At 55.7% G+C, this 57,023-nt stretch carries 57 protein-coding genes and 1 pseudogene (1 of these 58 running past the window's edge); 35 read left to right on the forward strand and 23 right to left on the reverse strand.

Annotation, left to right across the window (positions count from 1 at the left end; translation table 11 throughout):
* On the reverse strand, positions 1–443 hold a 443-nt coding region (locus ACTH5D_RS02270; protein ID WP_441668010.1), incomplete at its 3' end, for a cysteine hydrolase family protein.
* 109 nt (positions 444–552) lie between these two features.
* Between ACTH5D_RS02270 and ACTH5D_RS02275 the strand changes: the two genes are divergently transcribed.
* A complete protein-coding gene (locus tag ACTH5D_RS02275; protein ID WP_441668011.1) occupies positions 553–1,461 on the forward strand; it encodes a LysR family transcriptional regulator in 909 nt (302 codons plus the stop codon).
* 3 nt (positions 1,462–1,464) lie between these two features.
* On the opposite strand, the gene ACTH5D_RS02280 is transcribed toward ACTH5D_RS02275, so the two are convergent.
* A complete protein-coding gene (locus ACTH5D_RS02280) occupies positions 1,465–2,049 on the reverse strand; it encodes a TIGR00730 family Rossman fold protein (protein ID WP_441668012.1) in 585 nt (194 codons plus the stop codon).
* 175 nt (positions 2,050–2,224) lie between these two features.
* A complete protein-coding gene (locus tag ACTH5D_RS02285; protein WP_441668013.1) occupies positions 2,225–3,019 on the reverse strand; it encodes an inositol monophosphatase family protein in 795 nt (264 codons plus the stop codon).
* A 189-nt stretch (positions 3,020–3,208) separates the two neighbouring features.
* Here ACTH5D_RS02285 and ACTH5D_RS02290 point away from each other — a divergent pair, with 189 nt between their 5' ends.
* From ACTH5D_RS02290 to ACTH5D_RS02370, 17 genes and pseudogenes are all read left to right on the forward strand, one after another.
* Positions 3,209–3,955: an RNA methyltransferase gene (locus ACTH5D_RS02290; protein ID WP_441668088.1), complete on the forward strand. Its 747-nt coding sequence runs from the start codon at positions 3,209–3,211 to the stop codon at positions 3,953–3,955.
* A gap of 92 nt (positions 3,956–4,047) precedes the next feature.
* Positions 4,048–4,923 (forward strand): serine O-acetyltransferase, encoded by an 876-nt coding sequence (cysE, locus tag ACTH5D_RS02295; RefSeq protein WP_441668014.1) that lies wholly within the window; start codon positions 4,048–4,050, stop codon positions 4,921–4,923.
* Between the two features lie 76 nt (positions 4,924–4,999).
* The gene (locus tag ACTH5D_RS02300) at positions 5,000–5,467 is read left to right on the forward strand and encodes a Fe-S cluster assembly transcription factor (RefSeq protein ID WP_441668015.1); all 468 of its coding nucleotides are present in this window, start codon (positions 5,000–5,002) and stop codon (positions 5,465–5,467) included.
* A gap of 62 nt (positions 5,468–5,529) precedes the next feature.
* Positions 5,530–6,696, forward strand: a complete 1,167-nt coding sequence (locus tag ACTH5D_RS02305) for an aminotransferase class V-fold PLP-dependent enzyme (protein ID WP_441668016.1) — start codon at positions 5,530–5,532, stop codon at positions 6,694–6,696.
* Between the two features lie 30 nt (positions 6,697–6,726).
* Complete coding sequence (locus ACTH5D_RS02310; protein ID WP_441668017.1) at positions 6,727–7,053, forward strand: HesB/IscA family protein; 327 nt, start codon at positions 6,727–6,729, stop codon at positions 7,051–7,053.
* A gap of 224 nt (positions 7,054–7,277) precedes the next feature.
* On the forward strand, positions 7,278–7,703 hold the full coding sequence (ndk, locus tag ACTH5D_RS02315) for a nucleoside-diphosphate kinase (RefSeq protein ID WP_441668018.1): 426 nt from the start codon (positions 7,278–7,280) through the stop codon (positions 7,701–7,703).
* Positions 7,704–7,822: 119 nt separating this feature from the next.
* Entirely contained in the window at positions 7,823–9,007 is a 1,185-nt protein-coding gene (gene rlmN, locus ACTH5D_RS02320; RefSeq protein WP_441668090.1) for a 23S rRNA (adenine(2503)-C(2))-methyltransferase RlmN, read from the forward strand.
* A 137-nt stretch (positions 9,008–9,144) separates the two neighbouring features.
* Positions 9,145–9,879: a type IV pilus biogenesis/stability protein PilW gene (gene pilW, locus ACTH5D_RS02325; RefSeq protein WP_441668019.1), complete on the forward strand. Its 735-nt coding sequence runs from the start codon at positions 9,145–9,147 to the stop codon at positions 9,877–9,879.
* Positions 9,880–9,922: 43 nt separating this feature from the next.
* A complete protein-coding gene (locus ACTH5D_RS02330) occupies positions 9,923–10,852 on the forward strand; it encodes a RodZ domain-containing protein (protein ID WP_441668020.1) in 930 nt (309 codons plus the stop codon).
* A gap of 8 nt (positions 10,853–10,860) precedes the next feature.
* Complete coding sequence (gene ispG / locus ACTH5D_RS02335) at positions 10,861–11,976, forward strand: flavodoxin-dependent (E)-4-hydroxy-3-methylbut-2-enyl-diphosphate synthase (RefSeq protein ID WP_441668021.1); 1,116 nt, start codon at positions 10,861–10,863, stop codon at positions 11,974–11,976.
* Between the two features lie 90 nt (positions 11,977–12,066).
* Positions 12,067–13,368, forward strand: a complete 1,302-nt coding sequence (gene hisS, locus ACTH5D_RS02340; RefSeq protein WP_441668022.1) for a histidine--tRNA ligase — start codon at positions 12,067–12,069, stop codon at positions 13,366–13,368.
* A 57-nt stretch (positions 13,369–13,425) separates the two neighbouring features.
* Positions 13,426–14,085, forward strand: coding sequence for a YfgM family protein (locus tag ACTH5D_RS02345; RefSeq protein WP_441668023.1), 660 nt, complete (start codon positions 13,426–13,428; stop codon positions 14,083–14,085).
* Positions 14,082–15,236 carry an outer membrane protein assembly factor BamB gene (gene bamB, locus ACTH5D_RS02350; RefSeq protein ID WP_441668024.1) on the forward strand — a complete coding sequence of 385 codons (1,155 nt, stop codon included), beginning with the start codon at positions 14,082–14,084 and terminating at the stop codon, positions 15,234–15,236. The genes ACTH5D_RS02345 and bamB overlap by 4 nt, the downstream gene beginning before the upstream one ends.
* On the forward strand, positions 15,233–16,636 hold the full coding sequence (gene der / locus ACTH5D_RS02355) for a ribosome biogenesis GTPase Der (protein ID WP_441668025.1): 1,404 nt from the start codon (positions 15,233–15,235) through the stop codon (positions 16,634–16,636). Before bamB ends, der begins: the two co-directional genes overlap by 4 nt.
* Before the next feature lie 108 nt (positions 16,637–16,744).
* A pseudogene (locus ACTH5D_RS02360) lies at positions 16,745–17,065 on the forward strand (hypothetical protein); the annotation flags it as partial.
* 147 nt (positions 17,066–17,212) lie between these two features.
* Positions 17,213–18,016, forward strand: a complete 804-nt coding sequence (locus ACTH5D_RS02365; RefSeq protein WP_441668026.1) for a M48 family metallopeptidase — start codon at positions 17,213–17,215, stop codon at positions 18,014–18,016.
* A 19-nt stretch (positions 18,017–18,035) separates the two neighbouring features.
* On the forward strand, positions 18,036–18,215 hold the full coding sequence (locus tag ACTH5D_RS02370; protein ID WP_441668027.1) for a hypothetical protein: 180 nt from the start codon (positions 18,036–18,038) through the stop codon (positions 18,213–18,215).
* Here the strand turns inward: ACTH5D_RS02370 and ACTH5D_RS02375 are convergent.
* The 11 genes from ACTH5D_RS02375 to ACTH5D_RS02425 form a co-directional block, all read right to left on the reverse strand.
* Positions 18,206–19,501 (reverse strand): amidase, encoded by a 1,296-nt coding sequence (locus ACTH5D_RS02375; RefSeq protein ID WP_441668028.1) that lies wholly within the window; start codon positions 19,499–19,501, stop codon positions 18,206–18,208. The genes ACTH5D_RS02370 and ACTH5D_RS02375 overlap by 10 nt on opposite strands.
* 40 nt (positions 19,502–19,541) lie before the next feature.
* On the reverse strand, positions 19,542–19,766 hold the full coding sequence (locus ACTH5D_RS02380; protein WP_441668029.1) for a hypothetical protein: 225 nt from the start codon (positions 19,764–19,766) through the stop codon (positions 19,542–19,544).
* Between the two features lie 53 nt (positions 19,767–19,819).
* On the reverse strand, positions 19,820–20,053 hold the full coding sequence (locus tag ACTH5D_RS02385) for a hypothetical protein (protein WP_441668030.1): 234 nt from the start codon (positions 20,051–20,053) through the stop codon (positions 19,820–19,822).
* 29 nt (positions 20,054–20,082) lie between these two features.
* A complete protein-coding gene (locus ACTH5D_RS02390) occupies positions 20,083–21,063 on the reverse strand; it encodes an ABC transporter substrate-binding protein (protein WP_441668031.1) in 981 nt (326 codons plus the stop codon).
* 58 nt (positions 21,064–21,121) lie between these two features.
* Positions 21,122–21,958, reverse strand: a complete 837-nt coding sequence (locus ACTH5D_RS02395) for an ABC transporter permease (RefSeq protein WP_441668032.1) — start codon at positions 21,956–21,958, stop codon at positions 21,122–21,124.
* A complete protein-coding gene (locus ACTH5D_RS02400) occupies positions 21,955–22,800 on the reverse strand; it encodes an ABC transporter ATP-binding protein (protein WP_441668033.1) in 846 nt (281 codons plus the stop codon). Before ACTH5D_RS02400 ends, ACTH5D_RS02395 begins: the two co-directional genes overlap by 4 nt.
* 368 nt (positions 22,801–23,168) lie before the next feature.
* The gene (aroE, locus tag ACTH5D_RS02405) at positions 23,169–23,996 is read right to left on the reverse strand and encodes a shikimate dehydrogenase (protein WP_441668034.1); all 828 of its coding nucleotides are present in this window, start codon (positions 23,994–23,996) and stop codon (positions 23,169–23,171) included.
* The gene (gene hemF, locus ACTH5D_RS02410) at positions 23,993–24,949 is read right to left on the reverse strand and encodes an oxygen-dependent coproporphyrinogen oxidase (protein WP_441668035.1); all 957 of its coding nucleotides are present in this window, start codon (positions 24,947–24,949) and stop codon (positions 23,993–23,995) included. Before hemF ends, aroE begins: the two co-directional genes overlap by 4 nt.
* A gap of 56 nt (positions 24,950–25,005) precedes the next feature.
* Complete coding sequence (locus ACTH5D_RS02415) at positions 25,006–25,563, reverse strand: L-threonylcarbamoyladenylate synthase (RefSeq protein WP_441668036.1); 558 nt, start codon at positions 25,561–25,563, stop codon at positions 25,006–25,008.
* Positions 25,564–25,612: 49 nt separating this feature from the next.
* Positions 25,613–26,737, reverse strand: a complete 1,125-nt coding sequence (gene dprA, locus ACTH5D_RS02420; protein WP_441668037.1) for a DNA-processing protein DprA — start codon at positions 26,735–26,737, stop codon at positions 25,613–25,615.
* 40 nt (positions 26,738–26,777) lie between these two features.
* Positions 26,778–27,590 carry a peptidoglycan-binding protein gene (locus ACTH5D_RS02425; RefSeq protein WP_441668038.1) on the reverse strand — a complete coding sequence of 271 codons (813 nt, stop codon included), beginning with the start codon at positions 27,588–27,590 and terminating at the stop codon, positions 26,778–26,780.
* Positions 27,591–27,770: 180 nt separating this feature from the next.
* Between ACTH5D_RS02425 and def the strand changes: the two genes are divergently transcribed.
* The 7 genes from def (at position 27,771) to ACTH5D_RS02460 (ending at position 35,336) form a co-directional block, all read left to right on the forward strand.
* Complete coding sequence (gene def / locus ACTH5D_RS02430; RefSeq protein WP_441668039.1) at positions 27,771–28,283, forward strand: peptide deformylase; 513 nt, start codon at positions 27,771–27,773, stop codon at positions 28,281–28,283.
* A 44-nt stretch (positions 28,284–28,327) separates the two neighbouring features.
* Positions 28,328–29,344 (forward strand): methionyl-tRNA formyltransferase, encoded by a 1,017-nt coding sequence (gene fmt, locus ACTH5D_RS02435; protein WP_441668040.1) that lies wholly within the window; start codon positions 28,328–28,330, stop codon positions 29,342–29,344.
* Entirely contained in the window at positions 29,341–30,678 is a 1,338-nt protein-coding gene (gene rsmB, locus ACTH5D_RS02440) for a 16S rRNA (cytosine(967)-C(5))-methyltransferase RsmB (RefSeq protein ID WP_441668041.1), read from the forward strand. The genes fmt and rsmB overlap by 4 nt, the downstream gene beginning before the upstream one ends.
* Positions 30,679–30,739: 61 nt before the next feature.
* The gene (locus tag ACTH5D_RS02445; RefSeq protein ID WP_441668042.1) at positions 30,740–30,946 is read left to right on the forward strand and encodes a dodecin; all 207 of its coding nucleotides are present in this window, start codon (positions 30,740–30,742) and stop codon (positions 30,944–30,946) included.
* Positions 30,947–31,122: 176 nt separating this feature from the next.
* Complete coding sequence (trkA, locus tag ACTH5D_RS02450) at positions 31,123–32,496, forward strand: Trk system potassium transporter TrkA (protein ID WP_441668043.1); 1,374 nt, start codon at positions 31,123–31,125, stop codon at positions 32,494–32,496.
* 52 nt (positions 32,497–32,548) lie between these two features.
* The gene (locus ACTH5D_RS02455) at positions 32,549–33,997 is read left to right on the forward strand and encodes a TrkH family potassium uptake protein (RefSeq protein WP_441668044.1); all 1,449 of its coding nucleotides are present in this window, start codon (positions 32,549–32,551) and stop codon (positions 33,995–33,997) included.
* A 46-nt stretch (positions 33,998–34,043) separates the two neighbouring features.
* On the forward strand, positions 34,044–35,336 hold the full coding sequence (locus ACTH5D_RS02460; protein ID WP_441668045.1) for a TraB/GumN family protein: 1,293 nt from the start codon (positions 34,044–34,046) through the stop codon (positions 35,334–35,336).
* A gap of 18 nt (positions 35,337–35,354) precedes the next feature.
* Here ACTH5D_RS02460 and ACTH5D_RS02465 read toward each other — a convergent pair whose 3' ends face one another.
* Complete coding sequence (locus tag ACTH5D_RS02465; protein WP_441668046.1) at positions 35,355–36,149, reverse strand: tRNA-uridine aminocarboxypropyltransferase; 795 nt, start codon at positions 36,147–36,149, stop codon at positions 35,355–35,357.
* 164 nt (positions 36,150–36,313) lie between these two features.
* Here ACTH5D_RS02465 and bioB point away from each other — a divergent pair, with 164 nt between their 5' ends.
* From bioB to bioA, 6 genes are read left to right on the forward strand one after another with little or no spacing between them, the layout of a single operon-like run.
* The gene (bioB, locus tag ACTH5D_RS02470) at positions 36,314–37,390 is read left to right on the forward strand and encodes a biotin synthase BioB (RefSeq protein WP_441668047.1); all 1,077 of its coding nucleotides are present in this window, start codon (positions 36,314–36,316) and stop codon (positions 37,388–37,390) included.
* A complete protein-coding gene (gene bioF, locus ACTH5D_RS02475) occupies positions 37,377–38,525 on the forward strand; it encodes an 8-amino-7-oxononanoate synthase (RefSeq protein WP_441668048.1) in 1,149 nt (382 codons plus the stop codon). Before bioB ends, bioF begins: the two co-directional genes overlap by 14 nt.
* Entirely contained in the window at positions 38,522–39,268 is a 747-nt protein-coding gene (locus ACTH5D_RS02480; protein WP_441668049.1) for an alpha/beta fold hydrolase, read from the forward strand. The genes bioF and ACTH5D_RS02480 overlap by 4 nt, the downstream gene beginning before the upstream one ends.
* On the forward strand, positions 39,265–40,047 hold the full coding sequence (locus tag ACTH5D_RS02485; RefSeq protein WP_441668050.1) for a methyltransferase domain-containing protein: 783 nt from the start codon (positions 39,265–39,267) through the stop codon (positions 40,045–40,047). The genes ACTH5D_RS02480 and ACTH5D_RS02485 overlap by 4 nt, the downstream gene beginning before the upstream one ends.
* Positions 40,044–40,733 carry a dethiobiotin synthase gene (gene bioD / locus ACTH5D_RS02490; RefSeq protein WP_441668051.1) on the forward strand — a complete coding sequence of 230 codons (690 nt, stop codon included), beginning with the start codon at positions 40,044–40,046 and terminating at the stop codon, positions 40,731–40,733. The genes ACTH5D_RS02485 and bioD overlap by 4 nt, the downstream gene beginning before the upstream one ends.
* Positions 40,730–42,001 (forward strand): adenosylmethionine--8-amino-7-oxononanoate transaminase, encoded by a 1,272-nt coding sequence (gene bioA, locus ACTH5D_RS02495; RefSeq protein WP_441668052.1) that lies wholly within the window; start codon positions 40,730–40,732, stop codon positions 41,999–42,001. The genes bioD and bioA overlap by 4 nt, the downstream gene beginning before the upstream one ends.
* 41 nt (positions 42,002–42,042) lie before the next feature.
* Here bioA and ACTH5D_RS02500 read toward each other — a convergent pair whose 3' ends face one another.
* The 6 genes from ACTH5D_RS02500 to ACTH5D_RS02525 form a co-directional block, all read right to left on the reverse strand.
* Positions 42,043–42,756 carry an SIR2 family NAD-dependent protein deacylase gene (locus tag ACTH5D_RS02500; protein ID WP_441668053.1) on the reverse strand — a complete coding sequence of 238 codons (714 nt, stop codon included), beginning with the start codon at positions 42,754–42,756 and terminating at the stop codon, positions 42,043–42,045.
* Between the two features lie 178 nt (positions 42,757–42,934).
* Positions 42,935–44,368 carry an ethanolamine permease gene (gene eat / locus ACTH5D_RS02505; protein WP_441668054.1) on the reverse strand — a complete coding sequence of 478 codons (1,434 nt, stop codon included), beginning with the start codon at positions 44,366–44,368 and terminating at the stop codon, positions 42,935–42,937.
* A gap of 157 nt (positions 44,369–44,525) precedes the next feature.
* A complete protein-coding gene (gene eutC / locus ACTH5D_RS02510; RefSeq protein WP_441668055.1) occupies positions 44,526–45,365 on the reverse strand; it encodes an ethanolamine ammonia-lyase subunit EutC in 840 nt (279 codons plus the stop codon).
* Positions 45,355–46,770: an ethanolamine ammonia-lyase subunit EutB gene (locus tag ACTH5D_RS02515; protein ID WP_441668056.1), complete on the reverse strand. Its 1,416-nt coding sequence runs from the start codon at positions 46,768–46,770 to the stop codon at positions 45,355–45,357. The genes eutC and ACTH5D_RS02515 overlap by 11 nt, the downstream gene beginning before the upstream one ends.
* Positions 46,771–47,063: 293 nt before the next feature.
* Entirely contained in the window at positions 47,064–49,574 is a 2,511-nt protein-coding gene (gene mdoH, locus ACTH5D_RS02520) for a glucans biosynthesis glucosyltransferase MdoH (RefSeq protein ID WP_441668057.1), read from the reverse strand.
* On the reverse strand, positions 49,567–51,150 hold the full coding sequence (locus tag ACTH5D_RS02525; RefSeq protein ID WP_441668058.1) for a glucan biosynthesis protein G: 1,584 nt from the start codon (positions 51,148–51,150) through the stop codon (positions 49,567–49,569). Before ACTH5D_RS02525 ends, mdoH begins: the two co-directional genes overlap by 8 nt.
* Positions 51,151–51,525: 375 nt before the next feature.
* On the opposite strand from ACTH5D_RS02525, the gene ACTH5D_RS02530 reads away from it, so the two are divergent.
* From ACTH5D_RS02530 to zigA, 3 genes are all read left to right on the forward strand, one after another.
* Positions 51,526–52,158, forward strand: a complete 633-nt coding sequence (locus ACTH5D_RS02530; protein ID WP_441668060.1) for a class I SAM-dependent methyltransferase — start codon at positions 51,526–51,528, stop codon at positions 52,156–52,158.
* Positions 52,159–52,252: 94 nt separating this feature from the next.
* Positions 52,253–53,608 carry a PepSY-associated TM helix domain-containing protein gene (locus ACTH5D_RS02535; RefSeq protein ID WP_441668062.1) on the forward strand — a complete coding sequence of 452 codons (1,356 nt, stop codon included), beginning with the start codon at positions 52,253–52,255 and terminating at the stop codon, positions 53,606–53,608.
* 102 nt (positions 53,609–53,710) lie between these two features.
* Positions 53,711–54,937 carry a zinc metallochaperone GTPase ZigA gene (gene zigA / locus ACTH5D_RS02540; RefSeq protein WP_441668064.1) on the forward strand — a complete coding sequence of 409 codons (1,227 nt, stop codon included), beginning with the start codon at positions 53,711–53,713 and terminating at the stop codon, positions 54,935–54,937.
* 70 nt (positions 54,938–55,007) lie between these two features.
* On the opposite strand, the gene ACTH5D_RS02545 is transcribed toward zigA, so the two are convergent.
* Complete coding sequence (locus ACTH5D_RS02545; RefSeq protein ID WP_441668066.1) at positions 55,008–55,265, reverse strand: TRAP transporter large permease subunit; 258 nt, start codon at positions 55,263–55,265, stop codon at positions 55,008–55,010.
* Between ACTH5D_RS02545 and ACTH5D_RS02550 the strand changes: the two genes are divergently transcribed.
* A complete protein-coding gene (locus tag ACTH5D_RS02550) occupies positions 55,211–55,912 on the forward strand; it encodes an FAD-binding protein (RefSeq protein ID WP_441668068.1) in 702 nt (233 codons plus the stop codon). The genes ACTH5D_RS02545 and ACTH5D_RS02550 overlap by 55 nt on opposite strands.
* A 10-nt stretch (positions 55,913–55,922) precedes the next feature.
* On the opposite strand, the gene ACTH5D_RS02555 is transcribed toward ACTH5D_RS02550, so the two are convergent.
* Positions 55,923–57,023: the 3' portion of a RecQ family ATP-dependent DNA helicase gene (locus ACTH5D_RS02555; RefSeq protein WP_441668070.1), read on the reverse strand. Its footprint extends 915 nt past the window's final position; only the last 1,101 of its 2,016 coding nucleotides appear in the window; its start codon lies beyond the right edge, outside the window; its stop codon occupies positions 55,923–55,925.

Here is a 57,023-nt window from a genome sequence, read left to right on the forward strand (position 1 = left end):
GCCAGCTCTTCGATGGCCGCCGCTCCCCACTCATCGCGTACTAATATGCGGTGCCCTGCTGCTGCGATATCGCCATACCCTTTTCGCTGACCAAAACGCGTACCAAACATCAACTGAGTGGTGCTTAGCTCTAGGGTGTCGCTCCGGACGCCCCAGTGCAGATGAATTACCGGCACATCGTGCTGTCGAGCGCTGCGCATCAAACTTGCTACGTTAGGAATAACACCTCTTGCATAAGCAATATCGGTGCCGCTAGTGGCAAACCAGCCATTGGGGTGACAGAAGTCGTTCTGCATATCCACCATCACTAGGGCACTTCTGGTCAGATCAATCGTGACGGGGAGAGGCTTGGCTTCGAAAGTCATCGCCACAGAGGGGCGTGCTTCTCTAACGAGGGATACCATTGAAGGGCAAATGCCGGAGCTATCGAAGAGGGATGTCATGGAGAGCCTCCTTATTGGCTGTCCCCAGACTAGCCCTGCCCGAGCGGTGATATCTATTGCTAAAAAATTCGTATAGTGTTCTAAAAAACTCAACGCTTGGAAAAAAGCTATGAAGCATCTTCGTTTATTTGAGTACATCGATGCCGTTGTTAGAGCGGGCTCAATTCGCCGCGCTTCCGAGACGCTTTTCATCACACCTTCGGCGCTGGATCGGCGTATTCAGCAAGTTGAGGAAGAGTTGGGAACGCAGATTTTTGAACGCCATGCCAAAGGCATGCGCTTGACCGCGGCAGGAGAAATATTCCTGGATTATGTCAGACGACATATGGCAGACCTGGATCGCGTCAGATCAGAAATCGAGGGGCTTAAAGGGTTACGTAAGGGGCATGTGGCCATCGTTGCAAGCCAGGCTTTAGCACTTAAGTTTTTACCTGAGCAGATCAGGCTTTTTCGAGAGCGTCATCCAGGTGTGTCATTCTCAATTCGCATTGCTGACCGTGGTGAAGCACTGAAATCTTTGATCGCTTTTGAAGCGGATCTCGCCGTTGTGGTGTTTCCTAAAATGAGCTCGGAGGTCATGCAACTGATCATGGTGGCTCAACCGGTGGTTGCACTTATGTCGGCACAGCACCCGCTCGCAGCGCAACCTACCGTACGGCTGAGTGAATGCTTAAACTACCCGCTGGTATTACCAGACGCATCATTAGGGGTGCGTGAATTATTGCAACCTATCTTGATCCGGCGCACCAATAAAGCACAAATAAGTGCCGAGACAAACTCCTTCGAATTAATGCGAGGGTTGCTACAAGATCAGCGCAGTATCGGTTTTCAGATCGCCATTGGTACGCCGAATAGCTTGCAAGAGAGCACCATCATTTCGCGCCCCATTGATGAGAGAGATGTCCCCGCAGCACCGTTGATTTGTGCTCAGCTAAGAGGCCGAACGCTATCTGTTGCTGCGGCACGCTTCGCCGATCAACTGACACAACAATTGGATAATACGGACATATCGATGTGAGATTTACAGATTAGGCAGCCATTTAGGAACGCCGATCGGCTGATAGTGCTGGAGACTATTCAGCAGGCGCTTGGGATCACTTTCAACTACAATCGAATGGCGATGCTCCGCAGGCAGAAAGCGCTCCTCAATCATATGATCAATAAACGCCATGAAAGGGTCAAAAAAGCCATTTATATTAAATAGTCCCAGCGGCTTGCAGATTTCTCCCAACTGATTCAGCGTCCACACTTCCATAAACTCTTCAAGCGTTCCAATCCCGCCAGGCATTGCAACAAACCCATCCGATAGCTCAGCCATTCGCCCTTTCCGCTCACGCATCGTCGCTACTACCTCATGCGCTTGTATCTTAGGGTGAAGATGACCTTTAGCATATAAACGCTGCGTGATCACACCGTGAGCGTGGCCCTTACTTTCCAGCAAAGCATCTGCGAGTACCCCCATAAGACCTTTATGAGTGCCACCATATATAAGCTTGATTCCACTGTCAGCAAAACTCTCGCCTAAACTGACTGCACCGTCTGTATAAGCAACGCTTCCACCCGTATTTGAACCGCAAAATACGGCAATTGAAGATAATGGTTTCATCTGTTTCCCCCGCCTTTTATTCGGATGCTCATAAAAGTGCCAAACAACTTATAAATCAAGTTTACCAATTTACCAAAAGGCCCCTGCTGGTTTCCCAGCAGGGGCCTTTTTTATTCGCAGCGCCTAACTTGTTCGAACTGTTTAATTTATTCGAAGTGCGTAGCTGAGCAGCGCTTTAAAAGTGCGGCGTCAACTGCTTAACCAGCGCCTTGTAAAGGCGTGGACCGGCGGCCATCAGCAGCCCTTTCACTTTTACCGTCGGCTGGCCGTCAGGCGTACCCATCAGGGCGCCGGCTTCTTTCAAGAACAGCGTACCCACCTGCATATCCTGCTCTTCCAGACCCAGCACGAAGGCGCTGTCAACGCGGCCACAGGCGAGTTCACACAAATCCAAGAGACCGCTTCCCGTCGCCAGCAATGTTTCCACCTGCGGAGCGAGTTGTTGACTAACGGTTAAGTAAGCGGGTAAATGACGAGTGCGCAGCCAGGTTTCCGGTAGGCTCATCGCCATGCGCGTACCCGTAATAGCCGTGGGCTTGCTAACGCGCATGCGTTTATCATTGTGCTGAGCGCCGCGACCGCGGCTGGCGATATATTCATCGTCGCCGAACGGGGAAATAATCACCGCGTGTTCGGGACGACCTTTGATAAGACACACCACTGACAGTGCAAAGCCCGTACCGGCAACGGCTAAATTGGAATAGCCGTGCATTGGTTCAATTTTCCAGACGACATCCGCACCTTCGCCTTCACCCGCTCTATGCGGTGTAAAGCGGCCGGTAACACCGTGCTGGGGATAACCGCGTTCCAACTGCTGAACAATCGTTGCTTCGGCCTTGCGCGCCGTCTCATCGAGCAGGCGATCAAGGTTAAATTCTTCGTGAGCGTTTTCAATACGTTCGCGTACACGCATAAAATGTTCAACAGCGCCGCGTGCAGCACGCAGCGTAAATTGGACCATAGGGTTCATGATCGGGCCTTGTGACAGTGATGTTAAAGAACGGGGTGTAAAGCAAACAACAGAGCGCTAAGCGCAGGCGCGTATAGTCACCTTTGGGGCGCAATTCTAGCAGACCGCTCTCGGGCATGCCATCGACTCATGCTAGACTGCGCGTTTTACGCCTTATTGATCACCGAGCACTATTTACCGGGCCCTATCATGCTTGAGCGCATTCGCATTGTTCTAATTGGCACTAGCCATCCTGGCAACATCGGCGGCGTGGCACGCGCCATGCACAATATGGGCTTAGCAGATTTAGCCCTCGTCGCCCCCCGCTGTGAGGTACTGACTCAAGACAGTATTTCCCGCGCATCGGGGGCTGATCACCTGCTTCATCAAGCGCGCGTGCATGCAACGCTAGAAGACGCGGTGTCTGACTGCACCTTAGCCGTTGGCGCCAGCGCGCGCTCGCGTACGCTGGCCTGGCCAATGCTCTCTCCGCGAGAATTAGCGGACCGCCTGCCCGCAGAGTGTCAGCCAGAGGGCGCCAGCATCGCACTGGTCTTTGGGCGCGAAGACAGCGGCCTTACCAATGCTGAGCTCCAGCGATGCCATGCCCATGTGCATATTCCCACCAATGCTGATTTTAGCTCACTCAATTTGGCAGCGGCGGTTCAAGTGCTGGCCTATGAGTGTCGTATGGCGTGGCTTGGTCAAGCCGATACGCCGCCAGCGGCAGCTGTCGATGAGGAAGAGCTGGCGACGCACGCTGAGATTGAGCACTATTTTGAGCATTTAGAACGTACGCTAATTGACATTGATTTTCATGACCCAGCCCAACCGCGCCAGCTAATGGCAAGACTGCGCCGCTTATACTTGCGCGCCCGCCCTGAGCGCATGGAAATCAATATTTTGCGTGGAATCCTATCGGCTACCGACAAAGCCGCCGGCAATCCGCGGCGTTAGCGCTGACCGACGTAGCTTGAAGTCATCGGCAGACGCCCCAACATCGCAGTATCCTCTAACATTAAATTCGTTGTCGCTCCCAAGGACTTCTTATGTTTCAACGCCTGCGTGAAGACATCAATAGTGTATTTGAGCGCGACCCCGCCGCACGCAACTTTCTTGAGGTGCTGACCAACTACCCTGGCCTGCACGCGCTGCTGCTACATCGTTGCAGCCACTGGCTGTGGAAGAAAAATCTCAAATGGCTGTCACGGACGCTATCAACTTTCTCGCGCTGGCTGACCGGCATTGAGATTCATCCAGGCGCTACCATTGGGCGGCGCTTTTTTATCGACCACGGCATGGGCGTGGTGATTGGTGAAACCGCTCTAGTCGGCAATAACGTGACGCTGTATCAAGGCGTCACGCTCGGCGGCACCAGTTGGAACAAAGGCAAACGCCATCCAACGCTTGAGGATGGCGTGATTGTCGGTGCTGGCGCCAAGATACTCGGCCCTTTTATCGTGGGTGCCGGGGCCAAGATTGGTTCTAACGCAGTGGTCACTAAAGAAGTCCCCCCGGGCGCTACGGTAGTCGGCATTCCAGGCAAGATTGTTAAACGTGCCGACCCCGATGTAGAGGAAGCTCTGGACATTGACCCTGCTCGCCGTGAAGCCATCTTCCAGAAATTTGGCTTTGATGCGTACGGCGTTAGTCAGGACATGCCGGACCCCGTTGCACGCTCGATGCAGGCGATGCTCGATCATATGCATGCGGTGGATGAACGCATTGAACACATGTGTTCAACCTTGCGCAAACTAGACGGCGACTACCGCGAAGGTCGCCTGCCTGCACTGCGCAACGAAGATTTTGCCGACATTCTGGATGAGCATGATAGCGCCTGCTCTAGCGTCGAAAAGCGCTCAACGGCGCCCTCTGCTAACGATTCAGACAGCGGGCCAACAGCGCCGCCACCGAGTAATAGTTGACCAAAGCACTCAGGTTTTCCCATAATGGCGACACATTTGCCGTTAGCGCTGAGGGTTCAGCGTCGAGGTGCTTGCCATGCGCTTGACCACCAAAGGCCGTTATGCCGTTACCGCCATGCTCGATTTAGCGCTGCATGCCCATAACGGCCCGACCAGCCTAAGCGATATTTCCCAACGCCAAGAAATATCGCTCTCCTATTTAGAGCAGCTGTTTGCTCGCCTGCGCCGTGCTGGTTTGGTTGACAGCGTACGCGGGCCGGGCGGCGGCTACTTGCTGTCGCAGCCGCCAACAGCGATTAGCGTATCGAACGTCATTGACGCGGTGGATGAAAGCGTTGATGCCACGCGCTGCCAAGGGCTTTCAGACTGCCAGCAGGGTGACACTTGCCTGACCCACCATTTATGGTGCGAGCTGTCTATTCAGATTCGTCACTTTCTGGACGAAATGACCCTGGCACAACTGATGCTGCGTCCTGATGTCATAAAGATAGCAGCGCGACAGGACCAGCGCGCTGACGCCGGCATTCTGGTCTCATCGCCCTAGCGCCAGCCATCCATTAGCGCTTCTAATGTCGTAATTATCAATAAACCGCCGGTACCTTAACCATGACCACGCCTACGCTGCCAATCTACTTAGATTATGCCTCCACCGCGCCGGTTGACGTGCGCGTGGTCGAGGTCATGCAGCGCTACCTGACGGTTGACCAACTATTTGCCAACCCCGCATCGCGCAGCCATATGCTCGGCTGGCAGGCGGAACAGGTGATTGAGCAGGCGCGCCGCCAGGTGGCCGATGCCATTGGTGCCGACCCTAGAGAGATTGTTTGGACCAGCGGTGCCACGGAAGCGAATAATTTAGCGCTGACTGGCTTTATGCGCGCTAATCGCGAGCGCGGCATGCACCTAGTAACCTCTACAATCGAGCACAAGGCGGTGGTTGATACCGCTGCGGCGCTTGAAAAAGAAGGCTTTGAGGTGACATGGCTAACGCCAGGGCGCGATGGCTGCATTCAGCCTGAGCAGCTGCGCGCTGCCATGCGTGACGACACCGCACTGGTCTCGTTAATGGCCGTAAATAACGAGCTGGGCAGCATTAATGATATCGCCGCGCTGGCGGGCGTCGCCCATGAATTTGGCGCCGCGTTCCATACCGATGCGGCGCAAGCAACAGGGCGTATCCCGCTCGACGTGGTGGCCCAGCAAATTGATTTGATGTCGCTTTCTGGACACAAGACCTACGGCCCGAAAGGCGTCGGGGCGCTTTATGTTAAGCGCCATCCGGACATTCGCCTTGAGGCGCTCATTCACGGCGGCGGCCACGAGCGTGGCATGCGCTCTGGAACGCTGCCGACCCATCAAATTGCGGGAATGGGTGAAGCGCTTGCCTTGATGCAGCAACAGTTCGATGACGACAACGCGCATATCGGCCGTTTGCAGCAGCGCTTTTTAACCGGGCTGGAAGGCGTCGAGGGCATTTTTGCCAATACGCCGCTAGATAACGCTGTTCCCAATATTCTCAACTTGGCGTTTGAAGGGGTCGACGGCGAATCGCTGCTGATGGCGCTGCGTGACGTCGCTGTATCCACCGGCTCAGCGTGCAACTCGGCCAGCGTCGATCCTTCCTACGTATTACTGGGCATCGGCACGCCGCGCTCACTGGCGCTTTCATCACTGCGCTTTAGCTTTGGCCGCTTCACCACCGAAGCCGACATTGATCATGCGCTAACGCTCATTCGCCACGCGGTGAGCAGTTTACGTGCACCGCCACGCTAAGCGGCTGACATTTTTTAAGGAGGACGCCCCATGGCAACACTTAACATTACCCCGGCTGCCGCACAGCAGATCCGCCATGTGCTTGACGAGCGCGGCCAAGGCCTTGGCCTGCGGGTTTCGGTTAAGCCGAGCGGCTGCTCAGGCTACAGCTATGTGCTTGATTTTGCCGACAACGTCAACGAAGATGATGTGCATTTTGAAGCCCATGGTGCCAGTGTTTATGTGGCCCCTGATGCGGTAGAGATGCTCAACGGCAGTGAAGTGGACTACGTTAGCGAAGGGCTCAACCGCTTCTTCCGGTTTAATAACCCTAACGTAAAAGACGAATGCGGCTGCGGCGAAAGCTTTACCGTTTAAGCTATGTGTGGCGAGGTTTCATCACCGGTATTCATCCCCCGGCTTAAGCGCTATAATCGCGCCCCTGGATATCTGAGTTCAGGCAGCCGGGGCATTCCCGTGCGTTTTTAAATGCGCTTGCTGCTGAACCACATTAGCCAAATCATTTTGTCTTGGCCGCCCTGGATTTCTGAGGCGGCAATTTTTGCTTAATTTTTTTTCAAGAACTCAAGGAGACCATTCGCATGGCTACTGAACGCACTCTTTCTATCATCAAGCCTGATGCCGTTGCCAAAAATGCTATCGGTGAGATCATCGCTCGCTTTGAAAAAGCCGGCCTGAACGTAGTAGCGGCCAAAATGGTACACCTTTCTGAAGAGAAAGCTGGCGGATTTTACGCCGAGCACAAAGAGCGTCCTTTCTTTAAAGACCTCGTTGGTTTCATGACCTCTGGCCCGGTTGTGGTTCAAGTGCTTGAAGGTGAAGGTGCCATTGCTAAAAATCGCGACTTGATGGGCGCCACTAACCCGAAAGAAGCCGCTGCTGGCACCATTCGCGCCGATTTTGCGGAAACAATCGACGCCAACGCTGTCCATGGTTCTGATTCTGCAGAAAGTGCTAAGCGCGAAATTAGCTACTTCTTCGGCAACGATGAAATTTGCCCACGCTAAGCCTGACTGATAGGCCTGACTGATTGATGGGCCTAACTGATGGCGCCGCCGTATCGACTTTCGTTGCCGGCCATTTTGCGGAGGCTACGCCTCCGCCCTTCTCTTTAACGCTGACCGCCATGACCACCACTGTAGCCCAACATACGCCCGCTCCTCGTTCTGATGCCGCCAGCACACCTGCTGCCAAAACGTCACCTGAACGCCACAACCTGCTCGGCATGTCCCGCGAGCAGATGGAAACGTTCTTTTTGTCGATTGGCGAAAAAAAATTCCGTGCTGCTCAGCTAATGAAGTGGATTCATCAAGAGGGTAGCGATGATTTTGCTGCCATGACGAATCTCTCCAAACCGCTGCGTGAAAAACTGGCGCGGGTAGCAGAAATTCGTGGCCCAGGGGTAGTCTATGAAGGCACTTCCAGCGACGGCACCCGCAAGTGGGTACTGGAAGTAGAAGATGGCAGCTACGTAGAAACGGTATTGATTCCGGCGGAGAACGGCAAACGCCGCACGCTCTGCGTCTCTTCTCAGGTCGGCTGCTCGCTGGACTGCAGCTTCTGCTCCACCGGCAAGCAAGGGTTTCAGCGCAACTTAACCGCGGCTGAAATCATTGGCCAGGTGTGGGTCGCTCAGCGTAGCGTTGGCCCGCGCCGAGATACGGCTAATCGCCCGGTAACCAACGTCGTCATGATGGGCATGGGCGAGCCATTGCTCAACTTTGATAACGTTGTACCGGCCATGAAGCTGATGCTTGATGACAACGGCTATGGTCTGTCTAAGCGCCGCGTGACGCTGTCAACCTCCGGCGTTGTGCCGATGATCGACAAGCTCGGCGATGAAATAGACGTTAGTCTGGCCATTTCTCTGCACGCCTCAACGGACGAGCTGCGCAATACGCTGGTACCCATCAATCGCAAATATAACATTCGCGCGTTGCTGGATGCCTGCCATCGCTACCTGTCCAAAGGCCCAGACAATCGGCAGATCACCATTGAGTACACGCTGATCAAAGACATCAATGATCAGCAGGAGCACGCAGAGCAGCTCACCGCTTTGCTTAAAGAGCTGCCGTGTAAGATTAACCTGATTCCGTTTAATCCGTTCCCTAATTCCGGGTACGAGAAACCATCGCGCAACCAGGTCATGCGCTTTCAGCAGTGGCTTTACGATGAAGGCTACAATGCAACGGTGAGAACAACGCGCGGTGAAGATATTGACGCCGCCTGCGGCCAGTTAGTTGGGCTCGTGAAAGACCGTACTAAACGCAGCGCGCGCCATATCCAGTCGGTACAGCTTGATGCCGACTAACGCAATGGGTACAAAACAGGGCTTGGCTTGACTTCCGCCTAGCGCGGCGCTTTGATGGTCACGGTTTTTATTGTCATGGCGTTATGCTCTATTTGCACGGTTATTAGTCGTTGGACGTTCACCACGAAAGGATTGATATGATCGCTCACCGCAAGCGCCAACACCCAATTCGGGTGCACCTGCTGACCGTGCTTATCGGCAGCCTGTGGCTCGCTGGCTGTGCTTCATCCAATACGGCTTCACCCCAAGCTAACCCAGCAGCGGCCGATGCCTATACGCAGCTTGGCGTCGCTTATCTGGAGCGCGACAATCTTCCCCGCGCGTTAAATGCACTGGATCGGGCGCTCGATATTGTCCCGCGCCATGCAGAAGCGTTACAAGCACTAGCATTGGTTTACCAGCGCCAGGGCGAAAATGCACTGGCTAACAACTATTTTCAACAAGTGGTTGACGCTGAGCCTGATTTTACGCGCGCCCGTAACAACTATGCGGCGTTCTTGTACGGACAGGGCCAGTTTGACCTCGCCTGTGAACAGCTAGAAACTGCATCTCATGATGCCCAGTACGCCAGCCGGTCCCAGCTATTTACCAACCTGGGGCAGTGTTATGTGGCGCTGGAAGAATTTGATGATGCACGCGCCAGGTTGCAGCGTGCGCAAAGTATTGATCCGCGCAATGCGCGTGGTTATTTAATGTTAGCTGAACTCGAATATTCGCAGGGCAATTACGCTCAGGCCTGGGCACCGCTGCAATCTTATTTACAGCTCGCTGAGCCCGACCAAGCGGCGCTAGAAATGGCGGTTGATATCGCCCATGCCCGCGGCGACCATAGCGTCGCCGCCGACTTCCAGCGCCAGCTTGGCACCGACTGATTGACGCCCTGATCACCGCTTATTTAATGAAGGATGCTCAGCCATGAGCGATACACAGCCACAAGAAAGCGTCATTAATAGCACCAACATCGTTTCTCCCGGTGAGCTTCTCTCCCGCCAGCGAGAACAGCTTGGCGTGCCGCTCGCCGATGCCGCCCGCGCACTGAACCTGCGCCCGGCCGTGGTCAACGGGCTAGAGCAAGATAACTACCAAGAAATCCCCGTAGCCGCCTATCGCCGCGGCTACCTGCGCGCCTACGCAAAATATCTCGGCATGGATGACCGCCTCGTACTCGAGGCTTATCAGGCCCTCCATGGCAGTATCGATGCTGAGCGTAAGGTCATCCCGGTGTCGACTACCCGGCCGCCTTCCCGCATTGGTGCCTGGCTGTTCAAACTCGTTACGCTGCTGGTCATTGTTGGATTAATTGCGGTAACGGTGATGTGGTGGCAAAGCCGTGGTGGCAACGAACCACCCGGCCTTGGCTCATCGTCCACAGAGGAGACGGTGAATGCGCAAGCAGAGTCGCCGGAAGCAGAGAGTGCCGCCGTCGAGCCCAGCATTACCAGCGGTGCAGCACCGACTTCCCAAGAGCAAGCAGGCGGCGCCGATACCGTCGCGATTATCGATCCGCCGAGACTGGTCGCTACCGATGACGCGCCGCCGGTAGAAACCGCAGCGGTAGAAAGTGATCCGGAGGACACCGCCGACGCAACAACCACGACGAACGCCAACGTTCTTGAGCTCACGTTCAACGAGCAGTCGTGGACCGAAATTTTTGACGCCACCAATCAGCGCATTTTTGTTGGCCTGCAAACGCCCGGCACGTCCACCAGCGTCGAAGGCCAGCCGCCGTTTCGTTTAACGATAGGCAATGCCACCGGTGTTGAACTGCGCTACCAGGGTGAGGAAGTTGATCTTCCCGCCCAAGCCGGTGCCAATAACGTAGCCCGATTTAACCTGGGAGAGTGACCCGCCCTATGCACGCCCCTTCTCCGATTAAACGCCGCTTTTCCCGCCAGATTCACGTTGGTAACGTAGCGGTGGGCGGTGATGCGCCGATTTCTGTCCAGAGCATGACTAACACAAATACGCTTGATGTCGCCGCTACCGTGGCACAAATCCAGCAACTGGAAAAAGCCGGTGCGGATATTGTGCGCGTCTCGGTGCCTGACATGGACGCGGCGGAAACCTTTGGCCAAATCAAAAAACTCGTCAATTTACCGCTTGTTGCCGACATTCACTTCGATTACAAGATCGCCCTGCGCGTTGCTGAACTTGGCGTGGACTGCCTGCGCATTAACCCCGGCAACATTGGTCGGGAAGATCGCGTGCAGGCAGTGGTTAGCGCGGCCCGGGATAATGGCATTCCCATTCGCATTGGCGTTAACGCCGGCTCTTTGGAAAAAGACCTGCAGAAAAAGTACGGCGAGCCGACACCGGCCGCACTGGTTGAATCTGCCATGCGTCATATCGATCATCTTGATCGTCTCGATTTTCAAGAATTCAAAGTCAGCGTGAAAGCCTCGGATGTCTTCATGGCGGTGGCCGCCTATCGCGACCTTGCCACACGCATTGAGCAACCGCTGCACCTGGGCATTACCGAAGCCGGCGGACTGCGCTCGGGCACCGTCAAATCATCGATTGGCCTAGGCATGCTATTAATGGATGGCGTTGGCGACACTATCCGCGTCTCGCTGGCGGCCGACCCGGTAGAAGAGATCAAGGTCGGCTTTGACATGCTGAGAAGCCTCAAGCTGCGCTCTAAAGGCATCAACTTTATTGCCTGCCCCAGCTGCTCACGCCAGAACTTTGACGTGATCGACACCATGAATCAGCTGGAAGAGCGGCTGGAGGATGTCATGACGCCGCTCAATGTATCGGTAATTGGCTGCGTGGTTAATGGCCCAGGCGAAGCCAAAGAGACCGATATCGGCCTTACCGGCGGCAGCCCCGCTAACTTGGTTTATATCGATGGAAAACCGGCCAGCAAGCTACGCAATGACCATCTGGTCGATGACTTAGAGCGACTGATTCGCGATAAAGTGCGCGAAAAACAGCAGCAGCAAGACGACATGATTGCCCGCAGCACTTAGGCGCTGGGGTGTACTGCCAAGCCCGCCAGAATGAGTTTCACACCAAGACTCTGAACGCGCGGCGCCTAAAGGCAGACTAAGGAGTTTTCATTGAGCAAGACTGGCGTTAAAAAGATTCAAGCTATCCGTGGCATGAACGATCTGTTACCCAGCGATAGCCCACGCTGGCAATTTTTTGAAACCAAAGTGCGCCAGCTCATGCTGCGTTACGGCTTCAACGAAATTCGCACGCCTATTGTTGAGCAAACGGCGCTGTTTGCGCGCTCTATCGGTGAAGTGACCGACATCGTCGAAAAAGAGATGTACACCTTCGACGATCGCAACAGCGAGAGCTTGACCCTGCGCCCGGAAGGCACCGCCAGCTGCGTGCGCGCCGCGATGGAACATGGCCTGCTATATAACCAAACCCAGCGGCTGTGGTACCAGGGACCCATGTTTCGCTACGAGCGCCCGCAAAAAGGCCGCTATCGTCAATTTCATCAAATTGGCGTCGAAACCTTTGGCTTTGAAGGCCCGGATATAGATGCCGAAGTGATTCTTCTCTCGGCCCGCCTGTGGCAAGAGCTGGGCCTGATGGAACACGTCACCTTAGAGCTCAACTCGCTGGGTTCATCTGAGGCGCGTGCGGCCTATCGGGACACGCTGGTTGCCTATTTTGAGCAGCACCGCGATGTGTTGGATGAAGACTCTCTGCGCCGGTTGACCAGCAATCCGCTGCGTATTCTGGATTCTAAAAATCCGGCGATGGCCGACATGCTGAATTCGGCACCGCAGTTGATGGATCACCTGGATACTGAATCACGCGAACACTTTGAGCAGCTCGCTAAGATACTTGAAGCGGCGGGCATCCCTTATGTCATCAATCCACGTCTTGTGCGCGGGCTTGATTACTACTGCCGCACCGTATTTGAGTGGACCACCACAGCGCTGGGCAGCCAGGGCACCGTGTGTGCAGGTGGGCGCTACGACGGTCTCGTCGAACAGCTAGGCGGCAAACCGACCCCCGCGGTAGGCTTTGCCATGGGCATTGAGCGGCTAATTCTGCTGCTTGAAACCCTGCAGTTAATTCCCGACGACGCGCTTGGCGGCTGTGACGTCTTCTTACTGCCAATGGATGATAATGCCACTCTAGCGGCAATCGCCCTGGCCGAGCAGCTGCGTAGTGAGCTTCCCACACTACGCCTGCAGCTTCACTGCGGCGGCGGTAGCTTTAAAAGTCGTATGAAGAAAGCCGATAAAAGTAACGCCACCATGGCCATACTGCTCGGCGAAGATGAAATTGCTGAGCAGTTGGCGACGCTCAAATTTCTACGCGATGACCGCGAACAGCAGCGAGCGTCTTTTTCGGCGCTAGGCGATACGCTACGCGAACTGTTAGCCATTAATGCTTAATGCCCAGCAGGCACAGGGTGCCTGTTCGTGCATACCCACTAAAATAGGAGGCCGCCCGTGGCGGAGCTGAGAAGCGACGAAGAGCAGCTAGACGCAGTCAAGCGCTGGTGGAAAGAAAATGGAATTTCCTTGGTAGCAGGTGCGGTTCTGGCGGGAGCTGGCGTATTCGGTTGGCATGCTTGGCAAAATTATCAACAGGGCCAGTCAGAATCCGCGTCCATGCGCTACCAGCAGATCGTCAACATGACTACGAACAATGAGCTCGCCGATGATGATGTGGCCAGCGTACGTGAGATGGTCAGTGAGCTGAATGACGAGCATGGCAATACGCTGTATGCAGAACTTGCCCTATTGCTCGATGCACGTTTAGCCGTGCAGCAAGATGATCTGGAGGGTGCAAAAGCCTCCTTAGAAAGCGTTGCCAATGACTCCTCGCGCCGCTACGTGCAGAGCCTTGCTTGGCTGCGCTTAGCGCGAGTAGAACTTGCCGACGGCAACCCCGATGAAGCGCTCGCGCTGTTAGAAAAGCCGATTAGCGATGCGCTGGCTGCTCAGCGGGCAAACGTGCGCGGTGATGCGTTCGTTGCCAAAGGCGATACTGATGCTGCTCGCGATGCATGGGAAAACGCCATGGAGCTTGCGCAGACGCAAGATCAGCCGCTTTATGGCGTGCAGTTCAAGCTTGACGATCTCGGCGCTGAGGAGGCGACACAATGATTACCAAACACATGATGCGAGCTGGTTTAGGCGCACTGACGCTAGCGCTGCTAGTTGGTTGTGCCAGTAAAGGCGAGCCTGCCTACACGCCGAAAGAACTGCGCAGTTTCAACGAAACCGCGTCGCTGGACACCCAGTGGCGGCGCAACATTGGCGATGGTTTAGGCCATGCACGCTACCCTATTGCGCCTGCTCGTGAAGGCGATAGCGTCTTTGCCGCTGACGCCAACGGTGTTGTGATGGCAATGAATACAGACAGCGGCGACGTTGAGTGGAAAATAGATCTTGAAACACCTATTTCCAGCGCGCTAACGGCGATTGCTGGCCAGGTTTATTTAGCCGGCAACGGCGAAGTGATCGCGCTGGATCAGCGAGATGGTAGTGAAAGCTGGCGCGCTCGGGTATCCAGTGAAGTGCTGGCCGCGCCACAGGCTAACCAGCAGTTGCTGATCGTGCAAAGCGTTGATGGTCAAATCACTGCGCTGGACCGCGCCACGGGCGAAGAGCGCTGGGCATACACTAGCTCACAGCCGTCGCTAACGCTGCGCGGCACCGGTACGCCGATGGTGATTGATCCTGTCAGCTTTATCGGTTTAGCAAATGGCCGCTTAGCGACGTTGGATAACCGCACCGGCCAGCCACTTTGGGAGCTGCAGGTTGCCACTCCGCGTGGGCGTAGCGAAGTAGAGCGCCTGGTGGATCTTTCCGGCCAGCCGATTATCACCCCCGATGGTCGGCTGTTTGTCACCAGCTATAACGGCCGCGTCGTCGCACTGGAAGCCACCCAAGGCGACCTGCTTTGGGAAGCAAACCTTTCCAGCCGCCACACGCCGCTGCTGGTCGGTAACTTGCTGTATATCGTCACCGATGACAGCAACGTTGTAGCGCTAGATGCAGACAATGGCCAGGAAGTTTGGCGCAACGAAGATTTGGAAGATCGCTGGCTAACCGCACCTGCGTTTGCCGATGGCCGCATTGTGGTCGGTGATTTTGAAGGCTACCTTCACTTGATCGATGCACGCGAAGGCGACATTGTCGGACGTACGCGCGTACACAAATCAGGCATTAGCGTGCGCCCCGTCACTGAAGGCAGCACCATTCATGTCCAGGCCAACAATGGTCGCCTGGAAACCCTGGAAGTCACTCCATGACACCCGTCATTGCTTTAGTCGGTCGCCCCAATGTGGGCAAATCGACGTTGTTTAACCGCCTAACGCGTTCGCGTGATGCGCTCGTGGCCGATTTTCCGGGCCTTACCCGCGATCGCAAATATGGCAACGGCATGCTGGGCGATAAAGTCTATACGGTGATTGATACCGGCGGCATCAGCGGTGACGAAGAGGGAATCGACGCCGCGATGGCGGAGCAGTCACTCGCTGCTATTGATGAAGCCGATATTGTGCTGTTTATGGTCGACGCGCGCGCCGGCCTCATGCCTGCAGACCAGGCGATTGCTAATCACCTGCGGGTTAATCAGAAAAAAACCTGGCTGGTAGTGAATAAAACCGACGGCCTAGAAGAACATTCGGCCATGGGCGACTTCTGGTCGCTAGGGCTTGGCGACCCATGGCCGATTGCCGCCGCACACGGGCGCAATGTTTCTACGTTAATCGACGTGGTGCTTGAACCGTTTCCCGAGCGAGATGCCAGCATTCCTGCCGACACAGGCAGCAAGGGCATTCGCATTGGAGTGATTGGCCGACCTAACGTCGGCAAATCGACCCTCGTCAATCGTCTGCTCGGTGAAGATCGAGTGGTGGTTTTTGATGAGGCCGGCACGACCCGTGACTCTATCGAAATTCCTTTTGAGCGCCGCGGCAAGCCCTATGTGTTAATTGACACAGCGGGCATTCGGCGGCGCAAGAACGTCCGCGAAATCACCGAAAAATTCTCTATTATCAAGACCCTGGATGCGATCAAAGAATCGCATGTAGTGATCATGGTGTTGGACGGTTCCAGCGGCTTGGTGGAGCAGGATTTGCACCTGCTGGACTATGTGTTGACCACTGGGCGCGCGCTGGTGCTGGCGGTGAATAAGTGGGACGGGCTAGAGACCGAGGCCAAGGATAAAATGCGCACCGAGGTGAAACGCCGCCTGGGCTTTGCGGACTACGCCGAGCTGCACTTTATCTCTGCCCTGCACGGCACCGCGGTGGGTGATCTTTACCCCTCGATTGATCGTGCCTTTGACGCGGCCAATGCCCACTGGTCGACCAACCGCCTAACTACCCTGCTGCAGGATGCGGTAAGCCAAAACCCACCCCCGATGGTACAGGGGCGACGGATTAAACTTCGTATGGCGCACCAGGGCGGCAGTAATCCGCCGATTATCGTGGTACATGGCAATCAAACTGAGTCCGTGCCAGAGGCCTATCGCCGCTACCTCACCAATACTTTCCGTAAAGTGCTGAAGGTGCGTGGAACGCCGATTCGCTTTGAGTTTCGTTCGGGCAGCAACCCGTTCGATAACATGGCGGGGGCCAGTGACAAAGAGAAGGCCAAGAAACGCGAGCTTAATCGCACCAAAGAGGCGCGCAAGAGCCGTCGCTAATGCACTAACGTTTTCCCTTGTGATCCACATTCGCCCGCTTGCATCGTCAAGCGGGCGTTTTGCCTTACTCGCCTTACGAGGAATGTTATGTTTAATGCTGCTCTGCGCTTTCGCTGGACGCTGGATATGCCCGGCGTTGACCCTGTTCAGGGCCAATATAAGCAAGACGTTACGCTGACCTCCGGCGACGACGCTAACTTACGCCTGCCGATTGCCTTTGACGCGCTAGCCACCGACACTCATCGCATGGCCCCCATGCTTGAGCTTGCCAGCCCATTAGCCACTCAAGGCGAGCTGCCGCCCGGCAGCCAGTTGGCGATTACGCCAGGGGATCTACGCGGGCTGGGTATGAGGCTTCCCGCGGGGTTACTGACCCCGACCATTCGTCTGAACGTGGGCGCTGATGGTCAGCTAATACCGCAAGGATAAGCTATTTTAGTCAAGTGCCTTAGGTGACGATGCCGTTCAGCATCCATACTTACCCTTTAGGTAGGTTATGATAGTAAGCATTGATTGATTGCTTTCAGCGACTTTCTTATGAATAAGAAACTCATTCGTTTAAAAGGAAAACCTCTCATGCGCTGGCTTCGCCCTTTTACTATGACCGCTATATGCGTATCTATCGCTGCCTGTACCACCTCGCCCACAGGGCGTTCGCAGCTGCTATTAATGTCTAATAGCGAACTCAATGACATGGGCCGCCAGGCATTTTCTCAGTACCAGCAAGAGCTTCCCTCTGCCAACCAATCTAGCCAACGCTACGTGCAGTGTATTGCCGATGCTGTTATCGCCGTACTCCCCGCCGAGCAGCAGCAGTTAGACTGGCAAACCCGTGTCTTTGAATCCGAGCAGCCCAACGCCTTCGCACTACCCGGCGGCTATATCGGCGTGAATACCGGCATGCTGGACGTTGCCACTAGCCAGGATCAGCTAGCATCGGTCATAGGGCATGAAGTCGGTCACGTGCTGGCGAGCCATGCTAATGAACGCGCCTCCACTCAAAATGCAACATCGTTAGGTTTATCAGCTATTTCCAGCGCGGCAGGCATGCAGTCCGCCGGCGGCCAACAGCTGATGGGTGTGCTGGGCATGGGAGCTCAATACGGCATCGTGCTGCCCTTTTCGCGGGCGCATGAAAGTGAAGCTGACGTGATTGGCCTGGATCTGATGGCGCAAGCGGGCTTTGACCCACGCCAGAGCGTGACGCTATGGGAAAACATGCAGGCCGCCACTGGCGGCGGCGCGCCCCCTGAGTGGATGTCGACTCACCCCGGCCAAGGTAATCGGATTGAAGGCCTACAAGCCAATATGAATCAGGCTCTGGCTACCTATGAGCAAGCCCGCAGCAATGGCCGTAAGCCCAACTGCCCGCGTCCTTGATAGCTTGATTGAGGTGTAAATGATTAACTGCGGCTCGTCCTGCCTGCGTGTATTGGTGGCATCTATTTTTGGGCTCAGCGTCATACATGAATGCCAACTAGAAGGCGGCAATGGGCTCGACATTGAGAGTACCTGCATGGGCGCACTGCCCACTGCCTTATTACTCCAACGTAACAAGGCAGTGTTGGATCAGCCATAGCAATACCTAGCTTCTGCTGGCATCTCTTTTGCCATCAGGGTGCTGGCAATTTGCAGCAACTTTTGATCTTGCCAACGGTCTGCTATTAACTGCACGCCTACCGGCATGCCGTCCGCCCCCTGACTTAACGGTAGATTGAGACATGGTACGCCGAGCAACGTCCAGGCACGGCAATAAAGCGGATCGCCCGTTACTTCTATGCCTTCTGGGGCCACACCGGAGGCGCTTGCAGCAAGGATCACATCGACGTCCTCATCGAACAGCGACGACATTGCTTGTTGCATCGTATTTGTTGTGCGCCGCGCCTCAAGGTAGCGCACGTAGCTGATGGCTTTACCATCTTTGATCAGTTCAACCAGCTTAGGTCCCATTTGCTCAGCGAAGCGTGAGTACTCGCTGGCCAGCGACTGAGCCGCCTCATAGGCCATCACCACCTTTTGATGTTCGACTAACGCTTCAAAGCGAGCATCCAACGCTAATGGCACCAGTTCAGCACCCGCTTGCACAAGCCGCTCTTGAGCATGGGCAAGTGCCTGCTCAACATCGGTATCCAGCGGTATATCACCGGGCAAGCTGCGGACACCCACTCGTACGCCAGCAAGGTTCTTCAATGATGTGATTAGCGGAGCCCGCGTCAGTGCTGAGAAAGTAGTGCAAATATCCTCAATATGCCGTGCGAACCACCCCAGGGTATCGAGCGACGTTGCACAGGGCTTCACACCAGCGGGGCTTAGAGTATCGAACGTCGGCTTGAAGCCAAATACCCCACAATAGCTCGCCGGGCGAATCATGCTGCCTGCCGTTTGTGTTCCGAAGGCAATGGGCACCATGCCAGCGGCTACTGCGGCCGCTGAGCCACTGGATGAGCCACCCGGGGTACGTGAAGGGTCGTGAGGATTGCGAGTTTTACCGGGGGTGAAGTAGGCAAATTCGGTAGAGACCGTTTTCCCCATGATCAGTGCACCCTGTTCCTTTAGCAGCGTCACAAGGGCCGCGTCTACCAGCGCTCCTGGAGAGGATAAGTAGCCACGAGTGCCCCAACTAGTGGGCAAATTGACCGTCTCGATAATATCTTTAATGCCTACCGGAACGCCATACAAGAGACTGTCTCCAAGGTACGTTTCTGGCGCTACAGGCTGCTCTACCGCCAGTGCTTCCCAGGCCTGCACATCAGGCTCCCGCTGATCGATACGTGCAGTGCAGGCGTGCCACCAGTCGAGAGGCTCGGCTTTCCCCTCAGCCAACGCTAACTGAAAGGCATTAATGGTCATCTTGGGATCATGCATCACATTAGTCTCCAATTACGCCAGCGGCCCGATGAACCGCTCAGATAATCAATGTTAGGCCAACCAACAGCATCAACAGCGCAAATAAGCGCCTGAGTAGCTGCAGTGATAAGTGATGAGCAAGCCGCACGCCAATGCGAGCGCAGGGCACGCTGAAGAATGCGATGCCAGCGAACGTGCCCACGGTAAACATTGCTAGGAGGCTGGCCGGTTGCCGGCCAGCCTTGGGTGGCTTGGCCAGCAGCATGCGAAGGGCCAGTAACAATATGAAGATTCCAAAATATCGCTCTAACAAGTCGGCCCGTAGTTGCCCAGCGATCAGCCCCCCAGGACAGCACCTAGCATTAGTCCAGGAAGCATACGCTTCAATAGCTCAACGGCTATTGCACCTTGCTGACTGAGAGAAGTGATCAGTGCAGGTACGATCACCACTCCCCCTCCAATACCAAACAAACCGGCGATCACGCCAGCCACACTACCCACCAAGCAGAAGAAAAGTAGTGCTGACAGCATGCAGTCCTTACTCCAATAACCATATCGAGTGAGGCTCATGCCTCACCCGATATGAAGCGTTACTAAATTTATTGCACGACTGCATTGGCAAAAGAAGCGTCCACAATATCGTCATAGTACATCTCACCCTTTATGTTACCGACGAAGTGCTGCATCTCAATAGCGTTGGTGAATGCCTCTTCAGTGATCAGCACACTCTCGGGATAGACGTTATTGTCGATCATGCGCTGCACAGCGGCATCCACCACATCACCTTGCAAGTCACCGAACTCCAATCGTGCCACCGCCTTGGCAGCTTCGGGATCGGAGTGGATAAGCGCCAGTGAATCGTTGATCGCCTCAACAAAACGAGCCACTAAGTCAGGGTTGTTATCGATCATGACCTGGGAGGTATTGATAGTTGAGAATGCATACTCTGGATAGTCGTCAGTGAAAGCGTGGATAATTTCCAACCCCTGAGAAATACCTTGCTCAACCTGGGGCTGATACAAGACAGCGATATCACTTCGTCCGGATAGAACTGGCCCCAGTTCAGAGCCGTTCTGCACCTCAGTGACCTTCACTTCTCCAGTGAGACCGGCATCCTCGATAAATCGGCGGATCAACGTATTGGAGGTACCTGGCGCTAATCCCACTACAACGTCTTTTCCTGCAAGATCCGCGGGTGAAGAGTAGTCGAGTTCAGGATGCGCCAGCACCCACACCGGCGCACTGTTGGCGACGGCACTAATTGCCTTGCCGCTACCGCCCTGCTCCTGGGCAAAACCAACGTGCTCCGGGCCATGTACCGAAAACTGCGATTCGCCGGAGAGCACTGATGCCAGTGCCACAGGGCCTGACCCAGCAGACCGTACTACGGGTACATCAATATTATGGTCATTGAAAATCCCTTCGTGCTTGGCTACATAGACAGGTAGATAGAGTAGCGAATGGAATGCTTCGTTAATCAAAATAGTATCCATATCATCAGCCTGAGCATGGGTGGTAGCACCCAGCACAACCAAACTTGCGCCCAAGGCAACGCACTTATAGGCAGAAGAAATGCTCATTATTAGATACCTCTTACGGTTAGGGTCAGTGCTACAGGAGTTAATAACGTCACTACTATTATTTTTGTCCTTTTTCCCAAGGCAACAACAACTTAGCTACCTGGGACACGATGATGTAAAGCACGATGGCCACGATCATCAGCATGATCACGCCCACCCAAACAACGTTGAGATTAAACAGATTCCCAGCCACGAAGATCATGCGGCCCAACCCGCGATCGGAAGAGATGAACTCCCCCCCGATTTCAGCGATCAAGGCGAAACCAATATTCAAACGGAAGGCAGAGATAATCCAGGGCAGCGTGGCGGGAGTCACCACCTTGGTGAAAATTTCGCGGCGGCTGGCACCTAGCGAACGCATTAGATTAATCAGGTTACGGTCAATTTGATGCGTACCCTGATAAGCAGAGAGCAACGCAACGACAAAGGTCGCCACAAACGCGAGCATAATTTTTGAGAACATGCCCGAGCCAAACCAAATGATAATCATCGGTGCTAGAGCAATTTTGGGTAGGCCATTGAGCGCCACTACGAAAGGGTCGATGATGCGCGCCGTCGTGCGTGAGAACCACAGCAGTAAACCCACGATGGAGCCAAGAATGCTGCCTGCTAGAAAGCCTGCGACCGTGGCATAAACAGTCGCAACGGTATCGTTGAGTAGCTGCCCCGACTGAATGAGACGCCAAGCCTCGTTAGCGATTCCCACCGGCGAGCCCATCAGAAATGAGTTGATCCAACCTGTGCTCACACCGACTTGCCATACAATGATAACCAGCGCTAATCCAGCGCCTCGCCAAAGGTTATCGGTGAAAAGTAAATTGCGCGTCCACTGCTCGTTGTTCTCCTTGATGCTGCCAGCGCTAATGGTATGGGTATACAGTTTTTCTTCGCTCATGCCGCACCTCCGACGATCTGAATATCTAAATCGTCCCAGATGCTGTCGAAGAACTGCTGATAGCGAGCATCACTGCGCGCTTTGAGACAAGAGCCGAGCTCGCGTGATAAGCCCACGTCATAAATTTTCTTCACCGAAGTAGGCCGCTGGGTCATGACGGCAACGCGATCCGACATGGCAATGGCTTCGCCGATGTCGTGGGTGATCAACACCACTGTTTTGTGATGCTCTTTCAGGATTGAAACGATCTCCTCTTCAAGCACTAGCCGCGTTTGGTAGTCGAGGGCTGAAAAAGGCTCATCAAGGAGAATAAGGTCGGGGTCTGTGATTAGCGTACGAATCAATGCAACCCGCTGACGCATCCCGCCTGATAAGGTATGAGGATATTGGTCAGCGAAATCAGCCAAGCCATAGCGGGCCAGCTGATCGCGCGCCATTTCGTAGCGCCGAACCTTGCGCACGCCCTGGATTTCAAGGCCGAGGCAGACATTGTCGATGATTGTTCGCCAAGGAAACAGCAAGTCGCGCTGCAACATATAACCAATCCGCGCACCGCAACTAGGGTCGCTGCCATGCAAAGTGATGCTGCCATCACTGGGCTCTAGCAGGCTGGCAATAATGTTGAACATGGTACTTTTGCCGCAACCACTGGGGCCTACAATACTGACGAACTCTTCCTGCTTGATGTCGAGGGTGATGTCATCAATGACATTAATAGGCTCGGTACCGGGGCTGGAAAACGTCTTTTTAACGCCATCAAGCGTAATCACACTTTGACGAAACTTGGGCATGCCCATGGTTGCTTCGGTAAAACTACCGGAGGAAGAGATTGGTAAATTCATAGTAGTGCTCTTTTAAAGAACGATTACAGCTGACACAGCACACTTGGTGCCATAATTATTATTTTTTTTAAAAATCAATTTATTAATGATTGAGAATGGCGTGACACTGTGATTCAAGTGAATCTATAGCTCTTCCACGGTGCAGATATATGGCTGAATGCACCATGTTATATATATGTTTTATTAATTATTATTTGCGCCGAAGGTCAATACACAAAAAGCAGGTATGTGTGGTCAGCGCTAGATGGCACACTGCCTCCTTGCTTAGCGGCACGAAGGCAGTGTGAAGAGTGAAAGGAAGATACTTGTACTTCTAACGCAGAATAAGCACTAGCTTTGCTCAAATAGTGTAAAGAAACGCTTCAATGCTAAAGAACACCAAATTGTAGCGACTGGCGCAGCCTTTCACGCACAGGCGCCGTATCCGGGCGCACGTTGCGCCACAAAAAAAATGACTCGGCGGCCTGTTCGACCAGCATGCCTAAGCCGTCTAGCAGTTTAGCGCCACGTGGCCCGGCCCATTGCAAAAACACCGTCGGCTCAGCCCCGTACATCATATCGTAGGCCCAGGCATTGGGATTAAACAACGCATCAGGTAGCGGCGGTAAGTCGCCTGAAAGGCTAGCGCTGGTACCGTTAATCACCACATCAAACGTTCCGTTAATAGCGTCGAAACCACCGCCAGTGATAGGCCCCAGATCAACAAAATCGCAGGCCAATTGCTCGGCTTTGGCGGCGGTGCGATTAACCACGACGACTTCGCTGGGCTGCTCGGCAAGCAGTGGCTCCAGAATGCCGCGCACGGCACCGCCTGCCCCGACCACTAAAATCCGCTTTCCCGCTAACGCCACCCGATGATAGGCCAGATCACGTACCAGCCCGATGCCATCGGTGGTGTCGCCGTGGGTGCGGCCATTGCCTCCCACTACTAGCGTATTCACCGCTCCGGCTCGGGCGGCTCGATGGCTCAGCGTATCGCATAGTTCAAAAGCATCGCCTTTGAACGGCACGGTGACGTTGGCACCGCGCCCACCCTCTTCAACAAATACTTGCCAAGCGTCCGCAAAACCATCAAGTGGCGACTCTTGGGCAGTGTACTCAACCGCTTGCTGCGTTTGATGAGCAAACTCGGCATGAATCAGCGGCGACTTGGAGTGTTTGACTGGATTTCCAAACACACAGTAGTAATCGGTCATAACGGCGCTTCAATAGAGTTCCGGTAAGGCACGCCCTCGGCGGCTTCGTTTAGCCAGTCCCGTGGGTGTAAGAAGTTTTGCAGATCAGCTTCAGCGCTGCCTGGCTCGGGCGTAAAGGCGTATTCCCAGCGCGCGAGCGGCGGCATTGACATCAAAATAGATTCTGTGCGCCCACCGCTTTGTAGGCCAAACAGCGTGCCGCGGTCCCACACTAAGTTAAACTCCACGTAGCGACCGCGCCGATAGAGCTGAAAATCACGCTCGCGCTCACCCCAGGCATCCTGCTTACGGCGCTCTACAATAGGCAAATAAGCATCTAGGAAGCTGTCACCCACCGCTTGCTGAATGGCAAAGCATTCTGTGAAATCGCCTTCGTTTAGGTCGTCGAAAAACAGCCCGCCCACGCCGCGCGTTTCATCACGATGCTTCAAGTAGAAGTACTCATCGCACCATGCTTTGTAGCGTGGATAAACATCGTTTCCGAACGGGTCGCAGGCCGCTTTGGCGACGCGATGCCAATGCTGTACGTCTTCCACCACTGGGTAAAAGGGCGTCAAATCGAAGCCGCCGCCAAACCACCAGACCGGCGGCTCTCCGGCTTTCTCAGCGATAAAAAAGCGCACATTGCCATGGCTGGTCGGCACATGAGGGTTCTCCGGGTGCAGCACCCAGGAAACACCCAGTGCATGAAAGCTGCGCCCGACAAGCTCAGGACGCGCGGCGGTGGCCGACGGCGGAAGCTGGGCACCGTAAACATGCGAGAAATTGACACCGCCCTTTTCAAACACGCCACCGTTCGTTAACACCCGGGAACGGCCGCCGCCGCCCTCTTCACGATTCCAGCTATCTTCTTTGAACTGCCCCTCGCCATCGGCTTGAGCTAAGCCTGCACAGAGCCGATCCTGCAAATCCAGAAGGTAGCGTTTAACGTCGTCAAGATGCTCGTGGGCCACGGTAACTCCTGGGCGGTGAGTAGTGATTGGAGAATGGTAAGTAGTTGGAGCGCCGGTTAAGAACGCATGCTTTTACCGGTGGCTAGGTCTCTAATGATACTGGGCTTGGCATTGCCACCTAGCTCGCCTTGCACCAAATGAGCCACTTCATCACCAAAGATGCCAGTGATCTCAGCGGCGCTCATCGCGGGTAGCTCTCCCGAACGGTTGGCCGACGTTGACACCAGCGGACCACCAAAGGCTTCGCACAGCGCTTTCATCACCGGATGGTCGGTCACGCGGAGCGCTACACGCGCATGGGCGCCACGCACGAGTCCATGGCTACGACCGTTGTCAGGCACTAACCAAGTATTAGGACCTGGCCAGCTAGCGGCCAGTGGCGCGTGCATGGTCAGCGGCAGCTGGCTTAACCAAGGTTGAAACTGTTGGATACTGCCGGCAACAAGGATGAGGCCTTTTGCGGGGTCGCGCTCTTTCATGCGCATAAGATGCGCCAAGGCTTCGTCATTTTCAGGGTCGCAGCTAAGCCCCCAGACAGCTTCCGTAGGGCATGCAATCACGCCCCCGGCACGCAGAGCGCTAATCGCAGGGGTTAGGTCGGTCGCCAGGCTCATGGTCTCTCCTCACCGTCAGGGCTAACGTGCCTTGAATGGTTTTATCCTATCATGGGCGCGGCAGCCGCACCCAGCCCCCCGCTTGCTGGGTTACCCAGCCGTCTAGCTCCAGCATCAGCAACCTTTGCTGGCAGTCGCTGACCGTCACACCGGTTGCGTGCACCAGTAAATCAATAGGCGTTGGCGTAGCCGACAGCGCCACTAGTAGCGTATCCGGTAGCGGCTCCGCGCTAGTCGGGCTACCCTCCAACGCCCCCAAGCCAGGTTGAATGGCATCAGCCTCAGGGATAAACGCCCCCGCCCAGTGGCCAAGATCAGCGATGATATCGTCAACGCTACAGGCCAACGAGGCACTTCCCTGACGCAATAGCGCCAGGCAACCGCTTGCCTGCACGTTATGCAGTGAACCGGGTAGCACGAATAATTCACGATTCTGCTCTAACGTGAGCCGCGCACTGACCAGCGAGCCGCTTTTTTCGGTTGCCTCGACCACCAGCGTGCCGAGGGCAAGGCCGGTGACGATTCTATTGCGGCGAGGAAAGAACGCTGGCCGCGCTATCGTGCCAGGCGGGTGTTCCGACAGCAGCAGCCCGCCAGGTACTTGGCTGAGCTGTTCGTGCAGATCACGATGTGAGGCGGGATAAATCACATCAATGCCGCAGCCCAGTACGGCGATCGTGCTGCCGCCCGCCTTCAGTGCCGCACGCTGAGCAACCGCGTCCACGCCGAGCGCCATACCGCTGACCACGCACCAGCCACGGCGCACTAAGTCACGGGCAAACGTTTGTGCATTGTGACTGCCTTCGCCGGTCGGGCGGCGGGTTCCCACTATGGCAAGCTTAGGCCCTTCCAGTGCGTCAAGGTCGCCCTGGGCCCACAGCACTACCGGCGGATCGGCGACTTCATTCAGCAGTGCCGGCCACGCGGGGTGGTCGCGGTGCAGCACATGCCGATTAGGGGTGTGTTTCTGCCATGCCAGCGTGTCATCAACCACCTTTTGCAGCGGGCTACGAGCAGGATGCTCAAGCCACACACTCAGCTCTTTGGCTGCGCGGCTCGGCAGCGCTGCCAGCCAACCTTCCGGCCACTGCGGCTGACGGGCAACCAACTGCGCAATCCGCAGTGCGCCCATACCAGGCAGCGCATTGATAACCAGCCATTGCTGCGTGTTCATACCTCCTCCTTACTCACCAACGTTGATGCTTCCCGCCTAATTAACGAACCGATGAAGAGACGTGATCACCGACTTCCAGCACGCGCGATGCCTGCACCACCAGCCCATAGCTGACGTGATCAAAGGGCTTAAACACCATAACGCTGCCCGCCTCGGTACTGGGCAGCTGAATCATCTCCTCACTTCGCGGATCGCTAACCCGCTCCCCTTGCTGCTCAACCTGCAGCACGTGGCCTGGCAGCAGGCCATCAAGGCGGCCCAGATCCAGCGTAACGATTTGCAGGCGCCCAATAAAGCGCACGCCATCAGGCACGGCAATGATGCGCCCTTCGACTGACGTTAACGGCGCGCGCGGGATCAGCTCAGAGCCCAGCGCAGGCTCTGGTAGCGGTAAAACAAGATCGTTAACCCGCACTTCCTGATGGGAGCTAAGCACTTCAAGCTGCGCAATATCGCCGTCATCGCTTACATGCCGAGCAGTGCCGACGTTAATAAGTTCGACGCCTAAGAGAGCGCCATCCAGCGTTTGATAAGTCGATGACTGGCGGTAAATTCCCACTTGAGCGTGGCGTAGGACGTCGCCTCTCACATAGAACTTATCGCCCGCGCCACTCATCAAGCGGCGCTCTTCACCGGCGACAACGTAGGCCAGCTCGTTGATGTCTTCAGCGTTATTGACCACGCGATGCTGTCGTAAAAAGGCTTGCGCTACATCTATCGAAATAGGCACCTGAGGTGAAAGCGTTACTACCCGCTGGCCGTTCTCAGCGGCACAAGCAACGCCTACTAACAACGCGGCGCTCAACCACAGTGCGCCAAAAGCGCGGCGAGAAAGGTGTTGTTTTATCGCCATGCTGCTCTCCCCGGTGCGATGATGATGTAGATGATGAAACGCTGTGAGCAGTGGGCGCGCATGCCCAGAAACGTTGACAGCATGGTATAGTGGCCCATCATAAAGTACTTAGGCTGGACGACGCTGCTCACAGCCTAGTTTGACTTAATTTAGACTCAGCATAACGGTGATTGTAACGCCATGGCCAAACTTCCTATTCTTGAATTCCCCGATGAGCGCCTGCGCACCAAGGCCGCTGAGGTGGAAACCGTCGACGATGCGGTACGTACGCTTGTCGACGATATGCTGGAGACCATGTATGACGCTCGGGGTATCGGTCTAGCCGCCACGCAGATCGATGTCCACCTCCGTGTCATTGTCATGGATGTAAGCGACGATAACTCTCAGCCGCTGGTGCTCATCAACCCGCGCTACACCCCGATAGGCGACGTGAAAGAGCCGCTGTCGGAAGGCTGCCTGTCGATTCCGGAATATTACGCCGAAGTACCGCGCTATCTTAAGGTGCAGCTCAACGCGCTGGATCGCAACGGCGATGCCTACGAGCTAGAGGCAGAAGGCCTGCTGGCACACTGCATTCAGCACGAACATGACCATCTTGAAGGCGTGCTGTTTGTTGACTATCTGTCGCCACTTAAGCGTGACCGCATCCTCAAAAAAATGCAGAAACGCCATAAGCAGATGCAGGACGCCTAACGTTTTCTACTGATACTTTACATAAGCTAGGTAACCCCCTCTTTATGTCACGATTGCGCGTTGTTTTTGCCGGCACGCCTGAATTCGCCGCTTCAAGTCTTGCAACGCTGCTGGAAAGCCAGCATGACGTGGTGGCGGTTTATACGCAGCCCGACCGCCCTGCCGGGCGTGGTCGCAAACTCACGCCCAGCCCGGTGAAACAGCTGGCGTTGGAACACGACCTGCCGGTGTATCAGCCCCAGAGCCTGAAAGAGCCTGCGGCTCAAACCGAACTGGCCGCGCTTAATGCAGACATCATGGTGGTGGTCGCCTATGGGCTGCTGCTTCCTCAAGCGGTGCTGGATATACCGCGATTAGGCTGCATCAATGTTCACGCTTCGCTGCTCCCCCGCTGGCGCGGCGCAGCGCCCATTCAGCGGGCCATTGAAGCAGGTGACAGCGCCTCCGGCGTGACCATCATGCAGATGGATGCTGGTCTGGATACTGGCGCGATGTTGTCAGAAGTGCGCACGCCTATCACGCTGCACACCACCGGCGGTGATTTACACGACCGCCTCGCGGCCCAAGGCGCGAACGCCTTGATTCTCGTGCTGGACGCCCTGACCACCGATAGCGTTCATGCCACGCCTCAGCCTGCAGATGGCGTCACCTATGCCGCCAAACTGAGCAAGGCTGAAGCGGAGCTCAATTTTGCTCAGCCGGCTCAACTGCTAGCCAGCAAAATCCGTGCCTTCAACCCCTGGCCTGTGGCCTGGTGCGCCCTGGGAGATGAGCGCCTTCGGCTGCTGATGGCGAGCGTGGGAGAAGGTGACCATGCCCCCCGTGCCCCTGGCACCCTGCTAGATCATGGCGATGATCATCTGCGGATTGCCTGCGGCGTAGAGGGCCGCGAGGTGCTACGGGTGACCAGCGCGCAGCTGCCCGGCGGTAAAGCCATGGCCGTGCGCGACCTGTTGAATGCGCGCCACGCGCGTCTTGCCACCGGCACTCGCCTCGGCGCTCATATTGACACTCGTTTTGGTAAACCAGCAGCACAGTCCAGCGAAGGAAACTCACGATGAACCAAAAGCGCTCCCCACAAAGCGGCGGCAGTGGCCAAGAAGTACGCGCCGCTGCAGCGCGTGCGCTGGCCCCGGTGCTTAGCGACCAAGGCTCACTGGCTGGATTAGACGACCACAGCGTCGTGGCTCGCGACCGCGGGCTGCTAAAAGAACTTTGCTTTGGTACCTGCCGCCGCTTACCGCGTTTGGAAGCCTTAGCCGGCCTGCTGCTCAAGCAGCCGTTTAAGAAGCGCGACAGCGATGTTCAGGCGCTGCTACTGGTCGGTATTTATCAACTGCTGTATATGCGCATCCCGGCCCATGCGGCAGTCGGCGAAACCGCGGGCGCTGCGCGCTTGCTCAAGAAGGAGTGGGCTACCCGCGTTTTAAACGGCTGCTTACGTCGTCTGCAGCGCGAGTCCGAAGCGCTCCAAGCCCAGGTAGATAAAGATGAGAACGTCGCGCTAGAGCATCCACCCTGGCTGCTCAATGCGCTGCGCCAGGCATGGCCTGAGCAGTGGCGCGACATCATTGAGGCCAACAATCACGCAGGCCCGATGACGTTGAGAGTGAATCAGCATCACAATGACCGTGAAGCCTATTTAGCCCTACTGACCGAACAAGGACTGGCTGGGCAGTTATGTCTGCATGCCCCCGATGCTATCACTCTGGAAACGCCCTGCGACGTCACGGTGCTGCCCGGTTTCGAAGACGGCCACATTAGCGTTCAAGATGAAGCGGCCCAGCTGTCGGCGGCGTTACTGGGGCCCGCGCTTGCGCCACGCCCCGGCTCCCGTGTATTGGATGCTTGCTGTGCACCCGGCGGTAAAACAGCTCATTTGCTAGAGCAGTTTGATCTTCAACTGACCGCGATTGATAGCGATAACCAGCGCCTAGCGCGGGTGGAAGATACGCTAAGCCGTTTAGGCGTTGAAGCCGTGCTGCAGCATGCCGATGCCACCGAGCGCGAGTGGTGGAGCGGCACCCCGTTTGATGCCATTTTGCTCGATGCACCTTGCTCGGGCACTGGCGTTATCCGACGCCATCCGGATATCAAAAAATTGCGCCGTAAGGACGATATCCGCCCGCTGGCCAAGCTTCAGCGTCAGCTGCTAGACAATCTTTGGCCCATGCTGCGTGAAGGCGGCACGCTGCTATACGCCACCTGCTCTGTGCTGCCGGAAGAAAACGCTGAGCAGATTGAGGCGTTTCTTGCTCGCACCCCGGATGCCCACGTTACGACGCCTAACGACGTCGCCTGGGGCATTGTCAGCGGCGCTGGTCGCCAATTGTTTCCTGCCGTAAGCAGTCACGATGGTTTTTTTTATGCCAGACTAGAAAAGCGCACTGCCTAGCCGAGACTACGTTGTTATCGCCTCATCTCGGCAGTGAATCTACGACAAGGAAGGAGATATCATGAGTCATCATACCTACAAGCTTGTAGAGCTAACCGGGTCCTCCGAGAAAGGCATCGAGGAAGCAGTACAGAACGCTCTGGCCAAAGCATCGCAGACGATTGAACATATGCGCTGGCTAGAAGTGATTGATACTCGTGGCCACATTGAAGACGGCCAGGTAGCGCACTGGCAGGTCACGGTTAAGGTCGGCTTCACGCTAGAGTAATACTCACCTGCTTTTCAGCGGCGGCTAGTTTACACTGGCCGCCGCCTTTATTGCAGCGCATGATAGACGCCCTGAATCGATGCACTCATGAACGTCAGGGTCTAGCAGGAAGGAGTCGAAAGATCGATCGTCTTTCGACATCGCGCTGGTGCTTTTAACGGAACCGATGCTCAGCAATGAAAATCATCATTCTTGGCGCCGGCCAGGTCGGCGGCACCTTAGCAGAACACCTCGCTCGCGAAGAAAACGACATCACCGTCGTCGACACTGATGCCAAAAAACTACGCGAGCTACACACCAAACTCGACATCCGTACCATCACGGGGCCGGGTTCTTATCCTATAGTGCTGCGCCAGGCGGGCTGTGGAGATGCCGATATGTTGATCGCCGTGACGAACAGCGACGAGATCAACATGATCGCCTGCCAGGTAGCGCACACGCTGTTTCGTACGCCCACCAAAATCGCCCGAGTGCGGGCCACGGCGTACTTAACCCGCAAAGGGCTTTTTGCCCACGAAGCCATCCCCATTGATGTGCTGATCAGCCCGGAGCAGGTGGTCACCGATCACGTACGCCGCTTGATTGAGCATCCGGGGGCGCTGCAGGTGCTGGAGTTTGCCGGTGGATTGGTTCAGCTGGTGGCGGTTAAGGCCTTTTACGGCGGCCCGCTGGTGGGTCAAGACCTCGCCTTTCTGCGCCACCACATGCCCAATGTGGATACCCGCGTAGCCGCTATTTACCGACGTAACCGGCCGATCATTCCGCGCGGTGATACCGTGATTGAAGCCGACGACGAAGTGTTTTTTCTGGCCGCCCGTCGCGACATTCGCGCGGTAATGAGCGAGCTGCGCCGAGTCGAACGCGACTTTCGCCGCGTCGTCATCGCCGGTGGCGGTAATATCGGTGAGCGGCTGGCAGAGCACTTAGAGCACAGCCATCAGGTGAAAATCATCGAGCACAATCTGGAGCGCTGCACCACGCTCTCCGAACGTCTGGACCGTACTGTCGTACTGCACGGCAGCGCCACCAGCAAGCGCCTGCTGGAAGAAGAAAACATTGAAGAGTGCGATATCTTCTGCGCACTGACCAACGATGACGAAGTCAATATCATGTCATCGCTGCTCGCCAAGCGTCTAGGAGCGAAAAAAGTGCTCACGCTGATTAACAACGCGGCGTACGTGGATTTGGTCCAAGGCGGCGAAATCGATATTGCAATTTCCCCTCAGCAGGCCACCATCGGCAGCCTGCTCACCCACGTACGGCGCGGCGACATCGTTAACGTGCACTCGCTGCGTCGCGGAGCGGCCGAGGCGATTGAAGCCATCGCCCATGGCGACAAGCAGTCCTCCAAAGTAGTCGGACGTGCCATTCGTGACATCGGCTTACCCGACGGCACCACCATCGGCGCAATTGTACGTGGCAAAGAGGTCATGATTGCCCACGGCGATGTCATGGTAGAAAGCGGCGATCACGTGATTCTGTTTGTGATCGATAAGCGGCGTATCCGCGATGTAGAGCGCCTGTTCCAAGTTGGTTTAACATTCTTTTGATAACCCCAGCATCACTGCCACTCAGAACGAATAACAGGAGCATGCGACAACCATGAGTCTGCGGGTTATCTTGCGCATTTTGGGGCTGCTGCTGATGCTCTTCAGCCTTACCATGCTGCCTCCCACGTTGATGTCACTGTGGTTTCGCGACGGCGTGTGGAGTGCCTTTATCATCGGCATGGCGATTTCGGTCGTCACGGGGCTATTGCTGTATTTACCCAACCGGCACTCTCAAAAAGAGCTACGGATCCGTGATGGTTTTATTATCGCCGTGATGTTTTGGACGGTACTGGCGCTGTTTGGCTCGCTGCCGCTGGTGCTGTTTGGAGAAGGCTCGTTAAGCATTACCGACGCGGTGTTTGAGTCGTTCTCCGGCTTAACCACCACCGGGTCAACGGTAATTACCGGCATCGACTTCTTACCCGAATCGATTCTTTACTATCGCCAGCAGCTCCAGTGGCTAGGTGGCATGGGGATTGTGGTATTGGCGGTGGCTATTCTGCCCACGCTCGGCATTGGCGGCATGGCGCTTTATCGTACCGAGATCCCGGGACCGCTCAAAGACTCCAAACTCACCCCCCGCATCACAGAAACGGCGAAAGCCCTGTGGTACATCTATGCCACGCTGACGATCGCCTGCATGATTGCGTATATGCTGGCGGGCATGAGCTGGTTTGATGCGCTGAGCCACAGCTTTTCCACCGTTGCCAACGGTGGTTTTGCTACGCATGACGCCAGTATCGGCTATTTTGATAGCGCAACGATTGAAATGATCTGTGTCGTCTTTATGCTGATATCAGCCTTTAGCTTTAGCCTGCATTTTATCGCTTGGCGTGAAAAAAGCCTGCTGCACTACTTCCATGACCCGGAAGCACGCTTTTTAATGTTCTTCCTGCTCGCCCTGGCGGTGATCACGGTGCTGTCGCTCTGGCTGACAAATACCTACGAAACGGAGCGCGGTTTACGGCACGGGATTTTCCAGGTGGTGTCTGTCGCCACGACCGCCGGTTATAGCGTCGCCGACTTCTCGATGTGGCCGGGGGCGCTGCCGTTTTTACTCTTTGTCGCAGCCTTTGTGGGCGGCTGTTCCGGCTCGACGGCGGGCGGCATGAAAGTCATTCGGATTATTTTGATCCTTAAGCAGGGCATGCGTGAAATCATGCGCCTGATTCATCCCAACGCGGTGATTGCGGTGAAGGTCGGTAAAGTCAGCGTTCCCGACGGCATTGCCCAAGCCGTGTGGGGTTTCTTTTCCGTTTACGTCCTACTGTTCTTTTTAATGCTGGTAGGAGTAATGGCGACCGGCGTAGATCAAGTGACGGCTTGGTCGACGGTTGGGTCAGCGCTCAACAACCTTGGCCCCGCACTGGGTGAAGCCAGCACTAACTATGGCGACTTGCCTAGCCTCGCGAAATGGATCCTGGTGATGGCCATGCTGCTAGGACGTCTGGAAATTTTTACGGTACTGGTGCTTTTTACTCCCGCCTTCTGGCGACGTTAAATATCACACATCAGGCCTACTTATTTGATCGACTAGAGAGCCGTTAATGAATCACGAAGATACGTTCCCTGAAGAAGCGTCTGGTAACGATACGCCGGACACACAGACACCACCGCTGGAAGCAGCGCCGGCCTCACTCCCGGCCACCAGCGGGCCGCTAAAAACGATTGCCATTGGCGATACCCGCTATACGTTGCTGGGCACTGCCCACGTATCAGCAGAGAGCGCGGACGACGTGCGCAAGCTGCTGGACAGCGGCGCGTTCGATGCCGTGGCTATTGAGCTCTGTGACGCCCGCCATCACAGCATGTCCAACCCAGATGCCATGGGCGAACAGGACCTGTTCCAAGTATTTAAAGAAGGCAAAGCGGGCATGGTGGCCGCAAGCCTTGCACTGGGCGCTTTTCAGCAGCGCATTGCCGATCAGTCCGGCATTCAGCCTGGGGCAGAAATGCGCGCGGCGGTGGAAGAAGCTAGCCGGCTGCAGCTACCGCTTCTGCTGGTTGACCGCGATGTGGGCCTGACGCTAAAGCGCATTTATCGCAACGTGCCGTGGTGGCAGCGCTTCTCGCTATTTTCAGGCCTTATCGGCAGCGTGCTATCACGTCAGGATGTTTCCAAAGAGGATATCGAAAAGCTCAAAGAAGGCGATATGCTTGAGGCAACGTTCAATGAGTTTGCCGCCGAATCTGAAGCGCTTTATGCACCGCTTATTCGCGAGCGTGACCGCTATATGGCGCTACGCTTGGCAGAAGATGCCCCTCCGGGGCGCTACCAGCACGTGCTGGTGGTCATCGGCGCAGGTCACCTGAAAGGGACCGTTGAGCATCTTGAAGCGCCGCTGCCCGCTGACCCTAAGGTTGAGCGCGAATCACTTGAAGCGACCCCGGCGCCAACGAAACTCTGGAAAATTCTGCCGTGGCTGATTACCGCGCTAGTGTTAACGGGCTTTGCCGTCGGCTTCTCGCGCAACACCGGCCTTGGCTGGCAGCTGGTTCTTGAGTGGTTCTTGATTAACGGAATTCTTGCGGGCGGTGGGGCCATCATCGCTTTAGCACACCCAGTGACCGTGATCGCCACCTTCTTCGCCGCCCCGCTGACATCGCTGAATCCGACGATTGGCGCAGGCTTCGTAGCTGCGGGTGTTGAGCTTTACATGCGTAAACCCAAAGTGCGCGACTTCTCAACGTTGCGCCACGATGTCACGCAGCTAAAAGGCTGGTGGAAGAACCGCGTATCGCGCACCTTGCTAGTCTTTATTCTCGCCACTCTCGGCTCGGCAATAGGCACCTGGGTGGCAGGCTTTAGAATTGCTGGTGCGTTATTTGGCAGTGCGTAAAAGCGCTCTTTGCAGCGCTCACTCCCCGGTGAGCGCTGCGTCTCGCTGTGCAGAAAGACGCCGCATGGCGGCGGTCGGCGGATCAATTTTGTGATGCAGCCGGCTCGCCGCGTAGCTATCGTTAAACACATCAAAATAATCATCTAACCTATCCGCAGCGGCGATATCACCGCCCTGGCGCAGCAGTTCGATGGCCACTTCTGCCTTACACAGATGCGCTTTAGACGCAGGCTTTCTTAACCGATAGCGGGTTTCACGCTCGGTATGTAGCGGCAGAATCGGCAATTTATCCAAATAGACGCTTCTGCGAAACATGCGCCGCGCCTGGCGCCAGGTGCCGTCTAAAATAATAAATACAGGAATGCGCGCCTGGCTTCTAGTCTCTTCAACCGCATCCCGCCCCACTACTCTATCGGCGTAATCGACCTGATCGTCAGGAAAAATCAAAAAAGGCGCATAGCTCGGATCTTCCAGCAGTGCCAGCAAGCGTGCATCCGGCACCATCCTATACCAGGTAAACACCTGCGTCGTTGTCAACACATCGCGTATCAAACGCCCGGTATTGGTCGGCTTAAAATGTTCGAGCGGATGGGTCAATAACCATACCTGCGCGTAGCTCTCAGCCTTCACCTGATACGGGCACAAACAGTTCATGACGGGAAGCTGGCAAGCCTCACAGCGCGTCACAAAACTGCCGCGCGCTTTGAATTCACGCCCAGGGGGACGCGGAAATTCGGCAACGGAGCCGTCGCCATGCCCAGAAGAACCATATCCTGTAGAACCAGTATCAACGAGGCGATCAAAAGCAGACATCCGCGCTCTCAAGTGTGGAAAAGGGCGCAGAGTATAAAGGAGCGCGCGCTATATTGACGAATCTTTCCATCGCCACCGTAAACCTAAAAACTTTCCAACGTTGACACATAAAGCGCAACGCCGCTAAAGTCTCGTCAACTATTAAAACCCAAAAGGTTTACATCATGTCATTAGCCCGCGAAAAACGCCTTAGCCAGCGTCACGACTGGACGCTGGATGAAATCAACGCGCTTTTCGCGCTACCGTTTAACGACCTACTGTTTCAAGCCCAGCAGGTTCATCGTGCCCACTTTGATGCTAACGCGGTGCAGATTTCGACGCTGCTATCGATTAAAACCGGCGCCTGCCCAGAAGACTGTAAATACTGCCCCCAGTCCGGTCACTACAATACCCAACTTGAAAAAGAGAAACTGCTGGAAATTGAAAAAGTCGTCGAACAAGCCAAGGCGGCTAAAGAAGCCGGTGCGAGCCGTTTTTGCATGGGCGCAGCGTGGCGAAGCCCGCGCGACAAGGATCTATTGTTAGTCGAAGAGATGGTACGTCAGGTCAAGGCGGTCGGTCTGGAAACCTGCATGACGCTGGGAATGGTGGATGGCGAGCAAGCTAGCCGGCTTGCCACAGCGGGCCTTGATTACTACAACCACAACCTGGATACCTCGCCGGATTACTACGGCGAAATCATCACCACACGTACCTACAGCGACCGCCTGGAAACGCTGTCTAACGTCCGCGACGCGGGCATGAAGGTTTGTTCCGGCGGTATTCTTGGCATGGGCGAAGAGGCTAAAGACCGTAGCGCCCTGCTGCAACAGCTGGCCAAGCTGTCACCACACCCGGAGTCCGTGCCGATCAACATGCTGGTCAAAGTGCCCGGCACGCCGCTGGAAAGCGTCGAAGATCTAGATCCCATTGTGTTTATCCGCGCCATTGCGGTCGCCCGCATTATGATGCCTCAGAGCCACGTGCGGCTATCCGCCGGCCGTGAGCAGATGAACGAGTCGACCCAGGCGCTGGCATTTTTGGCCGGGGCCAACTCGATCTTCTACGGCGATAAACTGCTGACGACCAGCAACCCCCAGGCAAATCGCGATCGTGCATTGTTTAACAAGCTCGGCCTTCACCCTGAAACACGCGACACCTGTGAAAGTGACGCTACCCACGTCGCCCGTCTCGCTCAGCAAGCGCAGCAGCAGGTGCACGCCGAACGCATTGCAGAGTTAGCGGTAGATGTCAGTGCTTGATGCATGGCCACAACGCTTAGACGATGCACGCGCAAATCATCAGCGGCAACACCGTTGGCGAGCGCGCCAAGCACTGCCGCGTGACACGCTCGACTTTGCAGGTAACGACTACTTGGGTCTTGCCCACGATCCACGCGTCAGCGAGGCCCAGGCCGAAGGCGCGCGGCGTTTCGGGGCAGGGGCCGGTGCCTCCCATTTGGTCAGCGGTCACTTGGATATTCACGATGCGCTGGAAGAAGCCTTGGCAAGCTGGACGGGGCGGCAGCGGGCGCTGCTTTTTTCCACGGGCTATATGGCGAATATTGGCGTGCTGCAAGCACTGACGGATAGCCACACGGCTATCTGTCAAGACCGCCTCAACCACGCGTCACTACTGGATGGAGCCACCTTAAGCGGCGCACGCTCCAGGCGCTATCATCATCGCAATATGAAAGACCTGGATAATCTGCTGAAACGCAGCGATAGCGCGCACAAGCTCGTCATCAGCGATGGGGTCTTCAGCATGGACGGCCATATCGCAGATATTGAGGCGCTAGTAACAGTAAGCCAACGCCATAATGCCTGGCTGATGATCGACGATGCCCACGGCGTAGGAATACTCGGCGATGAAGGAAGTGGTTGTGTGGGCAGCACCTGGCGTAGTGACGATGTGCCGATTTTGGTCGGCACACTAGGCAAAGCATTGGGCACTGCAGGAGCATTTGTAGCCGGGGATGCCGCGTTAATCGATCATCTGATTCAGTTTTCACGCAGCTACATCTACACCACCGCTCAGCCCCCGGCCATTGCCAACGCAACCCTCAAAGCGCTGGAGATCGTTCAGAAGGAACCAGAACACCGTGCCCATCTGCACGCTAACATCACTTACTTTCGCCATGAGGCATTGCATTTGGGGCTATCGCTCAGCGATTCAGCCACCCCCATTCAACCACTAATATTAGCAGACGAGTTGCGCACGCTGCGTTGGGCCGCTCAGTTACGAGAACAAGGTATACATGTAGGTGCGATTCGACCACCCACGGTGCCTAAAGGCGAAGCCCGGCTACGCATTACCCTTAGCGCACGCCATCAGCACGCGGATATTGATCGACTGCTGGCGGCACTTCACGACTGCCAGCAGCAGGAGTCATTATGAAACGCCTGCGCTTAATACTGCTTTCTGGCTGGGGAGTCGATAGCCGCATATGGCGACCGCTACAAGCTTACTGGCCAGACTCTTTTGAGATTAAGACTATTGAGTGGCCTGGTTATGGCGATACCCCTGAGATAAAAAACCATGCAACGCTGACACAGTTAGCCGGCGCTATGGCATCAGCATTATCCTGCGATGCGGTATGGGTCGGCTGGTCATTAGGCGGACTACTGGCAACGGCGCTACTTGAACACCTTCCCCCTCCACGCGGTCTAATTCTGCTCGGTGCGGGCGATACTTTCTGTACCCGTGGCGAAGATAGTGCCAGCGGCGGTGTCGCTATCAGCGAGCTAAATACGTTCCAACGTGCCTTTCAGCGCGAACCTATCGCGACGTGGCAACATTTTTTGCGCTGGCAGGCGCAAGGAGAACCCAACCCTCGGCAGGCATATCGGCAACTACGTGGTTTGCTGGGCGATACACCACCCGCCCACAACACCACTCTTGCTACCGGCCTACAGTGGCTGGTGTCGATTGATAATCGCTCACGCTTAGCGGCGCCCCCCTGCCCGGCTGTGCGTCTCACCGGCGAATATGATCCCTTCATTAGCCGCGCTCAGCACCGTATAAGCGAAACGCTAAGCGGTGTCGGGCATTGCCCGATGCTCTCCCAGCAGCAGGCTCTCGCGGCGTCAATTATCCGCCATGCGACCCAGATGGCTCATGCCAACATGGCGATTTTATGATGGATCTAACGCTGAACAGCGAAGTTCACTGGCAGGCGCGAGTCGCCCACGCCTTCTCCCGCGCCGCCCCTCGCTACGATGCGCTAGCCACTGCGCAGCGCCAAATAGGCGAGATACTTTGGGGGTCGTTACCTACCCATGCTTTAAACGTGTTGGACATGGGGTGCGGCACCGGCTACTGGACCCAGCGATTGGCAACCCGTTACACCCGCGCGCATATCACTGGATTAGATTTAGCGCCCGGCATGCTGGAACAGGCCCGCCAGCGCCACGGTGAAAACATTGACTGGCAACCAGGCGACGCTGCCGCCCAGCCATTTGATGAGCGTTCATTTGATCTGGTGTTTTCCAATCTGGTGGTGCAGTGGTGTCCCGATATTGGCGCCGTCATGGATGAACTCTACCGCGTGTTACAGCCTGGTGGGCAAGCGCATATCACGACACTACTGCCAGGAACGTTGAAAGAAGTTGCCCAAGCCTGGCAGAGACCCGAAGCTCTGCTAAAAACGCCTAGCCAAGCAAGTGTCGTGCAGGCCATCGGTAAAAGCCGCTTAACTATTATTCAGCAGAGCGCATCGATTGAGCGTTTCTACTATCCCGATCTAAATGCCGTTATGGCGTCCATTAAAGGTGTGGGAGCACAGCTTGCTCGATCGCACACCCATCTTACGCGAGCTGACATCGCCACTGCACAAACGCGCTTTGAGCAGTGGCGGGAGCAGGAGGGTCTGCCGGTGAGCTATCGCTGCTTAACACTGCAGTTGGAAAAATCACTATGAACGTCTGGTTCGTGACGGGTACCGATACCGATGCGGGTAAAACATTGGTGACCAGCGCGTTGCTATATGCCGCTCACCAGCAGCAACTGAGCACATTGGGCCTTAAGCCTGTGGCCTCCGGCAGTAAGCAGACAAGCGACGGTCTGCGTAACGACGATGCCTTGGCATTACAGCGACAGAGCGTGCCATCTGTCGACTACGCCACGGTGAACACCATTACTTTTGCACCCGCTATCGCGCCTCATCTCGCTGCGATAGAAACAGGCCAACCGCTGAAAGCCAGCACCATCAATCACTTCCTGCGCAGAACGTTTATCCAAACACCGAGAAACTTCACCTTAGTTGAAGGTGCTGGCGGTTGGCGGGTCCCGTTAAACGAACAGGAAGATTTCGCCGACCTGGCTATCGCTCTCAAGCTGCCGGTGATTCTGGTCGTCGGCCTAAAGCTAGGCTGCTTGAACCATGCCCGCTTAACGGCAGAAGCCATTCGTGCCGATGGCCTGCGGCTCGCAGGCTGGGCAGGCAGCGTGGTCGACCCCGGCTTTGCAGCCGACTCAACTCGCTTTGAGGCCAATATTGCCCATTTAAAAACAAAACTGGCGGCCCCCTGCTTAGGCATTATTCCTCATCTTGATGCCCCCGAGGCCGCGACTGCCGCCCTCTATCTCTCCCTGGAGCCGTTATGAATACGCCGGTTTGGCATCCTTATTCACATCTAAAAACACAAGCACCCGCGCCCAAGGTGGTCGGCGGTGAAGGTGCTCACTTTGTGCTTGAAAGCGGTGAACGCCTGCTGGATGCCACCTGTTCCTGGTGGTGCATGATCCACGGCTACGGCCACCCGCGCTTGGTGGCGGCTATTCGTGAGCAGGCCGGCGAGCTGTGCCATGTCATGCTTGGCGGCTTAATCCATGAGCCCGCCGACCAGTTAGCGCGTGAGCTGGTGCGTATTACGCCCGCCGGGCTGAATCATGTTTTCTATTCGGACAGCGGCTCGGTGGGCATGGAAGTGGCAATGAAAATGGCCTTCCAATATCAGGTGCTCATCGGCAATCCCGGCAAGGTAAAGATGCTTTCGCTGATGAAGGCGTACCACGGTGACACCACCGGCTGTATGGCGGTGTGCGACCCGGAAGAAGGCATGCACAGCCTTTTTTCAGGCCTGCTGCCACAGCATCATTTTGCCCCGGCACCTACGGCTCCTTTTGATGCCACCGCAGAGCAGGTTGAACACGATCTTCATGCCCTGCGAGGGGTGCTTGAGCAATATCATCACGAGATTGCAGCGCTATTGATGGAACCGTTACTACAGGCTGCTGGCGGGCTCAACATGACCTCGCCCGACTATGTTGCTGGCGCCAGGGCGCTGTGCGATGAGTTTGGCGTGCTGCTGATTTTCGATGAGGTGGCCACCGGCTTTGGCCGCACCGGCAAGCTGTTTGCTGCTGACCACGCGAACGTGACGCCGGACATTATGGTGCTCTCCAAAGGCTTAACCGGCGGCTATCTGGGTCACGCCGCCACTCTGGCGACGGATCGCATCCACGACGCCTTTATCGGTGACAGCCCTCAGCATGCTTTTATGCACGGCCCCACGTTTATGGGCAATCCGCTCGCCTGTCGCGTGGCGCTGGAGAGTCTGCGTGTATTTGAGGAAGAGAATTACCTGGGCAAAATTGCGAGACTCAGCCAGCAGCTGCGACATGAGCTACTGGAAGACCAGACGCTAAACGCACATTCAGCCGTTGCCGACGTTCGAGTACTCGGTGCCACCGCCGTGATCGAGGCACACTCTGCAGAGACGCTAAAAGGCGTAGGAGACTTTGCCCGCACACGTGGCGTTTGGCTGCGTCCTATTGGTCGCTGGCTGTATACCATGCCCGCCTATATCACCTCTGAAGCGGAAATCACCCAGATTACCGACGTCATGAAAGCGTGGTTTTTAAGAGCTTAATAAAGCCAAAGGCTGTACCGATTCACTTGCGGCTCGAATTTTCAAGACAGTCGCAAATTACCTTGCTGCTTCCAGCGATTGACTAGCGCGGGAACACCCTCGCCCGCGGTGGCATTGATCGCCAAGACGCCCGGAGGGCTGAGCATATCGGCCTCTGGGTCGACCAGCGCGCAGGGCGTCTCGTAGTCAATGTACGAGAGCAACGAAGCGGCAGGCATCACCGCCAGCGAGGTACCCACCACCAATAGAAAATCAGCCTTACTGACAAGCTCACAGGCCTCGGCAAATAGCGGCACCGACTCGCCAAACCAAACCACATCAGGGCGTAGCTGGCTGCCTTTGTCGCAAACCTGGCCCAGTTCGATGCCCCCTTTAGGTAGCGGATAGCGCATGCGGTCATCAATCGATGAGCGCGCCTTTAAAATCTCACCATGTAAGTGCAGCACATGATGCGAACCTGCCCGCTCGTGAAGATCGTCGATATTCTGGGTAATGATGCTGACGTCAAACCCACCCTGCTCAAGGGCCGCCAGGGCTTTATGTGCCGCATTGGGCTTAGCTCGGCGGATCTGCTCGCGGCGCTGATTATAAAAATCCAACACTTGCTGTGGGTTACGCTGCCACGCCCGTGGCGTGGCGACGTCTTCAATCGGGTAGTCCTCCCAAAGGCCGTCGCTGGCACGAAACGTTTTGATGCCACTCTCAGCGCTGATTCCCGATCCGGTAAACACCACTAAATGCGGCCTTACTGTCATGATTGCCTCATTAATTATCTTCCCGAGCATAGCGGAGTTTACGCGCTGTAAATGAGCATTTTGAGCCGATTTTTTAACGCCGTATAGGCAAGCACAATAGTTAATCAGAGGTTCCTAAGCCCCCCCCCCGACGTCATACCGCCAGGGGCTTACCACAGTAGCCTAATCGCTGGCTCGCTTACAGTTTAGCGGTAGTTGATGTGGGTTCGCTCTTATCCAGATCCCCAGGTGAGGCGGACACCAGCGCAAACTCTTCTTCGGCTGTTTTCGCCACCAGATGATGTTTGCTGTAAAGGAAGAAGTAGGCTGCACCGGCGATAAACAGCACGATGGTGTAGTTAAACGCGCGTGGATCAAACGCATATACGCCAGTTAAGGCAATTAAGGCCAGCACCAGCGCAATCGAGGAGGTCACAACTCCCCCCGGGGTTTTATAGGGCCGTGGCAAATCAGGCTGCTTTAAACGCAGTAAAATATGGCTTAGCGCCATCAGCGCATAGGAAATGGTTGCCCCTACCACGGCCATCGCTAGCATCAGGTCGCCTTCCCCGCTTAGCGATGCCAGAAAACCAAACGCACCGGGGACAATCAGCGCCAGATAAGGCACTTTACGCCCGCTGGTCAGCGATAGACGCTTAGGAAAATAGCCCGCCCGCGATAGCGCAAACACCAATCGGCTATAGCCATAAATAATCGAAAAGAACGAGGCAATTAGCCCAGCCAAGCCCAGCACGTTAACCGTGGTCGCCAGCATCGGATTGCCGGTCGCATTCAGCGCATCAACCAGCGGCACGCCGCTTTTCCCGATCATCTCAGCACCGGCAGCACCGGCTAACAGCACAACCACCAGCAGCGCGGTGAACAGCAAAAACAGCATCGCAGCGATAATCCCTTTAGGCATATCGCGCGCGGGGTCTTTGGCTTCTTCAGCGGCCAGCGGTACACCTTCGACTGCCAGAAACAGCCACATTCCAAACGGTAGCGCCGCCCAAACGCCGTACCAACCAAACGGCATAAACGTGCTCGCGCCCGCTGCATCGGTGGGGGTTATATCAAATAGATTGGCCGCGTCAAAACTGCCCACCAGCGCCACAGCGGTCGCTAGGATGGCAAATACCGCCAGGCCGCTAATGACCATCATGACTTTAAGCGCTTCACCCACGCCAGCCAGATGAATACCGATAAACACCGCGTAGAAAATCAGGTAAATCAGTGGCCCATTGATGCCTAGCAATGACTCAATCGCCGCGCCAATAAAAATCACAATCGCGGCGGGCGCTAAGGCGTACTCGATCAATACCGCAAGCCCGGTTAAGTATCCGCCTGCCGGCCCCATCGCTTGGCGAGCAAAGCTGTAGCCACCGCCCGCGGCCGGTATCGCCGCCGACATCTCCGCCAGCGATAGCACCAAGGCAAGGTACATTAGCGCCATTAAGCAGGCGGCAATCGCAAAGCCGCCCCATCCCGCTTCGGCGATACCAAAGTTCCAACCGGCAAAATCTCCGGAAATCACGTAGGAAACGCCAAGTCCTGCTAGCAGCATCCACCCAGCAGTACCTTTACGCAGCTGGCGCTTTGCCAGATACGCCTGATCAATCGAGGGTTGTGTCATCGTTGCGACCTTTTCATGTGGAACGAAAGAGTTGTCAGCGGCGTGCCGTTCCTCGTTTCAAGTACTGATTACGATGTTCCATATTGTTGTTGGAAGATGTTGATTTGATCGATCTAGAAGGCTCTTTTCAGGGTGCAACTTGCGTGGATTAACCGCGTTAATCGGCAACCAAAAAGTTACGCGTGGAGCCGTTTGCAGCGGCGTCGCCTTCAAGCACATCGTCTTCGCTGCGGTCTTTCAACGTAACGCCTGACAACTTACGCTGGCGGGCCTCCTTCAACAGTAAAAAAAAGCGCCTGGCGGCTTCTTCAACTTTCAAGCCTGCCGGGCGCACGTTAGAAATACAGTTGCGGCTATCGTCCTTTAGCCCTGGCTGAGGCGCCCAGGTCATATACAGCCCCAGGCTATCTGGCGAGCTCAGCCCAGGCCGCTCACCGATCATAACCAGCACGGCATCAGCATTCAGCAGTGCGCCTATCTCGTCGCCAATCGCGACCCGCCCCTGCTCAACAATCGTGAGCGCCGCTAGCTGCCAATCGGCGTTATCGTTTTTGAACAGTTGATACAGTGCGCTGAGAAACGCTGCACTGTTCTGCTGCACAGCCAGTGCCGATAACCCATCGGCAATCACCACCGACAGGTCAAAGCGCTGCGGAGATATAGCGGCTTGCTGCAATTGCTCACGGGTTTCGTCATTAAGCCGACGGCCGTAATCGGGCCGCTGAAGATACGTTGCACGGTCTTGGGCATGGCTATGCAGGCGCAGAGGCGGTTGAGACAAATCAAGGGCCTGAGCAAGCTCATCGGCCAGTTTTTCGACGTCTAGCGGGCAGTGGACCGCATCTTGCGCCTGAGCATGGGCCAGCTGGAATGCCAGCAGCTTGCTGGTCGGCAGGCTGATGCCCGCTCGCCCTAAGCCAATGCGTGCATCGGTAAAGGCGCTGAGACGCTCCCAGGGGTTCTCCACCACGATAGGCGATGATCCGTTATGTGCCATGGCGAGGCTCCTTAGGTAGATGACGCAAGCTATTTGCAAAGGCAGCAGGCAGCTGGTCATTAAGCCGATAGGTACTCACATCCTGGAAAATCTGCATTTCTTCAAGCCATCGCTCGAATTCGGGTGCCGCTTTCAGCCCCAGCACTCTGCGCGCATAAAGCGCATCGTGAAAAGAAGTGGTCTGATAGTTGAGCATGATGTCGTCAGAACCGGGGATACCCATGATGAAGTTGCAGCCCGCCACGCCAAGTAGCGTCAGCAGATTATCCATATCATTTTGATCGGCTTCAGCGTGGTTGGTGTAGCAAACATCGCATCCCATGGGCACGCCCAACAGCTTGCCGCAGAAGTGGTCTTCAAGCCCGGCGCGGATGATCTCCTTACCGTCAAACAAATACTCGGGACCGATAAAGCCCACCACGGTATTCACTAACAGAGGATTGAATTTACGCGCCACGGCATAGGCACGCGCCTCGCAGGTTTGCTGGTCGAGCCCGTGATGAGCATCGGCAGAAAGCGAGCTGCCTTGGCCGGTTTCAAAGTACATTACGTTGCGCCCCACCGTGCCGCGATTAAGCGACTGCGCCGCAGATTCGGATTCCGCCAGCGTGCTCAAGTCAAAGCCAAAGCTGCGGTTAGTCGCCTCCGTTCCACCGATGGATTGAAAGACCAGATCCACAGGGGCGCCCTGCTCTATCGCTTCCAGGGTATTGGTCACATGCGTGAGCACGCACGATTGAGTAGGAATCTGATATTTCTGGATCACATCGTCCATTAAGCGCATCAGCTTAACGCTTTGGGCGACGTTATCAGTGGCGGGATTGATGCCAATCACCGCATCGCCGCTACCGTAGAGCAGGCCGTCGAGAATACTGGCGGCAATGCCCGTTACGTCGTCGGTAGGGTGATTAGGCTGTAAGCGCGTGGAGAGCCGCCCAGGCAGGCCAATGGTATTGCGAAAGGCGGTAATGACCCGGCACTTCTTTGCTACCAAGATGAGATCCTGGTTGCGCATTAGCTTACTGACCGCGGCGGCCATTTCAGGCGTAACGCCTGCGCGTATGGCGGTAAGCGCTTCGCTGGACGCATGATCCGAGAGCAGCCAGTTACGAAAATCACCCACTGTGAGATGTCGAATGGAGGCAAAAGCATCGGCGTCATGATCATCCATAATTAGCCGGGTGATCTCATCGTCTTCGTAAGGAATTAAGGCGTCATTTAAAAAGGTAGTGAGCGGGAGCTCGGCCAGTAGCATCTGGGCGACCACGCGCTCTGCAGCGCTTTCTGCCATCACTCCGGCCAGGCGGTCACCCGAACGAGGCGGCGTGGCTTTTGCCATTAGCTCAGCTAGGCTTGCGAAGCGGTAGCAGCGACTTCCCACCGTGGTGTGATAGGTCTGGGCCATAGTGCTTTCCTTTTTCTTTCGCTCTTACTTTTTCTCAATGCGGCCTTGCAGCGGCTACTTTAATCATATTGACAGATCATTGAGATTTGAAAAGTTTCGCGTTTCAACTATCGCTCCATAAACTATCGCTCCATAAACTATCGCTCCATCAATCATAGCGCTATCAATCAATATGGGTAGTAAATTTTGGCAAACGGCGAGCGCGGCATTGAATGGCAATAGCAGAGAAGAGAAGAGAAGAGAAGAGAATCAAGCCAGCCTTTCAGCCAGCTTGATTAGACGTTATAAAACGCTCATTTAAACGTAGGCAGGTGCTTGGAGTCGCGCCCTGGCAGGCCAAAACTAAACCAACTTTGATGCGCGTTGCTATCGTCCCATACGTGATAATGCAACTGCGACATCATCACCGGGTCATCTAGAAAGTCTAAACGCTCCAACTGACTCATTGCCGCAGGCCCCATCCTGACTGCGCGTGACACCCGCTCGTCTCGGCGTCTGCGCACGGGCTCAGCATCTGAATGCCGTGAAGCGCCTAACGCAGTGGCCAGCGCGTTGGGTACTGGGTCCACCACCACCTGGGCAAAGGACGGTGCGGCCATTCCTGCGTTCATCTGGGAAAGCAATTTCACCATACGCCGCAGCACGCGCGGCGGCTGCGTCTCTTCAGGAATACGGAAAAGCCGCTTTTTAAAGCTGAGGCGCCCTAGCGAAACACGGCTCGACAGCACCGATACCGGGATAGACAGCATCAGAGAAACTACGATGGGCGATAACCACCAAAGAAACGTCGGTTCAAGCACGTAAACGCCTGCAGCCCACACGGCGCCTATCAGCGTCTGGCTCCAATGATTGCGTATCGCATCGCCCCAGGTGGTATCGCTATTTTCACGCGAGGGTGAGCGCCACTGCACCTCCCACCCCATCACTGATGCCAGTACGAAGCGGGTGTGAAACAGCATTCTTACCGGCGCTAATAGCATCGAAAAAAGCGACTCGAGCACCATGCTGGCCAACACTTTGAGCGGTCCACCAAACTGGCGGCTACCGTTGATCCACACCAGCAGTACGCTAAGAAACTTAGGCAAGAACAGCAGTAGCGCGGTCACACCGAACAGCCCCACGGCTAAGGTTGGATTCCACTGCGGCCATACGGGAAACAGCATTCCCGGCTCTGGGAAATAATTCGGCGTGCCAAAGGTATGCACGGCTAGTAGCGCGGTAGACAGCACTAAGAACAAACACCATAGCGGCGCTGAGAGATAAGACATTAAGCCGGTCAGGAACACGGCACGGTGCACGGGATGAATGCCTTTCGAGAAAAACAGCCGAAAATTCATTAAATTGCCGTGGCACCAGCGCCTGTCGCGGTTGAGCTCATCGAGTAAGTTAGGCGGCATTTCTTCGTAGCTGCCTTCCAACCGGTAGGCAATCCATACCCCCCAACCCGCGCTGCGCATCAATGCCGCTTCAACGAAGTCGTGGGATAAAATCTCGCCCGACATCGCCCCCTTGCCAGGCAACGGTGCGAGCATGCAATGACGCATAAAAGGGGCCAAGCGAATGATCGCGTTGTGGCCCCAGTAATGCGATTCGCCAAGCTGCCAAAAGTGCAGCCCCGCGGTAAATAGTGGCCCATAAACCCGTGTCGCAAACTGCTGCATGCGCGCATACAAATTGAGGCGCCCGGAGGCACGTGGCGCGGTTTGAATAATGCCCGCTTTGGCATGCACCTCCATCATTTGCACTAAGCGAGTCAGGCATTTGCCGCTCATCACGCTGTCCGCATCCAGCACCAGCATGTAGCGATAAAGCGCGCCCCAGCGGCGACAAAAATCGTCAAGATTGCCGCTTTTACGTTTTACACGGCGCTGCCGGCGACGGTAGAAAACCTGCCCGAAGGCCTCCAGATCCCGGCACATCGACAGCCAAGCGTAGCTTTCTTGAATAGCAATGTCGGCATCAAAGGTATCGCTAAGAATAAAGATGTCAAAATGCTGATCATTACCGGTACTGCGTAGCGATTCCAACGTAGCGCGCACGCCGGCGAATACCCGGGCAACATCCTCGTTACAAATTGGCACCAGCAGCGCTGTGCGTGCATCAGCATGAATAGGCTCGTCGCCAACTTCGCTATCAATGGCGTAACGATCCTTGCCGCGCAATAGCTGGAAAAACCCCATCAGCGCCGTCCAAAACCCTGCTGAGACCCAGGCAAACAGCAGCACAAACAGTGACAGAATCGTTATCTCAAGCCACTGCTGCCCTTGAGAGGGAAGCACGGTACGCATCTGATTGGCCGCGATGATGCTTTGGCCGAAAATCAGCACCAGCAAAATCCAGCGACGCCTAGTGGCCACCCATCGCCAGGCCGCAGGAGAATGATATTCTCTTTTGCGCCGGCGGCTCCAACCGCGGTTAGCCCAGTTTTTAAGGCGCCGACCGGTATTCACAATAGGATTGGTCGACCACTGCTCCGGTGCCAGCGGCGTTCGCTTGAAGGGAAGCGACGTGCGCAATCGAGTAATACCTGACGCGTCGGTTGAAAGCACCTCAGGAGGCGCTAGCGGCGGCTCTGCATAGGCCAGCGCCAAACGCCGGCCAACGGATGCCGCGGCCGGATCATTGTCGTCACTATATTCATCGCTGTGCCCGCCTAACGTAGCATGCAACGACGCCATGTCGTGTTGATCAAGATCACTGACTAATAGCTTGCGCCGCTCATCGCGATCCCGAGTCTCGAGCGCCAGCCGCTCAAGGTAACGATTAGTCGGCGCTGGTGTCCAGGAAGCCTTCACATCAGCCATTCGCAGGCAGCCTATAGTACCAAGTTTCAGAGACCGGCTTGCCATCGCGCATTAGCTGCGCCCTGATATCTAGCGGCTGGCTGGTATTCTCGCGTTTCACATTGATAAACACGCGCCAGCCACCGCTAACCGGATTAGGTACAGCGCGGCTAGATGCTAAGTTGCCATTATCCCCCACGCTTGCCTGAACGCTGATGTTGGCATTGCTGCCAAGGCCACCAAGCGCGGGCCCAACAAAGTCGACAATGAACGCGAGCGTACCGTCGGCCTCACGAACAAGGTTATCCCTAACCACCTCGCCACGCGAGCGTCTGGTTTCATCAACCCAGGCAAGCTGCGAATCCAAGTGACGCTCTTCATCGATGGTGGTCGTCATGCGGTAATCAAAGGCGAGCGGGGTACCCGGTTCATACATTTCATTAGGCAACCACATTGATACGATGTTGTCGTTGGTTTCATTACTGGTGGGAATTTGAATCAGCTCAACGCTACCGGCACCCCAGTCATTAAGCGGCTCGACCCAGGCGCTTGGGCGCAGGTCATAGCGCGCATCAAGATCCTGATAGTCGCTAAAATTGTGGCCGCGCTGCATCAACCCATAACCACCTAACTCAGGCGTTTCATGTCGATTCATCATTAGCTTGGCCGGGTTCACCAGCGGGCGCCAGATCCAACCATTCTGCTCGTCGTTAATGAGTAAACCATTAGAATCATGGATGGCGGGCACATAGTTCAGCGTCGATGAAGGCTGCTCGGGGCCGTAAAGGTACATGCTCGTTAGCGGCGCTATGCCCAGCTTTTCGACAGCGCGGCGCAAATAAAGGCGCGACTGTACATCGACCAAGGTGTCGTCACCGGGGCGCAGCACAAAACGATAGGCACCGGTCACACTAGGTGAATCGAGCAGCGCAAAAATGGTTAAATATTGGCTTTCTTGGCTAGGTTCGACAATCCACATTTCTTTAAAGCGTGGGAACTCTTCACCCGATGGCAGCCCCGTATCAACGGCAAGGCCGCGCCCTGAAATGCCGTAAACCTGCCCTCTACCTACGGCACGAAAATAGCTTGCGCCTAGAAACACCATGACTTCATCTTTGCGATCAGCATCACTAATCGCATAGTTAATTCTCAATCCGGCAATACCCAGGTCTTCGCTATTTTTAACACCGTCAGGGATATTTAAATCACCGTAGGTAAAATCGTCAGAGTTGTAAGCAAAGCCATGAACGTCGCCCTGCTGATCAATACTATTTAACTGGATCGCACTGTCGTAATGCATTCCCTCATGGAAAAAACTAAGCGTAAACGGCGAGCCAGTGCCGCTCCAAACATCGCGATCCCGCTTATACTGAATTTGCGCATACTCCGCATAGCTAAGTTCTCGCAACTCATTCGGCATGGCCGTTTCTGGCGCGCTGTAACCCTGCTGAGCCAGTTCCTCGGCTTGCCTGGCAACATCATCAAAACCGAAGGCGAAAGCTTCAAGAGGAATGCTGCCAATCAGCAGCCCACCTAGAACGGCGACAGAGCTAAAGCCTTTGCGGCTTAAGATGTTTCGTGGGGTAAATCCTCTCATTTAGCGTATTGCTCCTGGACAATCCTTTGACTAAGTTCAAATTCGCTTATGTGCCGAATCGGCATACCATCGTGCTTATTCGATCAGTTGAATACGCCGTATTCAAGCACTGCGGAGGCATCAGTCGCCAGCAGCTTGATCAGCTACCCACCCCGATATCCTTGTAAGGAACATTATAGACTGGTTATGGGCTAGGTAGTTCTTAAAGCTTCGGGCCGTAACGGCAGTCTCGATAAAACCGTCTAGACAAAACAGTAACCATGAACCTGTAACGACAAAACAATGCAGCGGGGGGTATTCGCAAACGCTTAGCACTGCAGCCGAACGTGGTGTACAACAGAGAGTACGCAAAACGGCTCGCTTGGAGTATCTCTCATGTTCAATACTACCGCATGGAACCGCTTACGCTATACCGCCTATGCTCCCTTTTATGACGCCGTCGCTAACCGCGCATTTCGTAAACCGCGACGCATTGCGCTCGGCCAAGTGGACTGGGAGCCCAGTATGCGGGTACTCATGGTCGGTGCGGGCACGGGACTGGACCTGCCCTTCCTACCGCATGATATTGAGCTGCACGCCACCGACTTGGCACCCGCTATGGTTAAACGTACAGCCCAACGCGCTGAAACGCTTCGCCGCGATGTTGAATGCCGCGTTATGAATGCTGAGGCGCTCGGCTATCCCGATGAACACTTTGACGTCGTGATCATGCACTTGATCATTGCGGTCATGCCTAATCCACAGCAAGGGCTTAGCGAAGCGCATCGCGTGTTAAAAACAGGTGGACAGCTGTGCGTGATGGACAAATTCCAGCCAGATAGCCAGCCTTCGGGAGCGGCCCGGCGCTTATTGAATCAACTGACATCGGCCATTGCCACTGACATCACCCGTCAAGCGCAGCCGCTACTCACGACGGCAGGTTTTTCCATTCGTCATGACGAATCCGTGCTAATGAACGGGGCATTTCGCGCTCTGCTCGCCATCAAGCCTGCGCATTCAACTGCTTAATTATGCGTCCTTTAACCGCAGCCTGCAGACTAGTGATCGATAACGATACTGTTTAATCTGATCACCTATTTAGTCGATTAAGCTCGGAATAAAAATGACAAAACGCCCATCTGCTCGCACTAGCAAACGACTGTTCACGCTACTTAGTCGCCTGCACTTATATATTGCGCTCTTCGTTGGGCCGTTTATCCTCATCGCCGCGCTATCCGGAATTGCTTATCTGCTGAGCCCGCCACTGGAAGAGTGGCTGTATCACGACACGCTATATGGCGTCAGCCAGGGCGAGGCGCAGCCGCTGGCCGCCCAGATTGAGACGGCCCAACGCTACTTAGGCCAATCGACATTGCCAAACACCGTGCGCCCCGCACCACAGCTCGGTGACACGACTCGGCTGATGTTTAACGCGCCTGACCTTGGCCCCTCGGAACACCGTGCGATCTTTGTTGACCCTATTTCGCTAGCTGTCACGGGTGACACCACGGTTTATGGCACCAGCGGCATCTTACCGCTACGCACCGCTATTGATCACTTTCATCGCCAGCTATTAATGGGCGATGTTGGCCGTCTTTACAGCGAGCTGGCCGCCTCGTGGCTTTGGCTAGCCGCGCTCGGGGGAATCCTGCTGTGGGCTTGGCAGCGTCGCTCGCTAAAAATGCTCTCCGGACGCCAGGCAACGCGACGGCGCCATGCAACGCTAGGGGTGATATTGTCGCTAGGATTGCTCTTCTTTTCGGCAACCGGGCTTACCTGGTCCCAGTGGGCGGGCGGTAACATTGCCGAACTGCGTAATGCCTGGGGCTGGAGCACGCCAAGTGCCTCAACGACGCTAATCGGCACCGATAGCCAGCCACACGACGAACACGCAGAGCATCACGGTCATGCGGCCCCCGTTACCACCAGCGTACAGCTGCTGCCCGAGGATTTTGACCGCGCGCTGAATGCCGCTCGCGCCGCCGGTTTAACGGCCAACCGTATTCAGCTCTCTCCACCGGCGAATGAAAATCAAGCGTGGCGAGTAACGGAAATTGATCGACGCTGGCCAACCCAAGTCGACCAAGTCGCGCTGCATCCACGCAGCATGATCGTGACCGATCAAACGGATTTTGCCACCTTCCCCTTAGCCGCCAAGCTCACTCGCTGGGGCGTTGATCTGCATATGGGAGTTCTGTTTGGTATCGCCAATCAGCTAGTGCTAGCGCTAATCGCCGCGGGCCTGGTCACGCTGATAGGACTAGGTTACATAACGGCATGGCGACGACTGCGCGCAGCGAGTGGCCAACGTTTCCCCACCCTTGCCGAACCCTGGCTAACGCTACCGCTCACGGCCAAGCTCAGTGTGAGCGTGGTCGCTATCGCTCTAGGCTTAGCGCTGCCGGTGCTAGGTGTGAGTCTGGCGGTTTTTATCGTGATTGATGCGCTGCGCTGGTATGGAAAAAAGCCTGCTGGTTAAGTTGCTCAGACTAGCTAGCAATGCAGATGAGGAATTATTTTCTAATCTGCATTAAATGTTATATTATCACATAACATAAACCCGTTTAGAGGTGATCTAGCAATGACTGCATTTTCCCCCTTACCCGTGACGGTGCTCTCGGGTTTTCTGGGTGCCGGTAAAACCACTGTGCTCAATCATATTCTTGCCAACCGTGAAGGCCGCCGCGTGGCGGTGATCGTCAACGATATGAGCGAGGTGAATATTGATGCGGCCTTTGTGCGCGGCGGCCCTGGCGAATCGACGCTAGATGGTGAGGTCGCGCTTAACCGTTCAGAAGAGCGCTTGGTAGAAATGAGCAATGGCTGTATTTGCTGCACTCTTCGCGAAGATCTTCTTGAAGAAGTCAGCCAGTTGGCAAGGGAAGGCAGGTTTGATTACTTGGTCATCGAGTCTACCGGTGTTTCCGAACCGTTGCCCGTGGCGGAAACCTTTACCTTTGAAGATGAAAGCGGCCAGAGCCTTTCCCACGTTGCGCGGCTGGATACGCTGGTCACCGTGGTCGATGGCGCTAATTTCCTTGAGCAGTACCGCGAAGCGCAAAGCCTCGCTGACGCTGGCGAAAGCCTGGGCGAAGACGACGAGCGTAACGTCGCCGACCTGCTGGTCGATCAAATCGAATTCTGCGATGTGCTGCTCATCAGTAAAACCGATTTGATTAGCGAACAAGCGCTGGAATCTTTAAAAGCCATTCTACGCTCGCTGAATCCCGATGCGGAGCTGGTACCGATCACCCAAGGCGGCGTGCCTTTGGATAAGGTTCTCGACACAGGCAAGTTCAACTTTGAACGCGCCCAACTGGCCCCCGGCTGGCTTAAAGAGATGCGCGGCGAACACGTGCCGGAAACCGAAGAGTACGGCATTGGCAGCTTTGCCTACCACGCCCGCCGCCCCTTCCATCCGCAGAAATTCCACGACCTGCTGAATCAGGAGTGGTTCGGCAAAGGGCTGTTACGCTCGAAAGGCTTTTTCTGGCTCGCCACCCGCCCTCAGGCCGCAGGTCAGTGGAGCCAGGCAGGCGGCATCGCTCACCACGGCCCCGCCGGCATGTTTTGGAAAGCCATACCGGAAGCCAACTGGCCGGAAGATCCTGAGATGCGGCACTTCATTATGGAGAAATGGCAGGAGCCATTTGGCGATATGCGCCAGGAGCTGGTGTTTATCGGCCAGAATCTGGATCAAACCCAAATGCGTGAAGCGCTGGATGCCTGCCTGCTAAGCGAGGCAGAATTACTGCAAGGCATGGCGGCATGGAAGCAACTGCCCGATCCTTTTCCCACGTGGGGGTAAGTCACTGTCGTCAGATAGGCATAAAAAAAGAGAGGCCGACGCCTCTCTTTTTTCATTCAACGTAACGCCGTTACTGCAGCATGCTGGGCAACCCGGTAGCCAGGCTGGGGAATACAACCAGCAGGGCCACTAGCAGCATCGAACACAGGATGTAAGGAATAGCGGCCGAGTAAATCTCACTCATGGTCGTGCCGGGAGGTGCCACCCCTTTCATAACAAACAGCAGCAGTCCTAAAGGCGGTGTTGAGAAGCTGATTTCAAGCCCGGCAGGCGATGGGCGCCAGCACCAAAGACCTAGGCGCTTGCCAGGGGCATGGATCGCTGGCAACGCCCCATCAGATTTTGATTAGCTGGGCACTCATGATGCAGGGTGGTATCCAGGTTAATCTAAACGGAGAGCGCTTCTCCAATGAGCACGGCGGCTACTCCGAACAGGCCGCTAAGGTCTTGGCGCAGCCCGAGAAAATGGCCTGGAACCTGTTTGATGCGCGCATTGACGAATCTGCCCAGGCCTTCGAGGACTATCGCAACGCGCTTGAAAGCGGCGCGGTAAGACGCTTTGCAAGCCTGGAAGAGCTAGCGAAAGATCTCAAGCTGCCCCTCGATGCGCTCCAAGCGACATTTGCTGACATGAATCAACTGGCAGAACAGCAAACCTCTGATAGGTTTGGCCGCCGCTTTGAGCCTGCCAACTTGCTCAAGCCACCCTACTACGCCATCCGCGTCACCGGGGCGCTGTTTCATACCCAAGGGGGGTTAGAGGTAAACCGTCAAGCCCGCGTGCTCAATACCCAAGGCCAAGCGCTGCCCAACCTATTCGCCGCCGGCGGTGCCGCGCGCGGTGTTTCAGGTTCAAACGACAGCGGCTACCTTTCCGGCAACGGGCTGCTTAGTGCGGTGGTGCTGGGTGCAGTGGCGGGCAAAAGTGCCGCTGAATTGCTGCGCTTAAAGCTAAGCTCGGCCGTCTTGCCCTAGAGGCCATGCCCTAGCCGCCCAGCCTCTGCTCTGCCCACTGACGCACATCAGGATAACCACGCTGCTCGAAGACCGCGAAGCCGTTAAGACTTCGCGCTTTGAGCGGTGCAAACATCGGCATGGTTAACCCGCACAAAAAATGCGCCAGCCGCTGTGCATTTGGCGGTTGGCCGAACTGTTCGGCGTGTCGCTCAATGAAGGGCACGGCGTAGCGCGTGAAGTCGCTATCCGACAGCGCGGGCTGCGGCGATGAGTCCGGTAGGCGCACAGGGTTGCCGTAGCACACCGAACAGTGCCCGCAGCGATTCTGCTTTGTGTTTGCTGACCCATTAAAGGTGCTGTCTCCAAAAGTGCTGTCTCCAAAATGCTCGGCCAGCCGCCGGGTTAAGCAGCTTTCCGCTTCAAATAGCGCCAGCATTGAATGCAGCCGCCCAATCTCCGCGCGTTCTCGCGTTAGGCATTCGTCATACAGCTGGCGGGCCAATGCTTCAATCGCGATCTCTGGCTGGCAAATCTCATACACGTCGGTCATTCGCTTGCCTTCCAGCGTCAGCCAACCTTTGTCCTGGAAGTACTCAAGCGCCGTAATGACCCGTGCGCGCGAGGCGTCAATCTGCTGCGCCTGCCCCGCGCTGTGCAGGCGTTCAAAATCGACCGTACCCCATGTCCGCGCCACAGGAACATTGTCGATGATAAGCCGCACAAAAGCCGCACGTTCGCCCTCAAAGCGGCTAGCCAGAGCATCCGGCTCACTGTGGTAGCGAAGCCGATATTCGGCTAAGAAGGCAAAGCGCGGCGCAATAATGCCGTGCATTTCTAGCCGCACCAGCAGCGTTTTCAGCGGTAATAAGCGGATATTGGTATCACGAGAAAGCGTATTAAGCAGCACTTCCCACTGACGGTCTGGCGAGCTTCCAGCCGCCACAATCTCTTCCAGCAAACGGTAGATACCGGCATATTCAGGGGTATCACCGTAAACGAAGTTTTCTAGCACCCGCAGGCCATCGCGCCCGGCCATGGTCAGGCAGGTGGAAGGCTGGCCGTCGCGGCCCGCCCGGCCAATTTCTTGGCTGTAATTTTCAATCGATTTGGGTAAATCAAAGTGCACCAC

The organism is Halomonas sp. (assembly GCF_052095695.1).
Classification (GTDB): Bacteria; Pseudomonadota; Gammaproteobacteria; order Pseudomonadales; family Halomonadaceae; genus Vreelandella.

Coding starts and splice junctions, on each gene's coding strand:
- ACTH5D_RS02395 (WP_441668032.1), bottom strand. CDS start 21,958: ATGAGCGAAGAAAAACTGTATACCCATACCATTAGCGCTGGCAGCATC.
- ACTH5D_RS02280 (WP_441668012.1), bottom strand. CDS start 2,049: ATGAAACCATTATCTTCAATTGCCGTATTTTGCGGTTCAAATACGGGT.
- ACTH5D_RS02525 (WP_441668058.1), bottom strand. CDS start 51,150: ATGAGAGGATTTACCCCACGAAACATCTTAAGCCGCAAAGGCTTTAGC.
- ACTH5D_RS02485 (WP_441668050.1), top strand. CDS start 39,265: ATGATGGATCTAACGCTGAACAGCGAAGTTCACTGGCAGGCGCGAGTC.
- ACTH5D_RS02500 (WP_441668053.1), bottom strand. CDS start 42,756: ATGACAGTAAGGCCGCATTTAGTGGTGTTTACCGGATCGGGAATCAGC.
- mdoH (WP_441668057.1), bottom strand. CDS start 49,574: ATGGCTGATGTGAAGGCTTCCTGGACACCAGCGCCGACTAATCGTTAC.
- ACTH5D_RS02385 (WP_441668030.1), bottom strand. CDS start 20,053: ATGAGCCTCACTCGATATGGTTATTGGAGTAAGGACTGCATGCTGTCA.
- ACTH5D_RS02400 (WP_441668033.1), bottom strand. CDS start 22,800: ATGAATTTACCAATCTCTTCCTCCGGTAGTTTTACCGAAGCAACCATG.
- ACTH5D_RS02465 (WP_441668046.1), bottom strand. CDS start 36,149: ATGTCTGCTTTTGATCGCCTCGTTGATACTGGTTCTACAGGATATGGT.
- rlmN (WP_441668090.1), top strand. CDS start 7,823: ATGACCACCACTGTAGCCCAACATACGCCCGCTCCTCGTTCTGATGCC.
- bioD (WP_441668051.1), top strand. CDS start 40,044: ATGAACGTCTGGTTCGTGACGGGTACCGATACCGATGCGGGTAAAACA.
- rsmB (WP_441668041.1), top strand. CDS start 29,341: ATGAACCAAAAGCGCTCCCCACAAAGCGGCGGCAGTGGCCAAGAAGTA.
- ACTH5D_RS02515 (WP_441668056.1), bottom strand. CDS start 46,770: ATGGCCCAGACCTATCACACCACGGTGGGAAGTCGCTGCTACCGCTTC.
- ACTH5D_RS02535 (WP_441668062.1), top strand. CDS start 52,253: ATGACAAAACGCCCATCTGCTCGCACTAGCAAACGACTGTTCACGCTA.
- bioB (WP_441668047.1), top strand. CDS start 36,314: ATGTCATTAGCCCGCGAAAAACGCCTTAGCCAGCGTCACGACTGGACG.
- zigA (WP_441668064.1), top strand. CDS start 53,711: ATGACTGCATTTTCCCCCTTACCCGTGACGGTGCTCTCGGGTTTTCTG.
- trkA (WP_441668043.1), top strand. CDS start 31,123: ATGAAAATCATCATTCTTGGCGCCGGCCAGGTCGGCGGCACCTTAGCA.
- eutC (WP_441668055.1), bottom strand. CDS start 45,365: ATGGCACATAACGGATCATCGCCTATCGTGGTGGAGAACCCCTGGGAG.
- aroE (WP_441668034.1), bottom strand. CDS start 23,996: ATGACCGATTACTACTGTGTGTTTGGAAATCCAGTCAAACACTCCAAG.
- ACTH5D_RS02290 (WP_441668088.1), top strand. CDS start 3,209: ATGCTTGAGCGCATTCGCATTGTTCTAATTGGCACTAGCCATCCTGGC.
- ACTH5D_RS02480 (WP_441668049.1), top strand. CDS start 38,522: ATGAAACGCCTGCGCTTAATACTGCTTTCTGGCTGGGGAGTCGATAGC.
- ACTH5D_RS02530 (WP_441668060.1), top strand. CDS start 51,526: ATGTTCAATACTACCGCATGGAACCGCTTACGCTATACCGCCTATGCT.
- ACTH5D_RS02460 (WP_441668045.1), top strand. CDS start 34,044: ATGAATCACGAAGATACGTTCCCTGAAGAAGCGTCTGGTAACGATACG.
- ACTH5D_RS02445 (WP_441668042.1), top strand. CDS start 30,740: ATGAGTCATCATACCTACAAGCTTGTAGAGCTAACCGGGTCCTCCGAG.
- cysE (WP_441668014.1), top strand. CDS start 4,048: ATGTTTCAACGCCTGCGTGAAGACATCAATAGTGTATTTGAGCGCGAC.
- ACTH5D_RS02425 (WP_441668038.1), bottom strand. CDS start 27,590: ATGGCGATAAAACAACACCTTTCTCGCCGCGCTTTTGGCGCACTGTGG.
- ACTH5D_RS02550 (WP_441668068.1), top strand. CDS start 55,211: ATGGGCGCCAGCACCAAAGACCTAGGCGCTTGCCAGGGGCATGGATCG.
- ACTH5D_RS02275 (WP_441668011.1), top strand. CDS start 553: ATGAAGCATCTTCGTTTATTTGAGTACATCGATGCCGTTGTTAGAGCG.
- fmt (WP_441668040.1), top strand. CDS start 28,328: ATGTCACGATTGCGCGTTGTTTTTGCCGGCACGCCTGAATTCGCCGCT.
- dprA (WP_441668037.1), bottom strand. CDS start 26,737: ATGAACACGCAGCAATGGCTGGTTATCAATGCGCTGCCTGGTATGGGC.
- der (WP_441668025.1), top strand. CDS start 15,233: ATGACACCCGTCATTGCTTTAGTCGGTCGCCCCAATGTGGGCAAATCG.
- ACTH5D_RS02455 (WP_441668044.1), top strand. CDS start 32,549: ATGAGTCTGCGGGTTATCTTGCGCATTTTGGGGCTGCTGCTGATGCTC.
- ACTH5D_RS02375 (WP_441668028.1), bottom strand. CDS start 19,501: ATGCATGATCCCAAGATGACCATTAATGCCTTTCAGTTAGCGTTGGCT.
- ACTH5D_RS02415 (WP_441668036.1), bottom strand. CDS start 25,563: ATGAGCCTGGCGACCGACCTAACCCCTGCGATTAGCGCTCTGCGTGCC.
- pilW (WP_441668019.1), top strand. CDS start 9,145: ATGATCGCTCACCGCAAGCGCCAACACCCAATTCGGGTGCACCTGCTG.
- ACTH5D_RS02285 (WP_441668013.1), bottom strand. CDS start 3,019: ATGAACCCTATGGTCCAATTTACGCTGCGTGCTGCACGCGGCGCTGTT.
- ACTH5D_RS02305 (WP_441668016.1), top strand. CDS start 5,530: ATGACCACGCCTACGCTGCCAATCTACTTAGATTATGCCTCCACCGCG.
- bioF (WP_441668048.1), top strand. CDS start 37,377: ATGTCAGTGCTTGATGCATGGCCACAACGCTTAGACGATGCACGCGCA.
- ACTH5D_RS02300 (WP_441668015.1), top strand. CDS start 5,000: ATGCGCTTGACCACCAAAGGCCGTTATGCCGTTACCGCCATGCTCGAT.
- ACTH5D_RS02330 (WP_441668020.1), top strand. CDS start 9,923: ATGAGCGATACACAGCCACAAGAAAGCGTCATTAATAGCACCAACATC.
- ndk (WP_441668018.1), top strand. CDS start 7,278: ATGGCTACTGAACGCACTCTTTCTATCATCAAGCCTGATGCCGTTGCC.
- ACTH5D_RS02370 (WP_441668027.1), top strand. CDS start 18,036: ATGATTAACTGCGGCTCGTCCTGCCTGCGTGTATTGGTGGCATCTATT.
- ACTH5D_RS02390 (WP_441668031.1), bottom strand. CDS start 21,063: ATGAGCATTTCTTCTGCCTATAAGTGCGTTGCCTTGGGCGCAAGTTTG.
- bioA (WP_441668052.1), top strand. CDS start 40,730: ATGAATACGCCGGTTTGGCATCCTTATTCACATCTAAAAACACAAGCA.
- def (WP_441668039.1), top strand. CDS start 27,771: ATGGCCAAACTTCCTATTCTTGAATTCCCCGATGAGCGCCTGCGCACC.
- ACTH5D_RS02310 (WP_441668017.1), top strand. CDS start 6,727: ATGGCAACACTTAACATTACCCCGGCTGCCGCACAGCAGATCCGCCAT.
- bamB (WP_441668024.1), top strand. CDS start 14,082: ATGATTACCAAACACATGATGCGAGCTGGTTTAGGCGCACTGACGCTA.
- ACTH5D_RS02365 (WP_441668026.1), top strand. CDS start 17,213: ATGCGCTGGCTTCGCCCTTTTACTATGACCGCTATATGCGTATCTATC.
- eat (WP_441668054.1), bottom strand. CDS start 44,368: ATGACACAACCCTCGATTGATCAGGCGTATCTGGCAAAGCGCCAGCTG.
- ispG (WP_441668021.1), top strand. CDS start 10,861: ATGCACGCCCCTTCTCCGATTAAACGCCGCTTTTCCCGCCAGATTCAC.